This is a genomic window from Virgibacillus sediminis, from assembly GCF_042643265.1.
Classification (GTDB): Bacteria; Bacillota; Bacilli; order Bacillales; family Amphibacillaceae; genus Virgibacillus_O; species Virgibacillus_O sediminis.
In genome coordinates, this window is record NZ_JBHRRZ010000040.1 from 230,685 (window position 1) to 284,645 (window position 53,961).

At 42.2% G+C, this 53,961-nt stretch carries 62 protein-coding genes and 1 pseudogene (1 of these 63 cut by a window edge); 29 read left to right on the forward strand and 34 right to left on the reverse strand.

Annotated features, from left to right (window positions below):
* The 7 genes from ACFODW_RS18010 to cyoE all read right to left on the reverse strand — a co-directional run.
* On the reverse strand, positions 1-61 hold the 5' end (the start) of the coding sequence (locus ACFODW_RS18010) for a DUF420 domain-containing protein (RefSeq protein WP_390308321.1). 395 nt of this gene lie to the left of the window's left edge; 61 of the gene's 456 nt are visible here — the first part of the coding sequence; its start codon is at positions 59-61; its stop codon lies off the left edge, out of view.
* Between the two features lie 49 nt (positions 62-110).
* Positions 111-1,007 carry a cytochrome c oxidase assembly factor CtaG gene (ctaG, locus tag ACFODW_RS18015; RefSeq protein ID WP_390308323.1) on the reverse strand — a complete coding sequence of 299 codons (897 nt, stop codon included), beginning with the start codon at positions 1,005-1,007 and terminating at the stop codon, positions 111-113.
* 180 nt (positions 1,008-1,187) lie between these two features.
* Complete coding sequence (ctaF, locus tag ACFODW_RS18020) at positions 1,188-1,511, reverse strand: cytochrome c oxidase subunit IVB (protein WP_390308325.1); 324 nt, start codon at positions 1,509-1,511, stop codon at positions 1,188-1,190.
* 2 nt (positions 1,512-1,513) lie between these two features.
* Positions 1,514-2,137, reverse strand: coding sequence for a cytochrome (ubi)quinol oxidase subunit III (locus tag ACFODW_RS18025; RefSeq protein ID WP_390308326.1), 624 nt, complete (start codon positions 2,135-2,137; stop codon positions 1,514-1,516).
* 1 nt (position 2,138) lies between these two features.
* Positions 2,139-3,989 (reverse strand): cytochrome c oxidase subunit I, encoded by a 1,851-nt coding sequence (gene ctaD / locus ACFODW_RS18030; protein ID WP_390308328.1) that lies wholly within the window; start codon positions 3,987-3,989, stop codon positions 2,139-2,141.
* A gap of 46 nt (positions 3,990-4,035) precedes the next feature.
* A complete protein-coding gene (coxB, locus tag ACFODW_RS18035) occupies positions 4,036-5,088 on the reverse strand; it encodes a cytochrome c oxidase subunit II (protein WP_390308330.1) in 1,053 nt (350 codons plus the stop codon).
* Positions 5,089-5,149: 61 nt separating this feature from the next.
* The gene (gene cyoE / locus ACFODW_RS18040; protein ID WP_390308331.1) at positions 5,150-6,088 is read right to left on the reverse strand and encodes a heme o synthase; all 939 of its coding nucleotides are present in this window, start codon (positions 6,086-6,088) and stop codon (positions 5,150-5,152) included.
* Positions 6,089-6,566: 478 nt separating this feature from the next.
* On the opposite strand from cyoE, the gene ACFODW_RS18045 reads away from it, so the two are divergent.
* A complete protein-coding gene (locus ACFODW_RS18045) occupies positions 6,567-7,484 on the forward strand; it encodes a COX15/CtaA family protein (protein ID WP_390308333.1) in 918 nt (305 codons plus the stop codon).
* 444 nt (positions 7,485-7,928) lie between these two features.
* Here ACFODW_RS18045 and pyc read toward each other — a convergent pair whose 3' ends face one another.
* From pyc to ACFODW_RS18060, 3 genes are all read right to left on the reverse strand, one after another.
* Entirely contained in the window at positions 7,929-11,372 is a 3,444-nt protein-coding gene (gene pyc / locus ACFODW_RS18050; protein WP_390308335.1) for a pyruvate carboxylase, read from the reverse strand.
* The gene (ftsW, locus tag ACFODW_RS18055) at positions 11,351-12,550 is read right to left on the reverse strand and encodes a putative lipid II flippase FtsW (RefSeq protein ID WP_390308337.1); all 1,200 of its coding nucleotides are present in this window, start codon (positions 12,548-12,550) and stop codon (positions 11,351-11,353) included. The genes pyc and ftsW overlap by 22 nt, the downstream gene beginning before the upstream one ends.
* A gap of 265 nt (positions 12,551-12,815) precedes the next feature.
* The gene (locus ACFODW_RS18060; protein WP_390308339.1) at positions 12,816-13,097 is read right to left on the reverse strand and encodes a YlaN family protein; all 282 of its coding nucleotides are present in this window, start codon (positions 13,095-13,097) and stop codon (positions 12,816-12,818) included.
* A gap of 171 nt (positions 13,098-13,268) precedes the next feature.
* Here ACFODW_RS18060 and ACFODW_RS18065 point away from each other — a divergent pair, with 171 nt between their 5' ends.
* Both ACFODW_RS18065 and ACFODW_RS18070 read left to right on the forward strand, forming a co-directional pair.
* The gene (locus ACFODW_RS18065; RefSeq protein WP_390308341.1) at positions 13,269-13,754 is read left to right on the forward strand and encodes a hypothetical protein; all 486 of its coding nucleotides are present in this window, start codon (positions 13,269-13,271) and stop codon (positions 13,752-13,754) included.
* 255 nt (positions 13,755-14,009) lie between these two features.
* Positions 14,010-14,609: a YhcN/YlaJ family sporulation lipoprotein gene (locus ACFODW_RS18070; RefSeq protein WP_390308343.1), complete on the forward strand. Its 600-nt coding sequence runs from the start codon at positions 14,010-14,012 to the stop codon at positions 14,607-14,609.
* A gap of 49 nt (positions 14,610-14,658) precedes the next feature.
* On the opposite strand, the gene ACFODW_RS18075 is transcribed toward ACFODW_RS18070, so the two are convergent.
* Positions 14,659-14,973 carry a hypothetical protein gene (locus ACFODW_RS18075; protein ID WP_390308345.1) on the reverse strand — a complete coding sequence of 105 codons (315 nt, stop codon included), beginning with the start codon at positions 14,971-14,973 and terminating at the stop codon, positions 14,659-14,661.
* Positions 14,974-15,107: 134 nt separating this feature from the next.
* Here ACFODW_RS18075 and ACFODW_RS18080 point away from each other — a divergent pair, with 134 nt between their 5' ends.
* Complete coding sequence (locus ACFODW_RS18080; protein ID WP_390308347.1) at positions 15,108-15,311, forward strand: YlaI family protein; 204 nt, start codon at positions 15,108-15,110, stop codon at positions 15,309-15,311.
* 109 nt (positions 15,312-15,420) lie between these two features.
* Here ACFODW_RS18080 and ACFODW_RS18085 read toward each other — a convergent pair whose 3' ends face one another.
* Entirely contained in the window at positions 15,421-15,732 is a 312-nt protein-coding gene (locus tag ACFODW_RS18085; RefSeq protein WP_390308348.1) for a YlaH-like family protein, read from the reverse strand.
* Between the two features lie 255 nt (positions 15,733-15,987).
* On the opposite strand from ACFODW_RS18085, the gene ACFODW_RS18090 reads away from it, so the two are divergent.
* Positions 15,988-16,158 carry a DUF5325 family protein gene (locus ACFODW_RS18090; RefSeq protein ID WP_390308350.1) on the forward strand — a complete coding sequence of 57 codons (171 nt, stop codon included), beginning with the start codon at positions 15,988-15,990 and terminating at the stop codon, positions 16,156-16,158.
* Between the two features lie 8 nt (positions 16,159-16,166).
* Here ACFODW_RS18090 and ACFODW_RS18095 read toward each other — a convergent pair whose 3' ends face one another.
* Positions 16,167-16,976: an inositol monophosphatase family protein gene (locus tag ACFODW_RS18095; protein WP_390308352.1), complete on the reverse strand. Its 810-nt coding sequence runs from the start codon at positions 16,974-16,976 to the stop codon at positions 16,167-16,169.
* Between the two features lie 150 nt (positions 16,977-17,126).
* On the reverse strand, positions 17,127-17,321 hold the full coding sequence (locus ACFODW_RS18100; RefSeq protein ID WP_390308354.1) for a hypothetical protein: 195 nt from the start codon (positions 17,319-17,321) through the stop codon (positions 17,127-17,129).
* A gap of 213 nt (positions 17,322-17,534) precedes the next feature.
* Between ACFODW_RS18100 and ACFODW_RS18105 the strand changes: the two genes are divergently transcribed.
* Entirely contained in the window at positions 17,535-18,155 is a 621-nt protein-coding gene (locus ACFODW_RS18105; protein ID WP_390308355.1) for a YktB family protein, read from the forward strand.
* A gap of 52 nt (positions 18,156-18,207) precedes the next feature.
* On the opposite strand, the gene ACFODW_RS18110 is transcribed toward ACFODW_RS18105, so the two are convergent.
* The 4 genes from ACFODW_RS18110 to ACFODW_RS18125 all read right to left on the reverse strand — a co-directional run bounded on the left by ACFODW_RS18110 (position 18,208) and on the right by ACFODW_RS18125 (position 20,816).
* Positions 18,208-18,474, reverse strand: coding sequence for a UPF0223 family protein (locus ACFODW_RS18110; RefSeq protein WP_390308357.1), 267 nt, complete (start codon positions 18,472-18,474; stop codon positions 18,208-18,210).
* Between the two features lie 14 nt (positions 18,475-18,488).
* On the reverse strand, positions 18,489-19,445 hold the full coding sequence (locus ACFODW_RS18115) for an NAD(P)H-dependent flavin oxidoreductase (RefSeq protein WP_390308359.1): 957 nt from the start codon (positions 19,443-19,445) through the stop codon (positions 18,489-18,491).
* A gap of 242 nt (positions 19,446-19,687) precedes the next feature.
* Positions 19,688-19,792, reverse strand: a complete 105-nt coding sequence (locus ACFODW_RS18120; RefSeq protein WP_390308361.1) for a GapA-binding peptide SR1P — start codon at positions 19,790-19,792, stop codon at positions 19,688-19,690.
* A gap of 142 nt (positions 19,793-19,934) precedes the next feature.
* Complete coding sequence (locus ACFODW_RS18125) at positions 19,935-20,816, reverse strand: polysaccharide deacetylase family protein (protein ID WP_390308362.1); 882 nt, start codon at positions 20,814-20,816, stop codon at positions 19,935-19,937.
* Between the two features lie 260 nt (positions 20,817-21,076).
* On the opposite strand from ACFODW_RS18125, the gene ACFODW_RS18130 reads away from it, so the two are divergent.
* On the forward strand, positions 21,077-22,606 hold the full coding sequence (locus ACFODW_RS18130; RefSeq protein ID WP_390308363.1) for a glycine betaine uptake BCCT transporter: 1,530 nt from the start codon (positions 21,077-21,079) through the stop codon (positions 22,604-22,606).
* Between the two features lie 801 nt (positions 22,607-23,407).
* Positions 23,408-23,788, forward strand: a complete 381-nt coding sequence (locus ACFODW_RS18135; protein WP_390308365.1) for a hypothetical protein — start codon at positions 23,408-23,410, stop codon at positions 23,786-23,788.
* Positions 23,789-24,107: 319 nt separating this feature from the next.
* On the opposite strand, the gene lpdA is transcribed toward ACFODW_RS18135, so the two are convergent.
* From lpdA to ACFODW_RS18160, 5 genes are all read right to left on the reverse strand, one after another.
* Positions 24,108-25,514 carry a dihydrolipoyl dehydrogenase gene (gene lpdA / locus ACFODW_RS18140; protein ID WP_390308366.1) on the reverse strand — a complete coding sequence of 469 codons (1,407 nt, stop codon included), beginning with the start codon at positions 25,512-25,514 and terminating at the stop codon, positions 24,108-24,110.
* 4 nt (positions 25,515-25,518) lie between these two features.
* Positions 25,519-26,796 (reverse strand): dihydrolipoamide acetyltransferase family protein, encoded by a 1,278-nt coding sequence (locus ACFODW_RS18145; RefSeq protein ID WP_390308368.1) that lies wholly within the window; start codon positions 26,794-26,796, stop codon positions 25,519-25,521.
* Between the two features lie 23 nt (positions 26,797-26,819).
* The gene (locus tag ACFODW_RS18150) at positions 26,820-27,797 is read right to left on the reverse strand and encodes an alpha-ketoacid dehydrogenase subunit beta (RefSeq protein ID WP_390308370.1); all 978 of its coding nucleotides are present in this window, start codon (positions 27,795-27,797) and stop codon (positions 26,820-26,822) included.
* A gap of 3 nt (positions 27,798-27,800) precedes the next feature.
* Positions 27,801-28,883, reverse strand: coding sequence for a pyruvate dehydrogenase (acetyl-transferring) E1 component subunit alpha (pdhA, locus tag ACFODW_RS18155; protein ID WP_390308372.1), 1,083 nt, complete (start codon positions 28,881-28,883; stop codon positions 27,801-27,803).
* A 592-nt stretch (positions 28,884-29,475) separates the two neighbouring features.
* Positions 29,476-30,174: a YkyA family protein gene (locus ACFODW_RS18160; protein WP_390308373.1), complete on the reverse strand. Its 699-nt coding sequence runs from the start codon at positions 30,172-30,174 to the stop codon at positions 29,476-29,478.
* A gap of 166 nt (positions 30,175-30,340) precedes the next feature.
* On the opposite strand from ACFODW_RS18160, the gene def reads away from it, so the two are divergent.
* From def to rnjA, 3 genes are all read left to right on the forward strand, one after another.
* Positions 30,341-30,892: a peptide deformylase gene (gene def, locus ACFODW_RS18165; RefSeq protein WP_390308375.1), complete on the forward strand. Its 552-nt coding sequence runs from the start codon at positions 30,341-30,343 to the stop codon at positions 30,890-30,892.
* A gap of 497 nt (positions 30,893-31,389) precedes the next feature.
* Positions 31,390-31,599 carry a DNA-dependent RNA polymerase subunit epsilon gene (locus ACFODW_RS18170; RefSeq protein WP_390308376.1) on the forward strand — a complete coding sequence of 70 codons (210 nt, stop codon included), beginning with the start codon at positions 31,390-31,392 and terminating at the stop codon, positions 31,597-31,599.
* Positions 31,600-31,602: 3 nt separating this feature from the next.
* Positions 31,603-33,270, forward strand: coding sequence for a ribonuclease J1 (gene rnjA / locus ACFODW_RS18175; RefSeq protein WP_390308377.1), 1,668 nt, complete (start codon positions 31,603-31,605; stop codon positions 33,268-33,270).
* 51 nt (positions 33,271-33,321) lie between these two features.
* On the opposite strand, the gene ACFODW_RS18180 is transcribed toward rnjA, so the two are convergent.
* The 6 genes from ACFODW_RS18180 to cbpB all read right to left on the reverse strand — a co-directional run bounded on the left by ACFODW_RS18180 (position 33,322) and on the right by cbpB (position 37,536).
* Positions 33,322-33,990: a potassium channel family protein gene (locus ACFODW_RS18180; protein WP_390308378.1), complete on the reverse strand. Its 669-nt coding sequence runs from the start codon at positions 33,988-33,990 to the stop codon at positions 33,322-33,324.
* 174 nt (positions 33,991-34,164) lie between these two features.
* Positions 34,165-34,602, reverse strand: a complete 438-nt coding sequence (locus ACFODW_RS18185; protein ID WP_390308380.1) for a TlpA disulfide reductase family protein — start codon at positions 34,600-34,602, stop codon at positions 34,165-34,167.
* 123 nt (positions 34,603-34,725) lie between these two features.
* On the reverse strand, positions 34,726-34,968 hold the full coding sequence (locus ACFODW_RS18190; protein ID WP_390308382.1) for a YkuS family protein: 243 nt from the start codon (positions 34,966-34,968) through the stop codon (positions 34,726-34,728).
* A 69-nt stretch (positions 34,969-35,037) separates the two neighbouring features.
* Complete coding sequence (locus ACFODW_RS18195; RefSeq protein ID WP_390308384.1) at positions 35,038-36,159, reverse strand: N-acetyldiaminopimelate deacetylase; 1,122 nt, start codon at positions 36,157-36,159, stop codon at positions 35,038-35,040.
* 11 nt (positions 36,160-36,170) lie between these two features.
* Positions 36,171-36,890 carry a 2,3,4,5-tetrahydropyridine-2,6-dicarboxylate N-acetyltransferase gene (gene dapD / locus ACFODW_RS18200; RefSeq protein WP_390308385.1) on the reverse strand — a complete coding sequence of 240 codons (720 nt, stop codon included), beginning with the start codon at positions 36,888-36,890 and terminating at the stop codon, positions 36,171-36,173.
* Positions 36,891-37,077: 187 nt separating this feature from the next.
* Positions 37,078-37,536: a cyclic-di-AMP-binding protein CbpB gene (cbpB, locus tag ACFODW_RS18205; protein WP_390308387.1), complete on the reverse strand. Its 459-nt coding sequence runs from the start codon at positions 37,534-37,536 to the stop codon at positions 37,078-37,080.
* A 462-nt stretch (positions 37,537-37,998) separates the two neighbouring features.
* Here cbpB and ACFODW_RS18210 point away from each other — a divergent pair, with 462 nt between their 5' ends.
* From ACFODW_RS18210 to ACFODW_RS18240, 7 genes are all read left to right on the forward strand, one after another.
* A complete protein-coding gene (locus tag ACFODW_RS18210; protein WP_390308388.1) occupies positions 37,999-38,895 on the forward strand; it encodes a cation diffusion facilitator family transporter in 897 nt (298 codons plus the stop codon).
* Between the two features lie 37 nt (positions 38,896-38,932).
* Positions 38,933-39,574, forward strand: a complete 642-nt coding sequence (gene trhA / locus ACFODW_RS18215) for a PAQR family membrane homeostasis protein TrhA (protein WP_390308390.1) — start codon at positions 38,933-38,935, stop codon at positions 39,572-39,574.
* Between the two features lie 97 nt (positions 39,575-39,671).
* Positions 39,672-40,550, forward strand: coding sequence for a metallophosphoesterase (locus ACFODW_RS18220; RefSeq protein ID WP_390308392.1), 879 nt, complete (start codon positions 39,672-39,674; stop codon positions 40,548-40,550).
* 78 nt (positions 40,551-40,628) lie between these two features.
* Positions 40,629-41,201, forward strand: coding sequence for an SCO family protein (locus ACFODW_RS18225; RefSeq protein ID WP_390308394.1), 573 nt, complete (start codon positions 40,629-40,631; stop codon positions 41,199-41,201).
* Positions 41,202-41,241: 40 nt separating this feature from the next.
* Positions 41,242-41,559: a hypothetical protein gene (locus tag ACFODW_RS18230; protein WP_390308395.1), complete on the forward strand. Its 318-nt coding sequence runs from the start codon at positions 41,242-41,244 to the stop codon at positions 41,557-41,559.
* Between the two features lie 322 nt (positions 41,560-41,881).
* Entirely contained in the window at positions 41,882-42,358 is a 477-nt protein-coding gene (locus ACFODW_RS18235; RefSeq protein ID WP_390308397.1) for a YkyB family protein, read from the forward strand.
* A gap of 83 nt (positions 42,359-42,441) precedes the next feature.
* The gene (locus ACFODW_RS18240) at positions 42,442-42,657 is read left to right on the forward strand and encodes a hypothetical protein (RefSeq protein WP_390308399.1); all 216 of its coding nucleotides are present in this window, start codon (positions 42,442-42,444) and stop codon (positions 42,655-42,657) included.
* A gap of 67 nt (positions 42,658-42,724) precedes the next feature.
* Here the strand turns inward: ACFODW_RS18240 and ACFODW_RS18245 are convergent, their stop codons facing one another.
* Entirely contained in the window at positions 42,725-43,054 is a 330-nt protein-coding gene (locus tag ACFODW_RS18245) for a hypothetical protein (protein WP_390308400.1), read from the reverse strand.
* A 128-nt stretch (positions 43,055-43,182) separates the two neighbouring features.
* Here ACFODW_RS18245 and ACFODW_RS18250 point away from each other — a divergent pair, with 128 nt between their 5' ends.
* Positions 43,183-44,094: a DMT family transporter gene (locus ACFODW_RS18250; RefSeq protein WP_390308402.1), complete on the forward strand. Its 912-nt coding sequence runs from the start codon at positions 43,183-43,185 to the stop codon at positions 44,092-44,094.
* 7 nt (positions 44,095-44,101) lie between these two features.
* Here the strand turns inward: ACFODW_RS18250 and ACFODW_RS18255 are convergent, their stop codons facing one another.
* Entirely contained in the window at positions 44,102-44,245 is a 144-nt protein-coding gene (locus ACFODW_RS18255; RefSeq protein ID WP_390308404.1) for an FbpB family small basic protein, read from the reverse strand.
* Between the two features lie 120 nt (positions 44,246-44,365).
* On the opposite strand from ACFODW_RS18255, the gene ACFODW_RS18260 reads away from it, so the two are divergent.
* Entirely contained in the window at positions 44,366-45,529 is a 1,164-nt protein-coding gene (locus tag ACFODW_RS18260) for an aminotransferase A (RefSeq protein WP_390308405.1), read from the forward strand.
* 36 nt (positions 45,530-45,565) lie between these two features.
* Here ACFODW_RS18260 and ACFODW_RS18265 read toward each other — a convergent pair whose 3' ends face one another.
* Complete coding sequence (locus ACFODW_RS18265) at positions 45,566-45,721, reverse strand: Spo0E family sporulation regulatory protein-aspartic acid phosphatase (protein ID WP_390308432.1); 156 nt, start codon at positions 45,719-45,721, stop codon at positions 45,566-45,568.
* 153 nt (positions 45,722-45,874) lie between these two features.
* Between ACFODW_RS18265 and lepB the strand changes: the two genes are divergently transcribed.
* The 5 genes and pseudogenes from lepB (at position 45,875) to ACFODW_RS18290 (ending at position 49,383) form a co-directional block, all read left to right on the forward strand.
* Entirely contained in the window at positions 45,875-46,393 is a 519-nt protein-coding gene (gene lepB / locus ACFODW_RS18270) for a signal peptidase I (RefSeq protein ID WP_390308406.1), read from the forward strand.
* Between the two features lie 338 nt (positions 46,394-46,731).
* Positions 46,732-46,800: pseudogene (locus ACFODW_RS18275) on the forward strand (zinc-ribbon domain-containing protein); the annotation flags it as partial.
* A 177-nt stretch (positions 46,801-46,977) separates the two neighbouring features.
* On the forward strand, positions 46,978-47,895 hold the full coding sequence (locus ACFODW_RS18280) for a zinc ribbon domain-containing protein (protein WP_390308435.1): 918 nt from the start codon (positions 46,978-46,980) through the stop codon (positions 47,893-47,895).
* Between the two features lie 31 nt (positions 47,896-47,926).
* Entirely contained in the window at positions 47,927-49,066 is a 1,140-nt protein-coding gene (locus tag ACFODW_RS18285) for a S1C family serine protease (protein WP_390308408.1), read from the forward strand.
* 152 nt (positions 49,067-49,218) lie between these two features.
* Positions 49,219-49,383, forward strand: coding sequence for a YjcZ family sporulation protein (locus ACFODW_RS18290; protein WP_390308410.1), 165 nt, complete (start codon positions 49,219-49,221; stop codon positions 49,381-49,383).
* 198 nt (positions 49,384-49,581) lie between these two features.
* Here the strand turns inward: ACFODW_RS18290 and ACFODW_RS18295 are convergent, their stop codons facing one another.
* A complete protein-coding gene (locus tag ACFODW_RS18295) occupies positions 49,582-50,952 on the reverse strand; it encodes a TrkH family potassium uptake protein (RefSeq protein ID WP_390308411.1) in 1,371 nt (456 codons plus the stop codon).
* A gap of 98 nt (positions 50,953-51,050) precedes the next feature.
* Entirely contained in the window at positions 51,051-51,461 is a 411-nt protein-coding gene (locus ACFODW_RS18300; RefSeq protein ID WP_390308413.1) for a YwpF family protein, read from the reverse strand.
* A gap of 162 nt (positions 51,462-51,623) precedes the next feature.
* On the opposite strand from ACFODW_RS18300, the gene ACFODW_RS18305 reads away from it, so the two are divergent.
* The 4 genes from ACFODW_RS18305 (at position 51,624) to nfsA (ending at position 53,789) form a co-directional block, all read left to right on the forward strand.
* Positions 51,624-51,947 (forward strand): hypothetical protein, encoded by a 324-nt coding sequence (locus ACFODW_RS18305; RefSeq protein ID WP_390308415.1) that lies wholly within the window; start codon positions 51,624-51,626, stop codon positions 51,945-51,947.
* Between the two features lie 46 nt (positions 51,948-51,993).
* Positions 51,994-52,149 carry a hypothetical protein gene (locus ACFODW_RS18310; protein ID WP_390308416.1) on the forward strand — a complete coding sequence of 52 codons (156 nt, stop codon included), beginning with the start codon at positions 51,994-51,996 and terminating at the stop codon, positions 52,147-52,149.
* A 143-nt stretch (positions 52,150-52,292) separates the two neighbouring features.
* Positions 52,293-53,021, forward strand: a complete 729-nt coding sequence (locus ACFODW_RS18315) for a hypothetical protein (protein ID WP_390308418.1) — start codon at positions 52,293-52,295, stop codon at positions 53,019-53,021.
* Between the two features lie 12 nt (positions 53,022-53,033).
* Positions 53,034-53,789, forward strand: coding sequence for an oxygen-insensitive NADPH nitroreductase (gene nfsA, locus ACFODW_RS18320; protein ID WP_390308420.1), 756 nt, complete (start codon positions 53,034-53,036; stop codon positions 53,787-53,789).
* Positions 53,790-53,961: the final 172 nt, after the last annotated feature.

Consider the following 53,961-nt stretch of genomic DNA (forward strand, 5'->3'; position numbering starts at 1 on the left):
CTGCCACCAATATGGCACTTAAAACAATAAAAAAGGTACTGAGTGTCGGTAAAAAAGGCATAATTTACTTAATCCTCTCTTCTAGGAAGTTTGATTTATGCTTTCTATGCTTAATGAGTTTGAGCCGGTGCAGGATCTATTTTTCCATTATCCTCTGACGACCACTGGAGAAACACCCTAGCTAAGATGACCCCATAGGTTATTTCCTGAATAACTTTCATAATTATCCCGCCCAATTGCTGGTCGAGCATTGTACTCATCGGTGAGAAAATTTCCGGTCCTGATAAAGGAATAGATATTCCCTGCAGAACATCCCCAGGCACACAGAGGCTTAAAGCCTGTACCCATGCCCCACTTTGGCTATATGCTGCATATAATGGTTCGCTCGCGAAAATAATCAATACACAAGCAGGAGTTATTAAGACGCCGTTTGCGAAAATATACAGGATTTTCAGCATCGGCTTCATTCTATCCAATTCCTTTACTGGCGCAGTGATCGGCAGCCACATAATAAATGCTGAAAGAAGTAAAACTCCATGAATGATTGCGTGAGCAGCAGGAGAAGACTTCGAAAAGTCAAATATTACTGGAATATGGTAAACGGAAAAGATGGCATTGAACAATAACAATGAAATTACCGGTTTGGTCAGCAGCCGAATTACCGGCTTAACTATCGGTGCAAATAATAATTTCTCCCATATCCAAACAGGCAATCCTTTAATAATCAGGATAGGAAAAATCAATAAATAGCCTGCCATCTGAATCATATGTCCCGTAAGTGTAATATGAGATAACAGATCAATTGGCGAACCTTTTACCACATACAGCAGAACTAAAGCTGAGTAGAAGAGCCATTTTTGACGATGGTCTGGTTCCTCAACATCCCCAAACTTATATCGGTAAGGACCGGTGACTAAATAATAGACCACTGCAAGCATTAAAATGAACAAAGCGAAATAAGGGCTCCATAAGGCGCGGAAGCCAAAAATTTGTAATTCCAGCCACATATTCTTTCACTCCATAGATGGATTTATATCTTCTTATTATAACGCATAAGACATAGGGAAAACAGGCGAGAATTTGACGATTTTCGCACATGAACGAACAGATTGCACCTTCCAGGTGCGATAGATGCTTCCCCCTTGTCCATACAAAAAGACCGGGAAGAACCCGGTCTTATGTATTACTTACCACCAAGTGATGACGAGAAGGGCTGCAAGAGTCAAGCTTGCTGCAAAAACTCCTCCATAAATCATCAGCGAGGGCATTTCATGTCCTTTATCCTTCATATGCATGAAATAGTAAAATTGAAAACCTACCTGGATTACTGCAAGGATAAGCAGAATTGGAATGAGAAACATGCTATCAAGTGACCCTGATGCCACCAATCCAAAGGCAATCAGTGTAAAACCGATCATCAATGCAAAGGATATCAGCTGTTTCTTCATTTCCTCTTTTTTCTTTTGCCTGTGGAAGGTATCCATTTTATTGGTGTTTGAGTTCTCAGCCATAATTAGCTCACCATCCCCATCAAGTATACAACGGTAAAGATAAATACCCATACAACATCAATAAAGTGCCAGTAAAGACTGAATGTATAGAACTTTGGAGCGTTGTACAGATTCAATCCTCGTTTTGCATTCCGCACCATCAATGCAATCAGCCAGCTCAGCCCGAATGCTACGTGGCCGCCGTGAAATCCGACGAGTGTGTAGAAAGCAGAGCCAAATGCTGATGAACGGAAAGTAAATCCGTAGTCATGAATATAGTGTGCAAACTCATAAATTTCACAGGCAAGGAAAGCAATACCCAATAGAGCAGTAATTCCAAGCCAAAGCTGCATCTTGGCAAAATCGTTGTTTTTCATATGATAAATGGCATAAACACTAGTCAAAGAACTTGTCAACAACAGAATTGTCATGATGAAAACAAGCTCCAAGCCAAATAGGTCCTGTGAACCAGGCCCGCCTGCAGTCGAATCTTTTAAAGCTAGATACGTCCCAAACAGACAAGCGAATAATACGGTTTCACCACCAAGGAAGAACCACAGGCCGAGAAATTTATTTTTCCCTTCATGGGTGGCCTTTTCTGGTTCTTGTGGCATTGTTTCAGGGTTTAAGGAATGATCGTGACTCATCTCATTCAGCCTCCCTTTCAAGTTCTTCTTTGGATATATGATGACCATAGTCATCTTTCAGGGAGCGGATCAACATGGATCCTAAAGCGATAGCCATACCGACATATACAGCAATCAGCCAAGCACTGTTATCTGTCTGGTATATAAAGCCAAAACTTGCGATGGTAAAACCGATAGTCATAATCAATGGCAGTATGGATCCATTCGGCATATGAATTTCATCCAGAGGCTCTGCCGGAGTCATTTTAGAATTGCCATCCATTTTCTCTATCCACAACGGATCAAGTCCTCGAACCAATGGCATTTGGGCAAAGTTATAATGCTTAGGAGGAGAAGATATTGCCCACTCCAGGGTACGTCCATCCCATGGATCTGCTGGAGCTTTTTCTCCTTTCACAGATGTGTAGATGATATTGATGACAAAGAGCAGCCCGCCAAGGCCCATCAGCAGTGCACCTACTGTACTAATCAGGTTCCCGGTATCCAATCCTTGATTTTCCAGGAATACCCAATAACGGCGCGGCATCCCCATCAATCCAAGGAAGTGCTGGATAAAGAAAGTGAGATGGAAGCCGATAAAGAACAGCCAGAATGAGATTTTACCCATCGTTTCATTCAAAATTCTGCCAAACATCTTAGGCCACCAGTAATGCAGCCCAGCCAGAATTCCAAATACCACACCACCGACAATTACATAGTGGAAGTGTGCTACAACAAAGTATGTGTCATGATACTGATAGTCGGCAACAGATGAAGCAAGCATTACACCAGTCATCCCACCGATAGTAAAGGAAGGAATGAACGCTAAAGTCCAAAGCATTGCCGAATTGATGGTAATGCTTCCTCCCCACATAGTGGCCAACCAGTTAAAGATCTTGATACCGGTCGGTACCGCAATGGCCATAGTCGCAATTGCAAAGATGGCATTAGCAGTTGGTCCAAGGCCTACAGTGAACATGTGGTGTGCCCATACCATGAAGCCAAGGAAGGCAATCAAAATTGTAGCGAACACCATGGCTGTATAACCAAACAAGCGTTTTTTCGAAAATGTAGGAAAGGTCTCACTGAATATCCCGAACGCCGGAAGAATCAAAATATATACTTCCGGGTGACCAAAGATCCAAAATAGATGCTGCCAAATTACGGCATTACCGCCAAGAGCCACATCAAAGAACGCGGATCCAAACATACGGTCGAACATTAAAAGAAACAGTCCTACTGTCAAAGCAGGAAATGCAAATAGAATCAGGACACTGATGACGAATGTCGTCCATGTAAATAAAGGCATACGCATATATGTCATACCCGGCGCACGCATTGTAACGATGGTAACAAGAAAGTTGATACCACCTATTAACGTACCGGCACCAGAAAGCTGAAGCCCCATCACATAGAAGTCCACTCCATGCCCGGGTGATTGAATTGAAAGCGGCGCGTAAGAAGTCCACCCTGCATCAGGTGCTCCTCCAAGGAACCAACTACAGTTCAGTAGGACACCGCCAAGAAAGAAGAGCCAAAAGCCCAATGAATTCAAAAACGGAAAAGCTACATCCCTGGCACCAATTTGTAATGGCATGATATAGTTCATCAAGCCGATCAATAACGGCATCGCAGCCAGGAATATCATCGTCGTTCCGTGCATGGTAATCATTTCATTATAGAGACCTGCACTGATAAAATCATTTTCAGGCACCATAAGCTGAATACGTATAATCATTGCTTCGAGTCCGCCGAGAATGAAGAAGAACCCGCCACCAATCAGGTAAAGTATCCCGATTTTCTTATGGTCTACAGTGGTCAGGTAATCCCACAGAACAGCGCCGAAGCCTCTGTTTTGAGTAGCTGTACTCAAAGTTTAAACCTCCCTTTAACTTCTTCCATCCCTTGATAGTCTTTAATTAGTTTCCTGCGCTTTCAGGTGTGATCTCTGAGTGCTCAAGCTGCATCAAGTATTCTGCAATACTGCTTGCCTCTTCTTCAGAAAGCTGCGGGTAGTTTCCGGTCATTTTGTTCCCTGGTTTAATTGCTTCAGGGTCTAATAACCAATCAACAAGGTTTTCTTTTGTCGGTTCCAGAATTCCGGCAACTGTTGTACGGTTCCCGAAGTTGGTAAGGTTCGGACCAACATTGTTCGGCGAAGATCCAATGGCATGACAGGCAACACAGCTGTTTTCTTCAAACAGTGCTTTTCCGTCCTGTGCGACAGCATCCTGTGGCTCTGCATCCGCATTCACATTCTGCATGTCCTCTACCCATTGATCGAATTCCTCAGGGCTTACTACTACAACTTTGAAGTCCATCAAAGAGTGACCCGGACCACAAAGTTCAGCACATTTGCCCCAGTACACACCTTCCTCTTCAGCCTCAAGGAACATGGTGTTTTCATTCTCTGGATTCACATCCATTTTACCGGAGATTGCCGGTACCCAAAAGGAGTGAATGACATCGGAAGCTACCATATCCAGATAGACTCTTTCACCGGCTGGAATGTACATATCCTGACTTGTCTGGATTTCCTGACCCTTATAGTTGAAATGCCACCAGTACTGATTACCGGTAACTTCAATGGTCAATCCATCCTGCTTGCCGGATTCGTCTGCCAAGTCATACGTGGCAGCTACTGTAGGAACAGCAATAACCAATACAAGGATTATCGGGATGACTGTCCAGACAGTTTCCAATGTTTTGTTCCCTTCCACCTGTTTCGGTATGTAATCATCCTGCCCTTTCTTTTTCCGGAAGCGTACAAGTGCAAGCACAAAGACAATCATTACAATCAGAAATACAAAAATCATGACAATAGTGGAAAGAATGATTAAGTCCATGGAAGTCTCAGCACCATACCCTTTTGGAATGAATGCAGACAAATTTTCTTTTCCGCAGCCTGCTAGCAACAGTGCTACAAATCCCAGAGGAAAGATTTTTTTGAAATTTCCCATCCAACCTTTCATGTATCCATACCTCTCTTTCTCTTTATGAATTCCTTATATTAAAATTATTTAAGGACCAATGTTAATTGAAAATAGGCAATGTAACTATTATCATCATCAAAAACATGATAGTTAAATAATTTAAGGAGTAAATAAATATGATATTTGCCCATTTAAGTGCATCTTTCATAAAAAATCCCCTAAGGCCAATGATCAACCAGCCCAGGTTTAAGAGTGTTGCAATAACCACAAATACAGTACCCAGTGACGACAGTAGAAATGGCAACGGCATCAAGCATGCGATGTAGACGACAATCTGCCGCTTGGTGAATTCAAAACCATAAACAACCGGCAGCATTGGAACTCCTGCGGCTCGGTAATCCTCCACTTTCTTCATCGCAAGTGCGAGGAAGTGTGGCGTCTGCCATATAAACATGATTAAGAATAGAGTTACCGGGACCACATGCAAAGAAGGATCCACTGCTGCCCATCCAATCAATGGAGGCATGGCTCCCGAAAAACTTCCGATGACCGTATTTAACGTGTACCTCCGCTTTGCCCACATGGTGTACAGCACTACATAAGCAAACCAACCGAACAATCCAAGTGCGGCCGCTTCTACCGTAGTAAACAACAGCATAATCAAACCAATAATAGTAGTAGAAAGCCCCATAGCCAAAACAGTGTGAAGGGAGAAATTGCCTGTTACTGTCGGCCGCCCCTTTGTCCGTGACATTTGAGGGTCTATATCCACATCATACCAATTGTTTAATATACACCCTCCAGCAATGACAAGAGCTGTACCGCCCATGGTCAGAAGGAATATATCCCACATTGCTGTTATCGAAGCACCAGTAAAGTATAGTGCCAGCCAAAAGCCTGCAAAAGCTGTAATCAGGTTGGAATTGATGATCCCTACCTTTATCAGAGCTTTTAAATCGGCGATTAATGTTGGTTTCGGATCTTCTATAACAGCATCTTTCTTAATGAGCTGTGAAGAAGAAGTCTCCACGTTGTCCATCTATAATTATCCCCCCTTCACTATCCGCTTGATTGAGCATTCAGTTTTAGAATACTTGTTGAGCAGATATTCTTGCCCGTATGCATATAACCGCATCAATTGTACCATGGAATCTCTGGATTATCTAACCAATTTTCAGGTTTCCAAGTTCCATTAAGACATTATGTACTCGCTTATGTACGTAAATAAAAAACGAATATCTGCAAATTTTGCAAGTACATAACAATTACATATGGATGAATTATAGCATACCTCTTTAGACTATTTCTAGCAAACAAAGGGGTAGAATGCAAGCGTTTATTCCCTTTTTGACAAAGAATTGACAAATTCAGCCTGCAACTGTAACAATTATGTGTCAGTTTATTTGTTTTCTTGAAATTCCGTTGCTTTCTTCTTTGTAATGGTATTATTATAATAGTATTGCCTAAATTTTTGTCTATCATTTTACATAATTCATACAAAGTGAGGATGCATATCAATGAAAATATTAAAGTGGCTCTCCGTCCTTGCAACTTTAGGAATGGTTTTTGTGCTAACAGGGGGAGCACTTGTCACGAAAACCGGGTCAGCAGACGGCTGCGGAGACAGCTGGCCATTATGTCATGGCGAAATCATTCCCAGTGAGATAACTCCAGAACTCGTGATTGAACTAAGCCATAGGCTGGTATCGGGCAGCATGGGAATAATTGTTGTGATATTGGCAGTACTTGCATGGAAGAAAATCGGGCATGTGCGCGAAGTGAAACTACTGTCTTTTTTATCTGTATTCTTTCTTGTTGCCCAAGCATTAATCGGTGCTGCTGCGGTAGTATGGGAACAGAATGACTTTGTTCTTGCCATCCATTTTGGAATCTCTTTGATTTCATTTGCTTCTATCCTCCTTTTGACCCTTTTGGTATTCGAAGTGGATAAAAAATTCGACGCAAAGTCACTTTTTATCAAGAAAAAACATCGGATGGAGATATACGCACTTAGTATTTATACCTTCCTTGTCGTCTACTCAGGCGCTCTAGTAAGACATACAGAGGCAAACCTAGTCTGCGGCAGCTGGCCATTCTGTAATAATACAGCTCCATTGGATTTGGCCAACTATAGCCTAGAGCAGTGGATTCAGATGGGACACCGTCTGGCAGCAGGTATTTTGTTCATTTTGGCACTTACAGCCAGTCTCCGCCTGATTAGCAATTACAAGCACTCAAGCGTCATGCGGGGGGGATGGATTCTTATATTGGCTCTAATAAGCTTACAGGTGATAACCGGCGCATTGATTATTCTAACTATGCTCAATCTAGGAATCGCTCTGCTCCATGCATTAATTATTTCCTGCTTCTTTGGTCTATTAAGCTACTTTATCCTTCTTTCCTCCAGAAGTGCCAAATATGAAAGAGAGCAATAAAGAAACAGGCTTTCCATCAGTATATGGAAAGCCTGTTTTGTATTTGAATAGAAAATCCTTCTTAGCTAGTTAAGCCTTTAGGTATAACCAATCTCTTTCGTTTATCGAACTCAATATAGAATGCTCTAAACCAATCGAGGTGGATCGGCCTAAAAAAAGCTTTTTCCATAATGAAAGGGGTTGGGAAAAATTGTTTAATCAAAAGAAAAAGCCGAACTAACTAAAAATCTTGTGAAATGGGAACACCCGCTGCGGAAATACACTTCGCTTTCCACGGGCGGCTGCTGAGCCTCCGAGTGCTATCGCACTTCGGGGTCTCACCTAGGCCTTTCCTCCCGTTGGAGTCTACGTATATTTCCTCCGCTGATTCAGTTCATTGTTCATCTTTTGAGTAAAGCAATTTAGTCTTGTCACAACCCCTTCTTTCATAACCTTGTTGAAAAGTTATTCAAACTCTATAAGCAAATCGTCTACCGCGATGGTATCTCCCTTGCTTACGTAAACTTCTTTTATTACTCCTGAGTAAGGCGCTTGTACAGTGGTCTCCATCTTCATAGCTTCATTGATCAGTAGATAGTCGCCCTTGTTTACTTCATCGCCTTTTGCACAATTCACTTCTAAAACAGTGCCAGGCATTGTAGCCCCGATGTGTTTATCATTTCTTTTATCTACTTTTTGCTTGGTAGCCAAGGCTGATTTAATGCTTTCATCCTTCACAACAATTTCTCTTCCTTGGCCATTGAGTTCGAAGTATACCACACGTGTACCGTCTTCCCTCGCTTCCGAAATGGAAACAAGCTTAACGATCAATGTCTTACCTTTCTCAATCTCCACTTCGATCTTTTCTCCAAGTTTCATACCGTAGAAGAAGGTCGGCGTATCCAACACGGACATGTCACCATAGGTTTCATAGAAATCATTATATTCATCGAATACTTTCGGATAGAGGGCATAAGCAATCAAGTCGAAGCTTGTCACTTCACGACCGAGCTTATTATACAGCTCATCTCTGAGTGAATCGAAATCGATCGGATCCAGCAGTTCGCCCGGTCTAACAGTAATAGGCTCTCTTCCTTTAAGGATAATACGTTGAAGCTCTTCAGGAAATCCTTGGTACGGCTGACCAATATACCCTTGTACAAATTCAATGACCGATTCTGGGAAATCCAGGGATTCGCCGCGTTCATAAATATCCTCTTCTGACAAGTTATTTTGTACCATAAATAATGTCATATCTCCAATTACTTTGGAAGACGGTGTTACTTTCACTACATCACCGAACATGTCATTTACTTTCCGGAACATTACCTTAACTTCATTCCAACAGTCTTCAAGCCCTACAGCCTTTGCCTGCTGCTTAAGGTTACTGTACTGTCCGCCTGGCATCTCATGCATATATATTTCTGTATGAGGAGCTTTCATCCCGCTTTCAAAGTCTTTGTAATACTCACGGATGCCTTCCCAATAATGGGAGAGTTCTTCATAATTATCTATGTCGACTTTTGGCTGACGTTCATTCCCTTCTAAGGCATGATACAGCGTCTGTGCACTCGGCTGGGAAGTCAGTCCGGCCATTGGGCCATTGGCAACATCCACTACATCCACTCCTGCCTCTACCGCACGTGCATATAGGTAAGTACCATTACCGCTTGTATCATGTGTATGAAGGTGTATAGGAAGATCCGTGCTTTCTTTAAGCGTGGAAATCAGCTGATATGCAGCCTCCGGTTTCAATAGTCCTGCCATATCTTTAATACCTAAGATATGTGCACCGGACTCCTCTAATTCTTTTGCCAGATTGGTATAATAGCTGAGATCATATTTGGACCGGCCTTTATCGAGAATATCACCGGTATAACACATGGTCGCCTCGGCAATTTTACCTGTTTCCCTGACTGATTCGATGGCCAGGGTCATCCCTTCTACCCAATTCAAGCTGTCGAAAATCCGAAAAACATCTATGCCGGCATTTGCACTTTTCTCTACAAATTCCTTAATTAGATTGTCCGGATAATTCTTATAGCCTACAGCATTGCTTGCACGCAACAGCATTTGCAGAAGGACATTCGGCATTTTCTGGCGCATATTAAGCAGTCTTTCCCATGGATCCTCTTTCAAGAAACGGTAGGCCACATCAAAGGTAGCCCCGCCCCACATTTCAACCGAAAACAAATTCGGAAGCATTCTTGCGGTCGGCTCAGCGATACGCTCAAGATCTTTGGAACGTACCCTTGTTGCTAGCAATGATTGATGGGCATCCCGGAAAGTAGTATCGGTCAGCAGAACCTCTTTTTGGCCCTTCAGCCATTTAGCTACTCCCTCAGGTCCTTGCTCGTCCAAAATCTGCTTCGTTCCACTTGGAATAGTCTCCAGTTTATCAATTTTCGGAACAATAAGTTTAGGGAAGTCCGGCTTTCCTGTTTTTCCGATGCCATCCATACCATTGACAGTAGTATGCCCAATGTAATTCAGCATCTTGGTACCGCGGTCCTTACGCCGTGGGAACACAAATAACTCTGGTGTCTCATCAACAAAATTGGTATTATACTCCGCATTTAGGAACTTTTCATGCAGAATAACATTTTCCAAGAATGGTATATTAGTCTTAATTCCTCGAATACGGAACTCTTTAAGATTACGCACCATCTTCAACGCAGCCTGCTCAAACGTTAATGCCCATGTTGAAACTTTAACAAGCAGTGAATCATAATGCGGGGAAATTACAGCACCCTGGAAACCATTCCCGGCATCTAGACGAACTCCAAAGCCACCGCCTGTACGATATGCCATGATACGGCCAGTATCAGGCATGAAATTATTGAGCGGATCCTCCGTGGTAACCCTGGATTGGATAGCGTAGCCGCTGGTTCTGATATCTTTCTGCTCAGGGATGCCGATTTCGGAACTATGCAATCCTAGTCCTTTAGCAACCTTGATTTGGGTCTGAACGATATCCACCCCAGTAATCATTTCGGTAATGGTGTGTTCTACCTGAACTCTTGGGTTCACTTCAATAAAGAAAAATTCCTCATCTGTCACAAGAAATTCAACTGTACCTGCGTTTTTATAATTCACATTTTTCATCAAGTCGACAGCCGCCTGACAGATTTCCTCCCTAAGCTCATCTTTAAGAGACAAACTTGGTGCAACTTCTACAAGCTTCTGATGCCTACGCTGTACAGAGCAATCCCTCTCATACAAGTGCACGAGGTTCCCATCATGGTCGCCGATGATTTGAACTTCTATGTGTTTTGGATTCTCTATGAATTTCTCCAAGTAAACTTCATCGTTGCCAAAAGCTGCTTTCGCTTCCGACTTGGCCCGGTCGTAAGATTCAGATAATTCCCCTTCACTTCGAACAATCCTCATGCCGCGTCCGCCGCCGCCAAGTGAAGCTTTTATGATAATAGGATATCCATGCTCTTTCCCGAAATTTTTTGCTTCCTCCAATGAACCTATTGCTCCATCAGTACCTGGAATAACAGGAATTCCAGCATCAATTGCCTGCTCTCTCGCTTTAACTTTATCCCCAAACATATTGAGGTGTTCACTTGTAGGCCCAATGAATATGATTCCCTCTTCTTCACAACGACGGGCAAAATCGATATTTTCGGACAAAAAGCCATAGCCCGGATGAATAGCATCCACTTCGACTTCTTTCGCTAGCTTGATAATCCCTTCAATGTCAAGATAAGCATCGATCGGCTTCTTTCCCTCGCCGACCAAATATGCTTCGTCGGCCTTGAAGCGATGGTATGCTTCTGTATCCTCTTTTGAATAGACTGCAACGGTACGAATATTCAGTTCGGTGCACGCCCTAAATACACGTATTGCAATCTCACCTCTGTTAGCAACAAGCACCTTATTTATTTGTTGTAATTCACCCATTTTTTTCCTCCTCCATGAATAGTTGTGTCTTTTTCTGTCATTCTTTTTCTGTCTGTTGCCTCTTGTCTTGTTGTACCTTCCCTGTTGACGTTCATGGCTATGTTGTTCAAAATCCCCATAGATGCCATCAACACCATAAGCGAGGAGCCTCCATAACTGACAAACGGGAGAGTAACTCCAGTGATGGGAAGGATTCCGCTGATGGACCCTAAATTGATGAATGCTTGAATGCCTACCATAGAAGAAATCCCTATAGCAAGCAGTGACCCGAAGCTGTCTTGACACTTTCGTGCGATAAATAATCCTCTAAGCACAATGACAGCAAGCAGTCCGATAACTATTACCACGCCGAGAAAGCCCAGTTCTTCTGCAATGATTGCCATGATGAAATCAGTATGTCCTTCCATCAAATAGCCAAGCTTTTGGACACTTTGACCGAGCCCTTCTCCGGTAATCCCTCCAACCCCAATAGCAAGATACGACTGAATAAGCTGATAACCGCTTGAATCGGGCGCCTGGAACGGCTGATAAGCCCCTGTAAACCTTTCAATTCTGGTTTCAGTAATCATATTCGGTATTGCTATCGCAATTATGATCATACCTAGGAGCATAAGCCATAATAAGTGTTTAAAACGAATTCCAGAACTGAAAATCACCGTACAGGCAATCAGAAAAATAATTGCGGCTGTTCCAATATCCGGCTGCAACACAATCAAACCAAGAATACCCACAGTCATAACCAGAGGGGGCAGCACTCCCGTGGAAAACTGACTGATATAATTCTGTTTTTTTGAATACACTGATGCCAGATACAAAATCAGGGCAAGTTTTGCAAATTCCGCAGGTTGCAGGCTGAGAGGACCAATTGTGAACCAAGATCTGGCATTATTGACGGTGTTGCCAAAAAGGAGAACACCTATGAGTAATAGAATAACACCAATGATTATAATTTTCATTAATTTTTGATAATATTTGTATGGAAATAGGGCACATGACCCAAAAACGACCAGACCCATGCTGAACCATATAGACTGCCTCACAAGGTAATGGGTGCTATCATGGCCTTCTACCACAGCGACTACCATACTGGCACTGTAGACCATGACCAAGCCAAAAGCTGCTAAAACAATAGGTGTAAAACTCAGTGTGAAGTCATAATCCTTTAATTTTTTCATCATCTATTTTCTCCCCAAATATGTAAATATGTGATTCTCTGCTTATCATCTTCGGGTATGGATCAGCAAGGGACATGGTTTCCGTCTATAGCCTCCAATAGTTAGTACAGAGGTGTACTTACAGGATAATATGAAGGTGTATTAAACTTGGGAATTCCGCAATCAGTTCAATGCGTTCCTTATGTGCAAAAAAACCTTGCCGTTTTAACATGCAGGCAAAGTTTTTGCTTGGTCACATAGCGCCTAAACATGATATATTCACACCATGTTACAGAGATTTTTGTGCTGCTTCATGCAGTATATTAAGCTTTTTCTCCAGATTTTCGAGAAGCTCTTTGCCTTCATCTTCACTGATCAAGTCTAATCTCACAGCAAAATCGATTTCTCGGGACAAACCAAACATCTGTGTATCCAGGACATCCTCATATACAGGACATTGCGGCATGGTCAGATTATCTATTTGAACTTCTATCAGTCGCAAAATTTTTTCTGCATCAGCCTTTAGAAGGGCATGAGCTTTTTCACGATGATTTAAGGTCACCTCAGGCATCAACTTAATCCCCCCCGCGAAAAGACTTCTTACTATATATTTATCTTAGCGGTAGAAGAGCGAAAATGCAAATAAAATTATAATTACCAGTACAGAAATAAACTTACCTGGTGAAAAATGGCCGTCTGTCTGCTATCCTTGAAATTGATACATATTTGAGGAGTGAGTATAATGATCGTACCAATCAAAGGAAATGTTTCCTATTCTATTACCTTGGATCCGACTGTGTGGATATTTGATGACCGCAAAGTACTACTTGAAGAAGCATTCAGCGGCCATACTAAAGTTGCAGAGAAAGACGAAGACGAAGCTGCTTCCGAGAGATTCAACCGGGAAGTTTACCAGCATCAGATTAAGCCTCCAGTCAACAAAAGCATCTCCAGGATGGAAGGCAAAGAAATATTAGCCAATTCTTATGTAATGCCAATCGAGGATTTTCTGCAACATGCAGAAATTAACCCGGGAGCAGTTGATGCAACCCTCGTGACCAAAGACGGAGAACACCGGTTATCACTCGATGAACTTCAAAATTCCTATTTCCTTTTCGCCGTAGACGGGAAGCCATTAAAAGAAGATGGTCCCGTCCATGTCTATTACGGAGATGGATCCAACCAAAAAGACCCGATCAAAAATGTTTTTGAAATCATCATCAATTAAATGTCAAAATTCCATATTTTATCTAGTGGGTGTAACATGTCCGTTACACCCTATTTTACGAGTCAAAGAGCTTTACATCCACTTATAGAATGCCCACGCCATACTCCTTTATCATCTGTACTCCCCTGTATCCTTAAACTCCTTTTCCGGCAACAGATCTTCATCTATCATGCTGATTTCACCTATTTTCCGTATAGATATGGTGTTATCTCCGCAAACTATCTCTACCGGATACACTAATAGGAGGAATGCTTGATGATAATACGAATGGGAATTCTCGCAATGTCCCTGTTTGTTGTATTAATCGGATGTCAGCAAAACGAGGAAGAAGAACCCCTCGCCCAGAAGGATCAAGGAAACAATAACATGATGCAGGTAGAGAATTCGGCTCCTGCAGAAAGAGAGGAATTAAACAATACACAAATTGCTGACCGTTTAGCAAACCTGGCTAACGATGTACCCAATGTGGAAGATGCTACGGCAGTCGTTGCTGGACCATATGCGGTGGTTGGTATTGACGTAGATAAGGATTTGGACCGTTCCAGGGTAGGAACAATAAAATATTCAGTACTGGAAGCACTCTATCACGATCCATATGGTAAAACCGCTGTCGTTGTTGCAGATGCCGATGGGAATGAACGAATCCGTGATATGGCAGATAAAATCCGGCAAGGGCATCCAGTGCAAGGGGTAGTCGATGAGGTGGCTGCTATTGTTGGAAGATACATGCCTGATTTTCCCATCGATGAAGACAGAGCACAGGAACCTGATCAGAACAAGCAAATAATACCCGAAAATGAGGAACGGCAATTAGAGGAAGTAGAAGAAGAACAATCCAAGCCTCCAACTGAATAGGACAACAGGCGGATGCTAGTGCATCCGCCTGTTTCATATGCTTCTACTTCTAATCCTGCTGGTTTCCCAACACATTTTCATCTTTATGCTCATTATAATACTGAACACCAAATTGGGATCCTTCTGACACCATCTTTGAATTTGCAAGTAGTGCCGGGTCTTCTCCATCAGTCTGATCCGGTACACCAGCATCTTCGAACGTAGAATCGGTTTCCTGATTGTACATTTTTATTTGCTCTTTTACTTCGTCTACTTTTCGGATGATCTTTTCCCGGTTTTGTTTATCTTTCAATAGATAACCTGCTGCGACAGCCCCTGCTGCTCCTGCCACACCTGCTGCTGTTAACATATTACGCTTTTCCATCGAATCTCCCTTTCCATTGCGTTTTTTTATATTGTACCCTGTTATAATTCTCTGAAACCTATCTATGCGCACCTTTAAGGAAATCGCTGTTTATGTTATAGTACTTACAAGCATTGAGTATTAGAGGTGACATCATGCAGGTGAAATGTACGATCTGTGACAGTATCCATACACTGGAAGATGATTGCCTGGAGGCAAAGAGGCTGCGCAACCGAAGGATTCATATGTATCTTTGTCAAGAATGCCATGATCGAATTGAGGAAAAAACAAATCAGCGGCATGCTACAGGCAATTTTCATTTATATCGGGAAAAAAAGAAGAAAAAAGATTTTATCTGATTGCACGGGACCATACTATATATAACTTAATATGGCAGCACCTCCAATTATAGGTGCCTTGTCATTTTGTGCATCATAAGCATTAAAAAACGCTCTCGAGGAGCGTTTTTTAATTGCTGTCTTGCGCCTTCCGCTGTTGAAACATGCGGAACCGGTAAATGCCCAAAACAATCGTTATTATGATAAGACTTTCGGTAATCGGCAGGTTGAAAATGCTGAAAATAGTTATAACATATGTTCCAATCGCCAGCAGGATATAGACAAATACTGTTTTTAAAAGTGACAGCTTCCTGGCAAACCCAAGTTGATAAGCGACAGCCGCAAAAATCAGATTCAATACATAAAATACAGCGAATATATGTTCCGTACCAAAACTGTTCAATATGATTTCGAAGAGAAACGTAAAATTTACATCTTCCATATGTATCCCCCATTATGCTTATGGCACACAGCCATTGTTAGATTCTTGTCTATCATACTAAATCTTCTACATTCATGCTAGTTAAATCGAGGAAATAATCGATAGCGCTCCGGGTATTCCCCTGCTTCCATTAGTCTCATGATACCCTTTACACCGCCTGGCATCTGTAAGATCCCTTAATTCCTGACTGCAAATAATTTTGAATAACCTTAAAATTGCTATATACTTGGAACCATAATAGATAGAGGTGTTTTCATGCGTAAAATTGATGTAAGAGCACTAGTTATGGCTTTTTTAGTTATTCTTATGTTCATACTTGTTGGGTTTGCCATCGCCTTACGGAGCTTTTGGCTAATTATTTTGTTCCTGGTTGTCGGCATGGCAATTATGATCTATGGTATCGCCCGAAAGCGAAAAAGAAAGTGACATATCCGTCACTTTCTTCCATGTTTAATATAAGAGTTTAGCAGTCTGTCCTGAATGGCCGGGTTACATGTTAATACGGAGTCCTTATCAAGCATATTTAACTCAGTTCCATCAATATTAGTAGTAACGCCCCCTGTCTCATTTACAAGCACAATTCCAGCGGCTACATCCCATGGAGCCAGATTCATGGATAAATAGCCATCCATAACGCCCTCAGCAACGAAGGCGAATTCTAAAGCAGCAGAACCATATGTCCTTGTGCCTCGAATATCCTTTACAAATTGCTGCATTCGCTTCTCTTCTACCAGCCGATTTTCGCAAAGCCAGAAATGGTTCAGTCCAAAGACCGCTTCCTCAAATTGTTTGTTTCGGTCCATCTGAGAAAGGAGGACATCATTTTTATAAGCCCCTTCTCCTCGCTTAGCCTGATACATATTATCTGCCATAACATCATAAATCAGACCTATTTCCCCTACACCTTCTTCATAAATTGCAACAGAAATGGCAAAGTTTCTTTTTTGATGAACGAAATTCATGGTTCCATCGATTGGATCTATAATCCAGACAATGCCTCCCAGCGAATCCAGTTCATCTCCAAAACCTTCTTCACTCAATATGGAATGGCCGGGGTATTTCTGTTTAATATGATTGGCAAAAAACTCCTCTGTTTCTTTATCCATAGCGGTAACCAGGTCATTTGGATTGGACTTTGTGTCAATTTGAAGAGGATCATTGATCTTTTCACGGATGTTCTTTCCCGCCTCAAGCACCCAGTCCTTTGCCTGGTCAAACAACTTGTCCCGTTTCTCTTTATCCATATTTATTCCTCCACATGTATTCTATATCTATATTACCAGAAATTCAGCAGTAGAGTCAGTATATAGGGGCTCCATGTTATCCGACAAATAAAAGCGGGAACCCTCCAAATGCTCATTGCTCAGCATCAGAGAGCTCCCTGACTGTATTGTTTAATGATCATTTTCAACCTCAAGCATTTGCATTCTTAACTTCTCCAACTTTTCTTTTGACTTAATAATCTGAACTTGATCTTTTTCTTGAAGTGCGTCATATAATGTCACCAATTCATAATCAATTTCCATTTTAATAACTGGCAGTTTCTCTTCAGCTTCTTTCTTTCTCAGTGCCTCCATTACATATTTCATTGTCCACACCCTCTCGGAATACTTGTAATATGTTTATGAGATGTTTGAAATTTTGGTTCAATAATTTTCTGAAAGCGGCTTAGTTATTTGTTAACATTCCCCAAAATGGGCTACTTTTAAACCTTGACAGGTATATTTCTTGACTTCACTACCCCTTTCCCTAATAATGATTACTATTAATTCAGGTTGAAGTTTTGAAAGGATGAACGCATTATGACATTCAATGGATTTACCAAGGAAGACTTCGAAACTTTCTCCATCGAAGGCCTAGAAGAGCGAATGGAAGCAATCCAAACGAGAATTCAACCCAAATTTCAAGAAATTGGTAGTCATCTGGTCAGCTTTCTTTCAGCTGAATTGGGGAATGAAATGTTCCTTCATATTGCCAAGCATGCTAGAAGAACTGTCAACCCGCCTAATGATACGTGGTTAGCCATTGCCGACAATAAACGAGGGTATAAGAAACACCCTCATTTTCAGGTGGGGCTTTTTGATGATCATGTCTTTATTTGGCTGGCCTTAATTTATGAGCTTGACTATAAGAAAGAAATTGCTGAGTCATATGTCAAAAGCTTTGACGAGCTGAAGCAATTGCCAAGTAATTATATGGTCTCTCTGGACCATACAAAAAGGGATGCCATAAGCTTGGATAAGCTTCAGTTAAAAGATGTGGAACGCTTCCGTGATGTAAAAAAAGCAGAATTTCTTATTGGACAGCATCTTCCTGCAGGGGATCCCCGCTTAGCAGACGGTAAGAAATTCCTGGAAACTGTAGAAGCAACTTATGAAACGTTGATTCCATTCTATAGGCAAGCCCTTCAGGCAAAGAACTAACGTTCCGGACATGAGAGCCAAAAAGGCAATGCCCTTAGCGGGCATTGCCTTTTTACATGGAAATTACTGTCTTTTCAGATTCTCTTGCAGCTTTTACAACCTTGTAGCTTGCGTACCCTGACGCCTTCTCAAACTCGGCGAATAATGTTTTCTCTTCACTTTTGGAAGGCACGATCTCCTTGAAACGCCGATATAATACCAGAATATACTGTCTCTTTGCTCCATTCTCATAAGCTTTCTCAATTACACTAAAGAAGTTGACTACATCGATAATTTCCTGCTTTGTCCATGTCTCATCCATCGGATATTGATAATCCATTTAACTTCCCCCCGCTAATTCCATTTATTTCTAATTTCCTCCGCTTCATTAATTATGTCACTGATTAAAGTATGCACTGGCGGAAGATCATGTATTCTTGCAGCGGATTGTCCAGCCCATCCAAATCCTTCGTGTTCCTTCCCTTTTATTATATAATTTTTGTTTGCTTCGCCACTTATGTAATCTTTTAATCTCTCATAACCGACATTTTGTTCCTCCAGCTGAAGAATTTTTCCTGTCCATTCATTTTTCAATGCCCTGGCAGGTGCCCCGATCGACCGCTTGATTACAACTGTATCCTCTTCATCAGCTTCCAGTATGGCTTTCTTATATATTTCATGAGCGGCAAGGCATTCTTCGGTAGCAATGAAACGGGTTCCCATTTCTATTCCTTCCGCACCGAGAGCCAAGGCCGCCATTAATCCTTTTCCGTCTACAATGCCTCCTGAAGCAATAACAGGGATGGAGACGTCATCACTAACCTGAGGAGTTAGAACGAAGGTACCCGTATCACTTCTCCCAAGATGGCCGCCACCTTCTTGCCCGACAACCATCACTGCATCTGCCCCAAGTTCTTCCGCCTTTATTGCCTGACGGCGAGCAGCCACCAACACCAATGTCTTGATCGGTTCCCCCTTGACCATATCAAGAACACCTTTTGGATTTCCGCCTGTCACTGATATTGCCGGCACTTTTTCCTCTACCGCAACTTTGACCATTTCCTCGAATGGCCGCCCATGCTGACCAATGGCAAAATTCACTCCAAAAGGCTTATCCGTCATCTGTTTTACTCTTCGTATTTCCATTTTCAAGCTTTCAGGCCCAGGAAGACTCATTGCAGTAATCTGACCAAGCCCTCCTGCATTGGAGACCGCGGCTGCCAGGTCACTATATGCTAGGTGGGCCAGACCTCCTTGAATAATTGGATAGTCGATCTCCAATAATTGTGTCACTCTCGTATTCCAATCCACGCAACATCCCCCCATTTAGACTGTCCTAGTCACATTCTATCAGCTTAATCCATAATCATTCTACCATTTAGTAACAGAAAATTTATTGATAAGTACCCCATCACTGAGTGTGTTCCGAAATGTGTTCATTATGTACTATTTATCTATCAATACATGTCAAATGTACGGTACATACGAAAGTTTCTTGGTACACTACTAAAAATGGGAGCCAAACTTAATTGGCTCCCATTTCTGTACTATAATTACTTTCCACTACAATTAGGACATGTTCCATAAAGGGTAGTTACCTTCTCTTCTTCGTAAGTATCAATAACTTCCTGACAATCCTGGCAGACGATTGTTCCCATTTGGACCACTCCTTTAATTTATTTGTGTTATCTTAAGTACATTATAGTATGACATATTTAATTTTGCAACCCCTTTCTTACATAATATTCATCAATTATGGCACACAAAAAGAGTTTCCTATTTTCATAGGAAACTCCTACATTATTCATCTAGTTGTACTAAGCTAGGTTTAGCGACCTCATAGTCCTTCTCCCTCAGCCCTTGTACAATGCCTGCAAGCGCTTCTGCCGTCCACTTTCTGTCATGCATTAACAATGTAGCCCCGGGTTTCAGCAGGGAGTATGGTATATCAACTTCTGGCCCCTCTCCCGAAACCATTGCTGTTTTCAATTTCTCTGGATCTTTATAAGGCTCGAAATAATCGTATCCATAGGTCCAATTCATTACCAACATGTCCTCCCCTTCAGCAACCTGAGTGGAATAATCAGTGTTTTGGCCATGAGGTGCTCGGAAAAACCGGGGCCGTTCCCCTATAATCTCTTCCACACGGTCATTCAGACTGATAATTTCCTCCCGTTGTTCACTTTTTGGGAGCTCTGTTAAATTTGCATGATTATATGTGTGATTTCCTATGGAGAATCCCATCTCATGAATTTCCTTGAGCATTTCTTCTTCCTCTGGTGAATCCAAGAAATGCCCGTTGACAAAGAAAATAGCTTCAGCATCCAGCTCATTTAAAGTATGTGCCATTTCCACTGCATAAGTATCCGGTGCATCATCAATCGTTAGAAGTACCACTTCTTTTTTCACCCCTTCTTCCAGGGGGACCAGCGACCAGGATTCCTCGTTTAGCTCATATTTGGGTTTAGTCGATTTCTCTTCTGTCTCCTTTTCCATTTCGCTTTCTTCCGTTTTATCACCTTGGGTCTCTATAACCCCCTTCTGTGTTTCTTCCTCTTTTAATTCCATCTGATTCTTCGCAGTTTCAGATTTCCTATCATGCTCACCATATGTTTCTTCCACTGTTCCGCAAGCAGCCAGCAGAACAGTTACCGATAAAAAGATTGCCCATTTCTTCCCCATAGATTATGCCCTTCCTCCCCATCTGTGTGACTTAAACTAATTCTATGGCTGCACCCATAATTTTACAATTCCCTTAATTTTTCGACCTAAACGTTTAGATAGTGGAAGAGAGGGTAACTTACATACACCGAATTATTATCAACCAATGGGCAATAGTAAGAATATCATTTCATGCTGACATTTTACTTGAAAAACAGGCTGATTTTTGGTTTACTACCTAAATGTGCCTTTATATCCAACTAGCAGAAAGGATGATGAAGTTGAAGAGTGTTACACCTGTGTTTTATATCTCAGCGGTAGTAGCTATTCTATTTATCATTTGGGGTATTATTCCTGAAAGTGTTCTCCCAAATGGAAATTTAGATAACGTCACCACTATTATTCAAGATTATATTGTAAATCAATTTGGCTGGTTCTACTTGCTTGCCGCTACAGCTTTTCTTGGATTTGCCATCTACCTGATTTTCTCAAAATACGGTAATATTAAGTTAGGGCGGCCAAATGATAAACCTGAATATTCCTATATGACTTGGTTCGCTATGCTGTTCAGTGCCGGTATGGGGATCGGCCTTGTGTTTTGGGGTGCAGCCGAGCCTCTTTCCCACTTTCATACCCCACCATATGGGGAGCCACTGACAAATGATGCAGCAAAAACAGCAATGCAATACAGCTTCTTTCACTGGGGCCTCCATCCATGGGCCATTTATGCTACCCTGGCACTTGCGCTGGCTTACTTTAAATTCCGTAAGCAGTCGGCTGGGCTGGTAAGTTCTATTCTGGAACCTCTCTTTGGTGAAAAAGCAAAAGGGCCTCTGGGAACGCTTGTGGACTTTATTGTAGTATTCGCTACGATCTTTGGAGTTGCAACGTCTTTAGGCTTCGGAGCCATCCAAATCAGCGGAGGGATATCCTATCTGTTTGGTGTTGATTCTACCGTTGCATTACAGCTGATTATCATTGCTATTGTCACTGTGTTATTCATGTTATCTACGATGACTGGACTAAATAGAGGGATAAAATACCTGAGTAATACCAATTTGGTATTGGCAATTAGTTTGATGCTCTTTCTCCTGTTTGCAGGACCAACTACCTTTATTATGAGTCTTTTTACAAATACGTTTGGCGGCTACATTCAAAACCTGCCTGAAATGAGTTTCCGCATGACACCATTCGATGAGGAAAATGCATCCTGGATCAATGGGTGGACAATTTTCTATTGGGCATGGTGGCTTGCTTGGGCACCGTTTGTCGGGACGTTCATTGCACGTGTCTCCCGTGGTCGGACTATCCGAGAATTTGTCCTTGGAGTTCTTCTCGTACCGACTATCTTTGGTGCCCTATGGTTCTCCGTATTCGGTGGAACTGCCATTAACCTAGAATATTTCTCAGGCATCGATATAATGAGTAGTATCAATGAAGTTGGGGAAGAAGTGGCCTTGTTTGCAGTATTAGAGCACATTCCATTGGGAGCAGTCATATCGGTAATCGCTATTCTGCTAATCTCAACATTTTTCATCACCTCTGCCGACTCAGCCACCTTTGTACTGGGTATGCAGACAACTGGCGGAAGCCTTTACCCTCCGCAAACAGTGAAGTTTGTGTGGGGGATTATTCAATCCGGTGCTGCCGCTGTATTACTGTGGCAAGGCGGATTGGCAGCATTGCAGACAGCATCCATTATTGCTGCATTTCCATTTACCTTTATCATGATTTTAATCGTTTTTTCCTTAATCAAAGCACTGAGAGAGGAAAGACACGCCATCGATATGAAAAAACGCAAGAGAGAATAGAGAAAAATAAGCCGGTATTCCCTAACCGGGACTCCAATGTAAAAGCAGTCCAATTTCAGCTAAGAAATTGGACTGCTAATTTTATGGATAAAATGATGTGCCCTACTGCCTTCGGATAAAAGGAGATTAAAAACTCCATTCATGACCCTATCTCCCTATACTACAAATTCGCCACATATCCTACATGCAATCCTCCGTGCCTATAGCCTTTTTTACCTTTTTAACGTATAACTCTTCCCTTCTTATTAATTAAAGATGGGATTTTAAAGAAAAAGCAATAGGAAAAGTAGAAAGTTAATGAATTCGCTTGACGGATTTGTCTTAAAGCATAAGTATCCCTCCCCCTCTCGTCTCATCCAGCCATCTTGAAAACGTACACAAGTTTTGTGTGAAGCATGGGATTTACAGTACATGTAGAAGGGTTAGAAAAGTGTATTGACCAATTAATTTCCAAATGCCCTCTAACAGTCAATTCTCACTTAATAAGACGATATAGATCAACCCCAATAGGTTGAATGCAACCATCCTGATGCAGTTTATATAGGCCCATTCGAATGCTGCTTTTTCCAGTCATTTGCTGATCCTTTGAGCTCTTGCCTTCTAATTAGGATGCGAACTTCAACACTAGACCCTTAGATGCAAACCAGCTTGCTTTCTACCTTTCTTTACCTTTTTTACTTTTCGACACATTTCTTTTCAGTTATATAACAGTTCGGTAACATTGCTATATTTCGATCTTCTCTTTGTTATAATAAGTACAAGGTTAAGACAGGTTTCGCTATCAATGAATCCCAAAGGAAGGTGAGCAGGATTAGAAGATTACTCTTCGTTACAGCCATTACCCTACTATTCTTTGCAACTGGCTGTCAAAGTCCAAAATCTGCAGTAGAGGTAATATCCTTTCAGCCCTCTGATTACGAGGTGCTATTCTATTCGAACAGCCCTGATGACGGCGCATTGGAAGATAAGTACAAAGATGCGATCATTGACTTAAAAGCGAAATACCCGGATCAATTCGAAAACATGAAAGCTTTCACTGAAGACATCAGCAATTTGAAGGTTTCCGGTTCCAAGGAGGGCCCTAACCTGCTTATTTTAAAAGATGGCGACACTGTTTCCCATCTAAACGGTGATCAACCCAAACAGGAAATATTAAACCACCTGGAATACACCTTGGAATAGTTGGCAGCCGCTTCAGTCTGCACTAGCAATAAAATGGAATATAAATAATAGCAAGTAAAAACAGCTCAGTTAATTGAAAAGGTATGAGTTGCTTTTACTTGCTATTTTCATACTTATTGAGTTATACGGCGTCATACTATAAGGGATTTTCTGAAAGCTGACGCTCTTTGCGTACTGGGAACCTAAAATAGTCCGTATGTATATTTCAACCTAACCTTCCCTGTGAAAGTCCGGAATACTATCAAAAAGAGCGCATATCCTATGAAATCTAAAAAAGAGAACTGTATATTTACAGTTCTCTTTTTGATTCGTTCTTTTCTTATAGCATATGAATAGGAGTACCCATAGCCACTTCTGCAGCCTCCATGGTAATTTCACCCAAGGTAGGATGCGCATGAATGGTTAAGGCGATATCCTCAGCCGTCATACCAGCCTCAATAGCAAGCCCCAATTCAGAGATCATATCACTCGCATTAGGACCGGCAATTTGAGCGCCGATAACCAGACCGTCATCTTTACGGGTAATGAGTTTCATAAACCCGTCGCTGTTATTCAGAGACAGGGCACGGCCATTGGCAGCAAACGGGAATTTAGCTGCTTTCACATCATAGCCGGCTTCTTTTGCTTCACTTTCTGAATAGCCTACAGAAGCAAGTTCAGGGTCAGTGAACGCTACAAGAGGCATTCCGATATAGTCAATCTCCGACTTCTCTCCGCTGATAGCTTCGGCCGCTACTTTTCCTTCGTAGGAAGCTTTATGAGCAAGTGGAGCACCTGCTACGATATCACCAATAGCATAGATGCCATCTTGGCTTGTACGCCCTTGTTTGTCGACTTTGATTAGACCCTTGTCATCTTTCTCAACGCCTGCCTGCTCGAGACCGATATCCTCTGTATTAGGACGGCGGCCCACAGTAACAAGTACATAATCTGCTTCAACTGTTTCTTCTTTGCCGTTAGCTTCGTAAGAGACTTTTACGCCATTCTCCGACTCTTCCACACCTTTGGCCATTGCTTCGGTGATAATGCTTGCGCCTTTACTCTTAAGACGTTTCTTCACCAATTGTGTCATTTGCTTCTCAAAACCGCCAAGAATGTCTTTGGCACCTTCGAGAATGGTCACCTCTGTACCGAAGTTGGCATATGCAGAACCAAGCTCTGTACCGACATATCCTCCGCCGATGACGACCATTTTCTTCGGAATCTCTTTCAAGTTCAGTGCTCCGGTAGAGTCAAGTACCCGATCAGAGAATTTGAAGCTTGGGATTTCAATTGGAGATGAACCTGTCGCAATGATACAGTTATTGAATTTATAGGTTTGAGAATTTTTCTCGTCCATAATCTTTACTGTTTTATTATCGACAAAGTATACTTCACCTTTTACAATATCCACTTTGTTTCCTTTCAAAAGCCCTTCTACTCCGGAAGTCAGCTTGTTGACGACACTGCCCTTCCACTCCTGGACTTTAGAAAAGTCAACAGATACATTTTCTGTAGTGATGCCAAGTTCCTCATTGCCGTGAGCATGTTCGGTCAGATGACCTGCTTGGATAAGTGCTTTCGAAGGGATACAGCCTACATTCAGACAGACTCCACCAAGAGCTCCCTTATCGACAATAGTCACTTTTTGCCCTAATTGGGCGGCACGGATGGCGGCAACATAACCGCCAGGACCTGCCCCTACTACCAGTGTATCTACCTCAGTTGGGAAATCTCCTACTACCATAATTTTACGCCTCCATCATAATTAGTTGTGGATCATTTAGTAACCGTTTGATCTGATTAAGAGCCATCTGTGCTGTAGCTCCATCAACAATACGATGATCAAAGCTTAAGGATACCGCGAGTACAGGTGCGATAACTACTTCTCCGTCGCGGACGATTGGCTTTTCCGCTATACGGCCGATACCGAGGATAACAGCTTCCGGATAATTCAAGACCGGAGTGAACCATTGTCCGCCTGCAGAGCCAATATTTGTGATGGTATTGGATGCACCTTTCATCTCGTCTGCTGATAGTTTACCACTTCTTGCTTTTTCTGCCAATTCATTAATTTCTTGAGAAATACCGAAGATAGACTTGCGATCAGCGTTTTTTACAACAGGTACAAGCAGGCCTTTATCTGTATCAGCAGCAATACCGATATTATAATAATGCTTATAAACAATCTCATCCGTGTTCTCATCTATCATGGCATTAATAATCGGATATTTTTTAGAAGCAGAAACTAGTGCTTTGGCGACATAAGGCAGGTATGTCAATTTGATTTCCTGCTCGGCAGCCACTGCCTTGAATTTCTTGCGGTGGGCAACAAGTTCAGTAACATCAACCTCATCCATTAAAGTAACATGAGGTGCTTTGGTCTTGGAATTGACCATTGCATTGGCAATAGACTTACGGATACCACTCATTTTCTCACGGGTTTCTGGATATTCTTCACCGGCAGCCGGTACACTTGTTTGTGTTGTTTCTTTTTCTGGTTTCTCCTCATCAGTAGCTGGTTGTGTACCCTGGTCTCCATTCAGGTAGTTGTCAACATCTTCTTTCAGCACGCGGCCATTTTTTCCGGAACCGTCCACCTTGCTGATGTTCACATCATTGTCTCTCGCATATTTTCTTACTGAAGGCATGGCGATTACGCGTTTTCCTTCATTATCACTTGAGTCAGCTGCTGGCTGTGACTCTTCTTTTTCTTCTTTTTCCTCTGTAGAGTCCGTTTCAGGAGTCTCATCTTTGGCTTCCTCTTCGGAAGAATCATCGTCTTCATAACCTTCTGCGTCAAAGGTTATAAGAGTATCTCCAACTACAGCAACTGATCCTTCTTCTACAAAGATTTTCTTAACGGTGCCATCTACTGGTGAAGGGATTTCCACAACGGATTTGTCATTCTGCACCTCACACAGAACATCCTCATCCGTAACATTGTCCCCTTCTTTTACAAACCATTTGACGATTTCACCTTCATGGATACCTTCACCGATATCTGGTAATTTAAATTCATATGCCATTGTTACTACCTCCGATCATTATTTTAGAAATTCATTACACTGTTGACTTTATCAATGACGTCATTATGATTAGGCAGCCATACTTCTTCAGCATCTGAGAATGCATAAACTGTATCTGGTGCAGCTACACGCAGGATTGGCGCTTCTAAGTGGAGGATTGCTCGCTCTTGGATTTCCGAAATCACTCGAGCCCCTACACCAGCCTGGCGTTGTGCTTCTTGAACCATCACTACACGGTTTGTCTTTTTAACAGATTCGACGATCGTATCAATGTCGATTGGAGATACGGTTCTCAGGTCGATCACTTCAGCACTGATACCGTCTTTTTCCAATTCTTCTGCAGCTTTTAGGGATGTGTGGACCATTGCACCATAAGCAATCAGTGTTACGTCAGTTCCCTCCCGTTTTACATCTGCTTTGTCTAATTCCACCGTGTAATCTTCTTCAGGAACTTCGCCACGGAAAGAACGGTAAAGTTTCATATGCTCCAGGAATACAACAGGATCATTATTTCGGATAGAGGAAATCAACAATCCTTTTGCTTCGTATGGTGTTGAAGGGATGACCACCCGGATACCCGGCTGTTGAGCAATTAGGCCTTCCAGTGAATCAGCATGGAGTTCAGGGGTATGAACACCGCCACCGAATGGCGCACGTACTGTTATTGGCATATTATAGGCGCCGCCTGTGCGGTAGCGCATACGTGCCATCTGCCCGTTAATGGAATCCATCACTTCATATACAAAGCCGAAGAATTGGATTTCCGGTACTGGACGGAAACCTTGTGTGGCAAGACCAATAGATAAACCGCCGATACCTGACTCCGCAAGCGGTGTGTCAAACACGCGATCTTCACCGAATTCATCCTGCAACCCTTCTGTTGCACGGAATACGCCGCCATTTTGACCGACATCCTCACCGAATACCAGCACATTCTCATCGTTTTTCAGTTCTGTGCGCATTGCATCAGTGATTGCTTGAATCATTGTCATTTGTGCCATGATTTACTTCGACTCCTTTTCTTTATATTCTTCCAGTTGCTCTTGGAGATTCACAGGAAGCTCTTCGTGCATGTTGGAAATGAAATCTGTCACTTTTTGTTTTGGATATTGATCCGCTTCTTTAATAGCTTTCTTAATATCCTCTTTAGCTTCTTCTATTACTTTATTCTCTTCATCTTCGGACCACAGATCCTTGCTTTCCAGAAACTTGCGGAAGCGTACGAGTGGATCCTTCTTCTCCCATTCATTATCCAGTTCCTCTGTACGATAACGGGTTGGATCGTCACCTGACATAGTATGTGGGCCGTAACGATAAGTCAGTGTCTCAATGAGCATCGGGCCGTCACCATTGATCGCGCGGTCACGTGCATTTTTGGTTACAGCATAAACGGCAAGGATATCCATACCATCCACCTGGATGCCTTCGATACCGGCGGCTACAGCCTTCTGTGCCAATGTTTTAGCATTAGTCTGCTTTTCTACAGGTACAGAGATGGCAAAATAGTTATTCTGAATAAAGAAGATGGCCGGTGCTTTATAGGCGCCTGCAAAGTTGATGCCTTCATAGAAATCGCCTTGAGAAGTTCCACCGTCACCTGTGTAAGTTACTGCTACTGCCTGTTTTCCGCGTTTCTTAATGCCCAATGCCACGCCGGCTGTCTGAACATATTGAGCTCCAATGATAATCTGAGGGCTAAGTGCATTGACTCCTTCAGGCATCTGATTACCGTGGAAGTGCCCTTTGGAGAATAAGAAAGCTTGGTACAGTGGCAGCCCCTGCCAGATAAGCTGTGGAACATCACGGTAACCAGGGAGGATGAAATCATCTTTTTCCAGTGCGAACTGGCTTCCGAGCTGTGAAGCTTCCTGTCCTGCAGTAGGGGCATAAAATCCTAAGCGACCTTGACGGTTCAAGGCGATGGAGCGCTGGTCAAGCACACGAGTATAAACCATTCTCCGCATTAATTCTTTTAATTCATCATCCGAAAGATCAGGCATGTCTTCCTGGTTTACTATTTCTCCATTTTCATTAAGAATCTGGAACATTTCGAACTGACTTTCAACACTTTCAAGTACGTGTTTCAAAATAGTTCACCTCTTCCTTTCTTATATCCATTAATATTGTTATCTTTACTATCCTTCCCAAATCAGAAAAAAATCGTACCTATTTCCTCTAAACCATGTACCCTGTTTTGTTTTTCATTAATCCATATCATACAGAAAATCGCCAAACTGTTACATAATTTCTCCGACAATTACTGGTACAATTTTTAATCTGTTTTCATATTAGCCCAAACACGAATCACTGGTCAATGGTTTTGCCTACAAAATTTATTTTATGTTTTATATAACACCCTTTTAATTTCGTTTAAAATTAACCAAAAGGCTGTTATAGTATAATTCGATTTCTGTATTATTCTTATCACCGATAACTCTTCAAAAATATTATGCTTACAGTAAATAACTGTTTTCAACTGTATCAATGATTCCCTATATACCCTACAAACGAACAAGTACTTTTAGCGACATGCGATTTTATACAACGTATCGCAAAACATGGAAACTAGACCTGGCCGTTCCTGCTTACAGATTGGAAAAAGCGGAAAAGTTTTGATCTTTCCTAATCACACAAAAAGAACCATATCCTTTTTGATATGGCTCTTCATCCAAGTGATTATTACTCCTCTGCTGAGGCGCTCTCTTTATCGGTTTCCCCGGTGGAATTCTCTTCATAAGCTACGTTCATACCGGCGCTATCGTAAAATTCCTGTTTTAATGCATTATACTCGACAGTTTCATTATTAAACTGTTCGTTGGCTTGCAGGACCCGTTCGTAACTTTCATTTACAGTATGAATGTGATCCGTCAATTTATCCTGCTCCAGATTTTCTGTACTAAGCATCCGGTAGAGTTCCCTCTCAAGTTCCAAAGACTCCTTATACGCCTCATACAAAGTATCATAGGCAGCATATCGATCATCCATAACATCGTACATTTCCTGTGCTGCAGCTTGTACTTCCTCTTCTTCAAGTTCTTCCAATAGTGGCTCTATTTCTTTAAATTCTTCTTTGGAGTCCTCAATGCTGTCTTTCTCAATCTCTATCTTTTCTTCCCGTTCATCGATCACTTCGATAGCCTGTTCAGATACTTCCTGAATCTTCTCCAATTCATCCATACCCATATCGGCTATCTGGTTGTAAAGCTCCTGTTCCCGCTTTTCCAGCTCCGTAATTTCAGTCTGCTGCTCTTCAAATCCCTTTTCTAGAGTAACTGCCTCTTCCAGATGGTTATGTATCTGCATTTCGGCCGACTCACTATTGCAAGCAGTCAAAGATACAGAAAGCCCGATCGTTAAAAGAACTTTTTTCCATGCCATCCCGTTTATTCCCCCGATTCTCTGTTGTTTGGGTCTTAGTATAACACAAAATATCGGATAAATATTCCAATAGCTAGCAGGGCCCCTGGATTAATTGCTTTTTCTGCTATTCAAGCCTCTGGTATGATAATATATTATAATGAGCAAAAATGAAGGAGTGACCAAGATGATAACCATGAAAGATATTGTCCGGGAAGGACATCCTGCCTTGACAAAGGTATCTCAAGAAGTAGATATCCCCTTAAGCCATGAAGATAAAGCTCTCCTAGAAGAAATGATTCAGTTCCTGAAGAATAGCCAGAATGAAGAAGTGGCCGCAAAATACAACCTGCGGGCAGGAGTCGGAATCGCCGCTCCACAGCTGGGTATCAACAAAAAATTGATGGCCATTCACTTTGAGGACGAAAATGGCAAATTATACAGCTATGGACTAGCAAATCCGAAAATTGTCAGCCACTCTGTAGGCAAGGCGTATCTGGCCGGTGGAGAAGGATGCCTTTCCGTGGATCGACAAGTGGAAGGGTATGTCCCCCGCCATGCTCGCATTACCCTAAAAGCAACTGATATGGACAATAACCCAGTGAATCTGCGTTTGAAAGGTTATCCATCCATTGTATTCCAGCATGAAGTTGACCATTTGAATGGGATTATGTTTTATGACCATATCAACAAAGACGATCCATTTGAAGTACCCGACAATGCCCGGCCTATTGAATAAAGAACTTCAGTCAGTCTCTTAATAGAGGCTGCTTTTTTATTTTCCTTCTGAGGTTTGTGAATAAGTTTTGCCATGCAGTTAAAAATATACGTACTATAAGAAAGCGACGCAGATATATTAATTTTTTCCAGTAAATAATGGTTTTCTGTTTCAATATTCCTTTCCTCGTACTATACTATAGTTAAGAGGGATTGGGTCGGTAGAACGTTTTTGTTGCTTTTCTTAATATGTGAAAGGGGATGTGTGTCCACATGTTAAAACGCCTGAGAGAAAAGCTTAAAAAACGCTGGAAGGATTTTTTGGGCCAAGGGCGTGTACCTACAACATATAACAAGGACTATTATTAATGCAGCCATCTCAGAATATTGATGGATAGAATCACGGAAATGATCACGTACGGAACGAATGCATTTGCAATTAAACATCGAACTTAGACTGGACCAGCGGAAGGCACAGTCTTAATATATTGATACAGATATGACCGAAGGAGAGATGAAATGATTTACAAAGTTTTATACCAAGAACTTCCGGAAGAGGTTCCGGTTCGCGAACGCACTAAAAGTGTGTATGTAGAAGCTGAAACCATCCGTGAGGTACGCACCAAGTTAAGTGAAAGACAATATAACATCGAGTATATCCATGAATTGGATGAAGCCCATCTAGAATTTGAAAAACAATCCGGCAATTTCGAGTTGGAGAATGTATAACCAATGAAATTTGTAAAAAATGACCAAACAGCTGTATTCGCATTAGGTGGATTGGGTGAAATCGGGAAAAACACGTACGGCGTGCAATTCCAGGATGAAATCATCCTGATCGATGCAGGGATCAAGTTCCCTGAAGATGAATTGCTCGGAATTGATTACGTCATTCCCGACTATACCTACCTAGTGCAGAATCAAGATAAAATCAAGGGGTTATTCATCACGCACGGCCATGAGGACCACATTGGGGGGATTCCTTATCTCCTGCGTGAGATCAATGTTCCTATCTATGCCGGGAAATTAGCAATGGGACTTATTAGAAACAAACTCGATGAGCACGGCCTATTAAGAAATGCAAAAATGAATACTATTCAAGAAGACGATGTTATTAAATTCCGTAAAACTTCCGTAAGCTTTTTCCGTACTACCCACAGTATTCCGGACTCATTTGGAATCGTTGTGAAGACACCACCAGGGAACGTCGTTCATACTGGTGACTTCAAATTTGATTTCACTCCGGTGGGAGAAGCTGCAAACCTGACTAAAATGGCTGAAATCGGCAAAGAAGGCGTTCTCTGCCTCCTATCCGACAGTACCAACAGTGAAGTGCCAGGTTTTACAATGTCCGAAAAGGTTGTAGGGGAAAGTATCAACGAAACCTTTGACCGGGTGGATGGCAGATTGATCTTTGCTACATTTGCCTCCAATATTTACCGATTGCAGCAGGTTGTGGAAGGTGCAGTCAAACACAACAGAAAAGTCGCTGTGTTTGGCCGAAGCATGGAATCGGCCATTAAGATTGGACAAGAACTTGGGTATATTCAAGCACCTAAAAATACTTTCATTGAAGGAAACCAGATCAACCGTTTCCCTGCCAATGAAATTACAATCCTTTGTACCGGTTCCCAAGGTGAAGCAATGGCCGCCCTCTCCCGCATTGCAAATGGAACACACAGACAAATTCAAATCATACCGGGAGACACTGTTGTATTTTCTTCTTCTCCAATCCCTGGGAATACCATCAGTGTGAGCAGAACCATTGATAAATTGTATCGTGCAGGCGCCGATGTCGTGCATGGAAAATTGAGCAACATCCACACATCCGGCCACGGCAGCCAGGAGGAGCAGAAATTGATGCTCCGTCTGATGAAGCCTAAATACTTTATGCCGATTCACGGTGAGTACCGGATGCTCAAAGAGCACGAAAAGCTCGCAGCAATGTGCGACATTGACCCGGATAACTCCTTTATTATGGATAATGGTGATGTACTTGCCCTTGGTAAAGACAATGCAGGTGTCACCGGGAAAATTCCATCCGGTTCCATCTACGTAGATGGAAGAGGAATTGGCGATATCGGCAATATTGTGCTGCGTGACCGCCGCATTCTCTCCGAAGAAGGGCTTGTTATCGTAGTAGTAAGCATTAATATGAAAGAGTTCAAAATCGCTTCCGGTCCGGATATCATCTCCCGCGGGTTTGTGTATATGCGGGAATCCGAAGATCTCATCAAAGAGGCGCAGAAACTGGTTTCTTCTCATTTGGACAAAGTTATGGAAAGAAGGACTACTCAGTGGTCTGAGATTAAGAACCAGATCACAGATACGATTGCTCCATTCCTGTATGAAAAGACGAAACGCCGGCCAATGGTGCTTCCAATCATCATGGAGGTATAAGCGGAATCAAAAAGACCTTGCCCAATCATAGGCAAGGTCTTTATATATATGTTAATCATCATCAATGACCAGATTTTTTTCAAAGCGTGAAATGTCTTTATCCGCGCCAATAACTATTAAAATATCTTCATGATTCAATGCGTCTTCCGCACTGGGGGATACGTTGATCTCCTCCCCTTCCTTGATTGCGACAACGTTACAACCGTAATTGGCCCGGATGTCCAATTCGGTCAAGGAACGGCCAGCCATCTTCTTCCCGACCTTAACCTCGACGATACTATGATCATCGGAGAGTTCCAGATAGTCGAGGATGTTATTAGATATAATGTGGTGGGCAATCCTCCTCCCCATATCCCTTTCTGGATGCACGACCTGATCTACACCAATCTTATTTAAAATCTTTTCATGATAATCATTTTGGGCCTTTACTGTAATCTTTTTAATCCCCAAATCTGTAAGAATTACGGCAGCCAGGATACTTGCCTGGATGTTTTCTCCGATGGCTACAATCACATGGTCTATATTCTTTATACCGATTTCTTTTAATGCCGTTTCATCTGTAGAATCGGCAATCACCGCGTGGGAAGCGATATTCTTATACTCGTTAACTTTTTCTTCATCTGTATCGATGGCCAGAACGCTCATTCCTTCTTCACTCAATTCCGTGCAGATGCTGCCTCCGAAGCGCCCCAGCCCAATTACCGCAAATTCCTGTTTCATTGTACTTCCCCCATCACTCTGAATGTAGTATATACATAATACATGAAGCTATCCATATAAGGCAAGCACGTCATACAGACCGGACAGGAAGCAATAGTCACCGGAATACTCACTTTAAGATAAAAAACCCCTGCCTATAGGGCAGAAGTTTATAATCTTCACCTTCTTCATCTCCTATGACCCCAAACGCTCCATCCTTCTTCTAAGCAATGAGAGCCCTCCCCCGCCGGATTGATGATGTCTTAACCTGCCTTCAGTATCAAATAAATAGTAGGCGGGAACATGACGTACCCTAAATATCTTGGATAGCCGATCCTCATCATCTACGGCAACCGGCTGGAACAATTCGTGTTCTTCAACCAACCGGCGAATTTCTTCCTTTTTCATGTCTTCAGTTGACAAAGGTGTATGAACAGCTATAAACTGCCAGTCACCTTCATATAAGTCCCGGAGCTCGTTCAATTTAGGCATATCTCTTTTACATAACTCACAGCTGATGGACCAAAAATGGATAAGTATCGGCTTGCCGATCAGCTCCTCTCTCGTTATGCCTCCGCTGTTGATCCAGGCGGTCGCCCCTTCGAGTTCTGGCAGCAATGACCTCAGTTTCATATGTTGTTCCCCCCATTAACAGGATAAGTTTACAGCTCTTCTATCCTATTCAGTTGATGGCAGGATGTGTTTGTTCCATAATAAAAAGGCTTTCTGTTATATGAAAGCCTTCTTATTATCTCATCATGATAATTTGTCGCTTACTGCTTGGGTAATTTCTTGTGCATCCATTCCATGAGCATTTACTACCGGACCTGCAATAATTGTATCAGACATGCCCATTACATCCTTATCCTGGCCGGATATGATACAGCAGTCACAGTAGGCAGCATCTTCCGCAGATCTCAGATCCACTACTTCATGCCCCATTTCCATCAAAGCTTCTTTCACATCCGTCATGGTGCCTTCCACGCCTATACGCGCCATTGTCGTGCCTCCTCTATATATGAAAAAATTTACATATATAGTTTCTGCAGCTGCAGGAAAGATATACACTTATTCGGAAAGACGCTGTACCATGGAATACACTGTTTTTACACCGGCCTGGAGGGCAGCTTCATCTGGATTCAATTTGGATGAGTGGAGTCCATAATCGGACTCCACCCCGAGCCAAAACATGAATCCCGGAATTTCTTTGAGCATGTAACCGAAATCCTCACCAGTCATCGCAGCATTTGCCCGCTGGAATTCAAGTCCGGCCTCTATCACAGTTTCTTGGAACAATGCGGCCAATTCATGGTCATTATATACCTGATAATAATTGGCCCCGTAATCAACTTCAATAGTGCAGTCATGGCTTAATTCAAAACCACTGATCAGCCTCTCCAATTTCTCCTTTACGATATGTATGGAGGATGGATCAAGCGTACGAATAGTGCCTTCTAATCTTGCTGTTTCAGCTATAGCATTCTGCACAAAGCCGCTTTCCATCTTACCGATAGTGACCACAGCACTTTCTACAGGATCAATGCCACGGGAGACAATCTGCTGCATTTGCACAATAAAGCTGCTGGCAGCCACCGTCATATCCTTCGTCAAATGCGGGTATGCGGCATGCCCTCCCTGCCCTTTAAAGTCTAGAAAAAGCTCGCTCGTATTGGCAAAGAGCAATCCTTCTTTACAGGATACCGTACCTGTCGGAAGCTCCGGGGAGATATGGAGTGCAAAAATAACATCCGGCTTCCACTGACGGAATTCATCTGATTCCAACATAGGAAGAGCACCGCCCGGCCCCTCTTCCGCCGGCTGGAATATGAAGACGACATTATCCGCTACCGGCTGATCTATAACAGATTTTAATGCGCCTAAAGCAATCGTCATATGAAAATCATGCCCGCACGCATGCATTTTCCCTGCATGAGAAGATTGAAATTCATACCCTGTCTCCTCAGTAATAGGCAAACCATCTATATCGCTCCGAAAACCGATGGTCTGTTTAGGTGAGGTTCCTGCTACGTGAACAAGCACCCCAGTTTTCCATGTACTCACAGACACTCGGTCACTTTTGATTTCATCAATTCTGTCGAGCAGATACTTCTGGGTTTTCACTTCCTCAAACCCCAATTCAGGAATTTGGTGCAGTGCTCTTCTGATTTTCTTTAATTGTACTCCATCCATAGCCATCACACTTAGTCGTTCAGTTTTCTGAGTTCCTGCTTGATCTCAGTCTTTGACTTCGTATTTTCATCCAATTCTTTCAATACTTTTGCCGGTGTTCCACCGACCAAGGTATTTGGCTCTACATCCTTTGTAACTATTGCACCTGCAGCTACTACAGCTCCTTTTCCAATGGTCACCCCTTCAAGGACAACAACATTTGCACCGATGACTACATCATCTTCTACAACTACCGGCTTAGCCGATGGCGGCTCGATGACACCAGCAAGTACTGAACCCGCTCCAATATGGCAATTCTTACCTACAGTGGCACGTCCTCCCAGCACTGCGTTCATATCGATCATTGTCCCCTCACCGACAACGGAACCAATATTAATCATGGCACCCATCATAATGACACTGCCATCACCGATTTCTACTTGGTCGCGGATGACAGCACCCGGCTCAATTCTTGCATTAATATTTTTCATATCAAGTAATGGGATAGCAGAGTTTCTGCGGTCATTCTCAATTACATAATCTGTAATAATCCCTTGATTGGATTCCAATAATGGCTGAATGTCCTTCCACTCACCGAAAAGGACTCCGCTCTTCTTCTCGGTGAAAGCCTGTACATTTTCTGTGCTTGGCAGTGTATCCAGGTCTTCCCCTTTCACATAAACTTTTACTGGTGTGCTTTTTTCACTATTTGAGATAAAGCTGATAATTTCATTTGCATCCATCATCTTCACAGTTGTATCCTCCTCTGAATTTCTTATGTCCTACTTTATCAGACTAAAATATCCCCTGCAATCAGAAAATCCTGGCTTCTTGGAAGGAATGGCTCTCGATACCACAACTTCCACCCTACTCTCATACGAAAACACTGATCATCAAAAAGAAAGTGCCTTGTCGATAAAGCAAAGGCACTTTCTCTATTCATTGGAATTTGGCAGTATAGATATCTTTTTTCAATTCTTTTAGTACGGCCCTTCTTGTAAGGATGCCGGCAAAGTATCCTTCCTCATCCTGAACACATACAAACGCATGGTCGATCAGCACTTCCAGCCCCTCGAGAATGCTCGTGTCTTTCGATAGGCAAGGAATATCTTCGTTCATTACTTCCTTCACCCGTATATCGGACAACTTTTCAAATTCTATATGTTCCAGTCCCAGAATTTCATTCAAAATTACTGTTTTTCCTATAGTTCCAACAAGCTTGTAAGAACTGTCCAGTACTGGTACTGCGGCATAGCCGGATTTCACCAAAACCAGCAAAGCATGTTCGAGTGGATTATTCACTTGCACATGGGCGACCTTCTCTGATGAAATCATTAAATCACCTACTGTCCCCCGCTTATCCGTCAATTGATTCTTTTCTTTAACACTCAATGCCATCAAGCCCCCTTTACGTTGTGCCGTCTCCCCTGTATATTTACTTGTTAACGTTCGACCATCTCTCTTTATATTTTACCATAGATACTACCAGGAAACATCTGAAAGCAGAAGATTGGCAGCTAATGGAGAGCTGGTATAACATGAGCATATAGTCATATAGTGTGGAAGTGGACCAAATGAGTCATCTTCCAATCCAGGAGAATATGGCCAGAAATCTTGTATAAGCTTTTAAAGAATTCGCAGTTTCGTCCAGGATGGGAAATCCTGCTGTACATGTGCGATCCAATAGCGAAACTACAAATGAATCAACCTGCAATTTCCCGGCAACTAAAATATTTGGAACAGATTCATCAATAAGAAAAAGGGAAAGGACAAAACTATATCCCTGCAACTAGGACGGAATATGCCGAACAGACTGGAGCAGACTATGCCTTATCCGCTATATAAAGAGGAGGATTACCAATGAGCCACCATCATGATCATCCAACAACTAACAATAGCAGGGTACTGTTGTGGAGTTTCTTATTTATTTTCATCTTTATGGTTGTAGAGATAATTGGCGGGTTGCTTACAAACAGCCTTGCCCTATTGTCAGATGCTGGGCATATGCTGAGTGATGCAGCGGCATTGGGTCTCAGCCTCCTAGCGTTCAAAATAGGCGAAAAAAGTGCAACCACTAGTAAAACATACGGATACAGACGCTTTGAAATAGTTGCTGCTTTTATCAACGGAATAACCTTAATAGCTATTGCATTATTTATTTTCTATGAAGCAATCCAACGGTTCATCGCTCCGCCTGAGGTCAGTGGAGGGATGATAATCATAGCTGTGATCGGCCTTGCAGTAAATATTATTGTTGCTTTCATGCTGATGCGGGGGAATTCTAAGGAAAATTTGAATATCCGCAGCGCGCTCCTCCACGTTTTCGCCGATCTGGCCGGTTCCATCGGTGCTATTATTGCTGGACTGTTCATCTTATTATTCGGTTGGAATATCGCCGATCCGATAGCCAGTGTCTTGGTAGCCACCCTGATCCTCATCTCCGGATACAGGGTGACAAGGGATGCTTTGCATATTCTGATGGAAGGAAAGCCGGAAGAATTGGATATGGACCAGTTAAAAGCAGAACTATCCCAGCTTAATGGTGTAGATGAGGTTCACGATCTTCATATTTGGTCCATTACTTCGGAATTCCCTTCCCTAAGCTGCCATCTGGTCGTAGAAAGCCATACAGATCGCGACGCTCTCTTGCATAGAGCAACCAGATTGCTTGAAAAGAAGTTTAACGTCACCCATTCCACCATTCAAATGGAAGGCCGGGGCACCCGGCCACATAGAGAATGCGATACATGTAGGTAAGTACTAGTTTAGCTAGTATATAGGAGGTTAGCTTCCCTTGGCATCTTATAAATACAGTAAGATAGAAGAAAAAGTAAATGCCTGGACTCATGGAATAGGTGCTGTCCTAAGTATGGCTGCACTCGTTGCACTTGTTGCCGTATCTTTACAAACCGGGAACTTTTGGCTGGTTGTCTCTGTTTCTATTTTCGGAGCCACCATGTTTTTAATGTATCTTGCTTCCACAATCGTCCATGCACTCCCAGAGGGAAAATGGAAAGATTTATTTCAAATATTTGACCATGCTGCGATTTATTTATTCATTGCAGGTAGTTACACCCCATTTTTACTGGTTCATCTTCGTGTAGATACTTCCATTGGCTGGATTCTGTTCGGGATTGTATGGGGAGTAGCACTTATCGGCATTTTTTTTAAAGTGTTCTTTGTTAAACGTTTCCTCATCCTGTCCACGCTGTTTTATGTCTTTATGGGATGGCTAATTATTTTTGCATGGGGTCCCTTGTCCGCTTCCATGCATGAAAATGGAATGAGGCTTCTAATGCTCGGCGGTGTGTTCTATACGGTAGGATCTATATTCTATATGTGGCGCATTTTCCCTCATCACCATGCTGTCTGGCATTTATTTGTGATTATTGGGTCTGCCTTTCATTTCCTTGCTGTATTCCTCTATGTGATATAATATTAATTACTCTTTCTGGAAGTGCCATTCCATCATCCAGAGAGTTTTTTTCATGCTATAATTTCCTTTATCAAAATATCATAAGGTGTTGAAAGGTTTGACGAAATTGACAAGACGTTCATTTATCAAAAAAGCACTAGGGAGCCTTCTGGCTTTGGCTGGCTTTGGCGGGGGGGCATACTATTATGCCCGGGAAGTGGAACCCTACATGCTTCAAGTTATTGAAGAGAATATATCTCTAGCGAATATCCCCTCCGCTTTTGAGCATTTCCGCATCATCCAGTTTACAGATACACATATTGGTTTTCATTATGATCTCCGGCAATTTCAAACATTAGTTAAGGAGATCAATAACCTGAATCCTGATTTGATTGTTTTTACCGGTGATTTGGTGGATGAGCCGAATCGTTATTCTTGGGAAGAAGGTCTAACTGATGCTTTAAGCATGCTGAAAGCACCATTTGGGAAATTCTGGGTATACGGTAATCATGATCATGGAGGATATGGCACGGAAAAACTTGCAGAAGTGATGGAATCTGCAGGCTTTACCCTACTGCAGAACAGTCACACTGTGATTGAAAAAGATACAGATCGTTTTATCCTGGCAGGAATCGATGATGCCATCCTGGGCAGGCCGGACATCCGTGAATCGTTATCCCGGGTAAATCCCGATCTTTTAACCATCATGCTTGCACATGAACCTGATGTTGCGGATGCCGTAGCAGAATTCCCTGTCGATATTCAACTATCCGGGCATAGCCACGGGGGACAGGTCCAACTGCCATTCATTGGGCATTTGTATACACCATCGCTAGCCGAAAAGTATGTGGAGGGAAAGTATAATTTCCATTCAAATCGGCTCTCTTTGTATGTAAGCCGTGGAATCGGAACTACAAGGCTCCCCTACCGGTTTCTATGCAAGCCTGAGATACAGGTGTATACACTTAACAGCCGTGATACCTCCAAATTGTCATAGATTAGTCAATTAATGAAGCTGTGCGGATGGTATAATAAGTCTAGATTAAAACGCTACTGAAGAAAGGATGGCCAATGAATGAGAAAGAAATCAGGTTTATGGATGACCGTCCTTATTATTCTTCTCGTTGCCTGCGGGGGAGATATTGAAACAAATATGTCAGAGGACGTTAAAGATTTTGAATTCACCACCCAAGACAATGAAACACTTAGCTTGGAAGATTTGGAGGGTGAATGGTGGATTGCAGACTTCATGTTTACAAGCTGCACCACCGTATGTCTGCCCATGACCTCCAACATGGCTCTTCTCCAATCCAAAATGGAGGAAGAGAATATAGATGCACAGTTGGTTTCTTTTACGGTAGACCCTGAGCATGATACTCCCGAGGTGCTGAAGGATTATGCAGAAAGCTATGATGCTGATCTGGATAATTGGTCTTTCCTGACAGGCTATGATTTCGAAACGATAAAGGAGTTATCGGTCACATCATTCCGTTCACTTGTCGTTGAAGCACAGCCTGGGACAGATCAAGTAACCCATGGAACAAAGTTTTTCCTCATTAACCCCGATGGAGAAGTCATCAAACAGTATGATGGTGTATCAAAAAGTGAAATGGATGTAATTATTGAAGATCTGAAAGCTGTCATGTAATCTGAATAACAGTCACACGTAGTTGCAAAGGAGTCGGATGATGAAGAAATGGTGGATTTTTTCTGGAATACTTATCGTTATAGGGGCAGCCTTCTTGATCCCCGCAAATACTCAACCATCCGATGATACAAGAATCATTTTGGAGCATGAACAACATACATACATCGCACCTGTATGTTTCGAAGAGGCCCAGCCCTCCAATTGGATTTCCGAAGATACATTGGAGAGAGCGGAGGACTTGGACTACCCCCCAAATGATACGTGCACCGAGGAGGCACTCGCTGGTGTTAAAGATCCGTTTTTCATTAGCCTCTTGAAAGATGTTGGAATTATGGATAAGAAATGGGATAACTGGTAGACGACAAAACCCAGCCTCTATGGCATTCCCCTCTTTAGCAGACAGATGGAAAAACAAACCCTGTTTGCTTGGGGGGATTTTCGTATTCAACTTCACTTGTCCTCCCCCCTTCTTTAAAACGGAACCATCCGTCTCCATATGAATAGCAATAGGAAACCTTTATTAGTTTTATAATTTTCAGCGTTTCATTTACAGGCTTAGCCCAAGCAGGGCAGGTTTTTCTTCCTGGTTTTAAACGTTTTCACTTCCTTATCTTGCACTTCAGCATCCATTAAGGTAGGATAGAAGGAAAATAAAAGATAAAAGAAAGGAGGCAGAAAACATGCAGCAGGAAATACCGACAAACGAGATTGCTAAAGCATTATACACTATTAATCGCCATGCCAAGACGGCCCCTGAACCTAAACATTTGTACGATATAAAAAAAGAAGCAATCAACCGTCTTCTGAAGGAAAAGAAAGCAGATAAAATTGGCCTGCATTTCTCCGATCATCCCAAGTACAGTAATCAGCATTCCACTCTCCTGGTCAAAGTGGCTGATTATTATTTCCACATTCCTCCAACGAAAGAGGACTTCAAGGAACTGGAGCATCTGGGCACACTGGATCACAATTACCGTAATCCTCAAGCCAGAATGTCTCTCTCCCAAGCTAAGAAAACCATTTATCAGTATATCGGCTGGAAACCGAGAAAAGGAAACCAGACACAGCAGCGGAGAAACTATTCCTCTTCTTATTTCACTCCGTCCTCCCTGGGAAAAATGGAATGGCCGCCAACCAAGCCGCATCGAAACTTCTGATTATTTAGTAATCACATAGAAGATTGTCCATGTTTCACTTAGTCTCCAATAAGGAATAGGATTACTAAAGGAGGCTGAGAAAAATGGAACATTTGAAGGTCTTTATGAATGAATTGGAAAAGTTTGCCCAACAGACACATAGTCTGAAAGATCAATTTGAAAAGTTGTCGGATTCGGAGAAAGAGTTAGTGATGAAAGCAGCTCCTCACAGTATAAAAGAACCACAGGAATATTATACACCAGTATACAAATGGTTAGAAAATTTGCAGAACAACCTCCGCGGGGATACACAAGTTTAATAGTTTCAGGTAGGTGAGCTGTCCGTACCATCGGACGGCTTTTTTAGCCTCTTCTTAACAACCACTATCAGTTTTTCGCAAAGAGGAGACGGTAAAAATTTACGATGACTAGTCCAGCCCCAAAAACAGTGAATGCCTGCAAGCAAACTTTCAATACATCTACCAGTACTTCATCACCAGACCACAAAGCAATTAACAACCCCCCTGCCAATATGCTAAGGCTGGACACCATATAACATAATGCATTCGTATACTTTTTCCAAACCATCCAGTGAACCACAGGCTCTGCTGCCTTATAAACGACCAGAATACATATGATTAGAACTGCAAACAGGATATACTCGGTTTTTAAGTCTTCCGACAGCAGAGCTGTCCGGTCCATGAGTTCATCCAGCACTGCTCCCCCTCCTCCCTTCCACTTCTTCACCATTATCAACAAAATATCCGGTATATATACCGGATGATACTCAAGTTGTAGAATTTTCTGCTATAATCCAAATAGGTTAGTTTAGAGAGGGGGATACCGTGAACAAGGCTTTCTTATTGATTATTTTGGGTGCAGCGTTATGGGGGACGATCGGCTGGTATGTAAAACATCTGTATGATTTTGGTTTTACTCCAATGGAGGTGGTTACCTTAAGAGTATGGTCCTCCGCAATTATGCTTGGGGGCTATCTGTTGATCCTGTCACCAGAAAATCTGAAATTGAAACACCCTGCCGACATCAAGTACTTTCTAGGAACAGGGATTCTGAGCATCATCTTTTTCAACTACTGTATGTTTACAGCAATTGAACTCTCCACAATCCCGGTGGCCACCGCCCTGCTTTACACAGCACCGGCATTTGTTACGATTCTTTCATTTATGCTCTTTAAAGAGCCACTGACAAAGGTTAAATTGGCTGCATTGCTCATCACTCTGACGGGAGTCTGTTTGGTAGTGGGACTGTTGCCTTGGAACTTGGAAGCCGTACAGCTCGGCAGTATTTTATTTGGTCTGGGCTCGGGGCTAGGCTACGCATTCTACAGCATTTTCAGTAAATACGCGTTTAAAAAATACTCAAGTTTGAGTATCACCAGTTTTACATTCATCGTAGCTTCTGTTGCCCTCCTGCCATTTTTTCCTTATACAGAAAAAGCCCATCTGCTGACAGATCCTATGGTGCTTTTCTATGCTACAGGACTCGGCTTCCTGCCTACTTCTGTTGCTTATATCATCTATACATATGGTCTTCAGCAAACAGAAGCATCCAAAGCATCAATACTTTCAACCATCGAGCCTGTGGTGGCAACCGGCATTGGAATATTTGTCTTTCAGGAGAGCTTTTCACTCATTCAGATGGCTGGTATGGCCATGATCATCGGAGCAGTGGTTTTAATCCAGCTATATGGGGACATTGTTGGGAAGGTGCAATTAAGGCGTAAAAAAACAGGATGATTATCCACTAACCATCCTGTTTCTCCTTTACTAATTCTTCCTGTCTCCTTTCCAGGCGCATCTCTATTTTCGTGATTTCTTTTTTATTTTCCAGTAATTCCTGTTTATTTTGCTGGACAAGCTGCTCGAAATTTAACGATTTAGGTCGCATATGGTACACTCCTTTTATGTTTATATGACTATTATACCTTAAAAAGACAAAATATAACCCGAAATTATTTGAACATTTTATAACATTTTATCTTTTTAGTTTGTTTGGAGGATTGACAAAATGGAACATTTACTGAATGATAACGTAAAAAACATTGAAATCTCAGGTATCCGTAAATTTTTCAACATAGTATCAGAAGAAGAGGGAGTTGTTTCCCTGACCATCGGCCAGCCAGATTTTCATACCCCCAACCATGTAAAACAGGCTGCAGAACAGGCATTGAGGGAAAATAAGACCACCTACACAAATAATGCTGGGATTTTAAAATTGCGGGAAGCCATCTCCAAATTTCAAGAGAGCCGGTATGGACTGACGTATGATGCAGCATCCGAAATCATTGTTACCGTCGGGGCGTCACAGGCGATCGATATAACTTTCCGGACGATCCTTCGTACTGGAGACGAAGTGATTCTTCCTGCACCCATTTATCCGGGATATGAACCATTGATCACATTGGCTGGAGGAAAAGCGGTCCATGTGGATACTGCAGACTACGGCTTTAAACTGACAAAAGATCTTCTGCTTAACAATATTACGGATGAAACGAAATGTGTCGTTCTCCCCTCCCCTTCAAATCCGACCGGTGCCTCTTACTCCGAGGAGGAACTTCGTGACTTGGTGGAAGTGTTGAAAGATAAAGAGATATTCATTCTTGCAGATGAAATCTACAGTGAACTGATTTACGACCAACCGCATGCTTCTATTGCCACATTTCCTGCAGTCAGAGAAAAAACGATTGTCATCAATGGTGTGTCAAAATCCCACTCCATGACCGGCTTCCGCATTGGTTATGCCCTGGCGCCGGAATGGCTGCAGAGCCATATGCTGAAGGTTCATCAATATAATGTATCCTGTGCATCGTCCATCAGCCAGTATGCGGCATTAGAGGCCCTTCTGGCAGGGTCCGACAGTACCAAAGTAATGAGAAATGAATACGAGGAAAGACGCAATTACGTTTATGAGAGGCTCATTGAAATGGGGCTGGAGGTAACCAAACCGAACGGGGCCTTCTACTTTTTCCCTAAGTTCCCTGTAAAAAAAATGACTTCTTTTCAATTAGGATTGGATTTGGTGCAAAAAGGAAGGATTGCTCTGGTGCCCGGCAGCAGTTTCACCTCTGCAGGGGAAGGTTATATGCGACTGTCTTATGCATACAGCATGGACACATTAAGGGAGGGGCTGGACCGGCTGGAGAAGTATCTTCAGACAACTGAATTATATTAGGATGTATGTTTTATTCATCCAGAGATGAAGAAGCACCTAACTTTTTGCTTTTTCATAAAGATTCAGCAGCCGGTCCAGTTCTTGACTTAAGGAGACAGACTCAGGGTTTGTATAACCTTTGGCGTCACCAATTTCAATTAATCTTTTCCTTACTGTTTCTATCTTGAACAACAATGGATCGATGGCAGTCATCAATAGTCTTTGCCTCCTTGGATTCTGTTTCAGATACTTGCCGAAATGCCTGTATGGTAAAGCAGTCGCCCCGCCGGCACTTCAAGTTCGAATGGCTCCTGTTCTTGTGCTACTATTATAATGAATGATGAAGATGGGAAAGGATGACTTTCTTTGACAAAAGAAAATTCTGAATGGGTGGAGTGGGGAAAAGCAATTGTTGTGGCTTTATTGGTAGCATTTATCCTAAGATCCTTTGTTTTCGCCACTTCTATTGTTGAAGGAGAGAGTATGGAGCCTACCTTAGAAGATGGGGAAAGAGTGATATTCAATAAGATCGTATATCTTCTTGATGAGCCTGATCGCGGAGATGTGGTCATTATCGAACGCCCCTCCAAAAACTACGTGAAGCGGATCATTGGCTTGCCAGGAGAGACCATAGAAATCAGGCACAGTGAGTTATATATCAATGGGGAGAGATATGAGCAGACCTTCCTCAACGAGATAGACCTGCAGCGTACAGGCAATATCGGCCAGGTGCACATACCAGAAGGCAGTTATTATGTGATGGGCGATAACAGAGCCATCAGCAAGGACAGCAGGAATGGCCTTGGCTTTATTGAAGAGGAATCGATTATTGGAAAAACCGAAGTCATCATCTACCCCTTCAGCGAATGGGCCGTGACTAGATGAATGAGGTTTACAAAAAGGCCGGAACTTCCGGCCTTTTTCTTTTATTATGCTTCATTGTCAAATAGACAGTATCCTATATTCAGCGCCAAAATGCCAAAGCAAATTGCACCAAAAGCAATCTCCCATATTTCCATATCATTGGCTCCCCTTTCCAAAAGATGTATACCTTCCATTGGAGTCTATATGCTATTTCTTCCCTAATATCATACCAATTTCCTCGTCCTAAATAAAGTATTAATATGTTAAAATATGAAATATGATACCGGGCGGCCACTATATCAGGCAAGCTCCCGGCAGCAGAACGGCTGGAGACATCCAGTAACAAAGCAGGTGAATTCATGCTACATTGCCCCTATTGCGGCGCTAGCGTAAAAACGGATGAACAGTATTGTATACAATGCGGGAGAAAACTCCCTGAAGATATAAATAACCGCTATAGCAGACAACGTAGATTCGGCCGTAGTTGGCTCATTCCGATTGTCATGCTGCTGATTTTATTGGCTTCAAGCAGCACGTATTATATACATCTTCAAAACCAGGAAAGTAAGGCAAAAAACCTTTATACTCGGGGAGAGCAGAGTTTCATGGAGGATGAACTGCATACAGCACGGGACCTGTTCGCGCAGGCTGCTGAACTGCCGGGGGATTTCCATCAAGCGGAAATTTCCCTGGATTTTATGGATATCGCTCTGGATATAGATCATTCTCTAAAGAAAGCGGAAAGCCTCCTGGAAAAAGAGAAACATCAACAGGCATTATCAACATTAAATGAAGCGGAAAATGAACTGAAAAACTTCAATGGTACAGCAGTCAATCATTTGATCGAAAAAATCTCCACCTCACGGGAGTCTATTAAACTTGCTCAATTAGAAAAGCTGCTTAACAGCGAACCCGATATGGAGCAGCTCAAGTCCCTTCTATGGGAATCAGATGAATTATCAGCCGGAGAAGCAGCAGAAATGACTGAATCCATTCGAGAGAAGATTGTTTCCTATACCTTTTCGCATGCAAGTGAACAACTGAACAGTAATCAGTTTAATGATGCTCAGTTTCTGGTGGAAGACGGACTTAAATATGCTCCGGACTCGGAAAAGCTGAAAAGCTTGAAAGCAACCATTGAGAAGGAACAAACAGCCTTTGAAAATGCTCAAGTCCAACGGATAGAACAGGCCGTCAATACTGCCGCTAAGGATGAGCAGCTGAATGAAACTGATGCTGTTGAAATACTGTCCATCGAAGTCAAAGAAGATAATCAGGGCAATTTGATTGTCTCCGGAGAAGTGGAAAGTGTTGCAACCATACCTATCGAAACAATTCAGGCAGAATATACTCTCTCAACACAGGAGGGTACAGTAATCCTCTCCAATGAAGTCTATGTGTATCCGGAAAAGTTATTTCCCGGTGAAGTCGGAAGGTTCGAGTTCACCCATTTTGATACAGGCCAACAGAAAGAAGCACCCGTTGCAGAAATAGATAAAGTCACCTGGTATACGAATGAATAACATGCGGATTTTTTAATGAGGTGAACAAATTATGCGGAGTGGGCGTTTCCTCCCAATATTGATATCAGCATTTATATTTATTGCAGGAATACTGATGTTCCTCGTCCTTCATCAGCAATGGGAAAAGAAAGAAATAGCAGTAAATAATCCAATCATCCAAAAAGTTAATACAGAAAGCCAAAAACTGGATTTAAAATCCATCATTCATGAGTCCGAAAAAAACGTTCTCCAAATAGAAGGCCAGAGTGAAAGCAGCACTAAAACCGGGTCAGGATTCCTTTATAATGAAAGGGGGGATATCATTACCAATGCCCATGTCATCAATGAGGCAGATGTCATTTATGCCCGGACAGCGGATGCCCAGGTTTATCCTGCCGCGGTAGTTGGCTCAAGCGAAGAGATTGATATAGCTGTAATACGAGTGCCCCAGCTTGCCGGGCAGAATTATGCTTCGGTGGAGAAAACGGAAACAGCTGAAATTGGTGATGAAGTAATTGCTCTGGGAAGCCCGCATGGTTTTCAAAGCACGGTAACCCTCGGAATCATCTCCGGTGCAGAGCGTAATTTTTCCGTCGACGGTTATACCTATTCCAATGCCTACCAAATCTCTGCCCCCATCACCCATGGAAACAGCGGCGGGCCTCTAATCAACAGGTATACAGGAGAAGTTATCGGCATTAATTCAGTTGGAACAGCTGATGGCACCATCGGCTTCAGTATTCCCCTGCCAGAAGTCATTGAACAGATTGAGCAGTGGTCTAATGAAGTCCAAAATGACGAGCTAGAATTTGCTCAGCCGGAAGATGTAATAACATCATTACAGCCGGAAAGCATTGTGGAGGACGCTGAATATTTGGTGGATTACTTTCTCGACAGTATCGCCATCCGAGATTATGTCAACGCATATACTCTGCTTGGGAGCTCCCTGCAGATGAAATGGGATTACTCCGACTTTCGCGACAGATATATCCAAATTGTAGATATCAATTACTCGGAAATGTCATCAAACATGACAGAAAATAACAGTATCAGCATGCAAACAGAAATAGAAATTGAGAGTAACCAACCAAATCAGGAGCAGACAAAACATACCACTAACCATTATGAATTCCATATAGGGTATGAAAATGACCAGCTCAAAATACTGGATATAAAAGTGGAGGAAACATAAGCATGTGGAATTCTGCAGCCCTTTAGGACTTCAGTTTTTTGTTATTTGCACAAAAAAATTACGTTTTTTATCTAAATCTGGGCGAATCGTCCATACGCCTTGGCCTTTATTACATATAGTATAACTGTAATGTAAGTAGGAGGTGGATAGAAATGGGATATAACAATTATGGTTTTGGCGGTGTCGGTAACAATGTCGGCGGCATTGGCAACTATGCCTGCGGGTACCCTTATGGAGGATCACACCGCGATTCCTTTGCGTTAATAGTGGTTCTTTTCATTCTTCTAATCATCGTAGGCGCAGCATTCTACTGCTAAACATGAATCACAACGCCCTTCCAGACAGAATCTTTTATTTACTTTTTAACCTAATAAGAAAATCCCGGCCTCTCTCCTAACCCATTGGTGAAAGCCCGAGATTTTCTCGTATGTGGAACTGGTGGAAATGTACTATCTAATATACAAACAGCTTGTGCCATGTCAGGCACAAGCTGTTTTTATCATACATATAAACGATCATCCAATAATCATCTTCTCTTTCGGATAATGATAATTGCCGCTCTTCTTGGTGGTTTTGAAGACAAATAAGAGGGTCACTATACCGATTCGTCCAATAAACATCAGGATCATCAGCAGAATTTTGCTGAATGTTGACAGCTCACTGGTGATCCCAAGGGATAGGCCAACTGTACCGAAGGCAGACGTCACTTCAAACAAAATTTCCGATAGGTTAAATGGCTCCATCATTTTCATGACCAAGACAGAAATGAAGACAAAAATCAAAGATAGCAGGGTTACTGTAACAGCTTTTAACAGATCATCTTCATACACTTCTCTTTTGAACAGCCGGATGGTCTTCCCTCCGCGTGCGTAGCTGATAATGAATATCACAACCAGCGCAAACGTGGTCGTCCGGATCCCCCCGCCAGCACTGCTCGGTGAAGCTCCAATGAACATTAGCATGGACATGAACAAATGGTTCTCCTCTGTAAGCTGACTGACATCCATCGTCGACAACCCTCCACTTCGGGTGGTTACCGATTGGAATAAGGCATAGAAAAATGCCTCATGCCAAGACTTTCCAGCAAAGAACCCATTCATATCAAGCAGATAAATAAATACAGCCCCGACAACTAGCAGAATCAAGAAGGTCATGGTAGTCACCTTCGTAAACAGGCTAAAACGCATCTTATGCCGATTTTCTCCCTGTGCAAAAATAAAGCTTTTCACTTCTATTAAGACTGGAAAACCAATGGCACCAAATATAATCAGGAGAATGTTGATGAACTGCACGAAATAATCATTGCTGAAAGGCTCCAAAGAAGCACCCGTGATATCAAACCCTCCATTGGTTGTGGCACTGATTGTACCGAAGAAACCATGAAGATATGCCTCCCCAGCTGTAGGGTAATATTGAAGGAAATAAGTTCCTAAGACCAAAAAACCAATCAGCTCGATGGTCAACAGAACAATGACAATCTGCTTAATCAATCTGACCATTCCCTCAAAAGAGGTCTGGTTCTGATCGGTCATAATCAGCCGACGCTCTTTAAGAGTAATCTTCTTGCCCAGCAAAAGCCAAATGAACGTTCCGATTGCCATAACCCCTACTGCACCAAGCTGCATGATGAGAGCAAGTACGATAATACCTGCAGTACTAAGGACTTCAGCGACTGTAATCGTGCTGAGCCCGGTTACACTCAGGGCACTTACCGATGTAAAAAGAATATCAATAAAAGCGATATCCACACCATCCTTATAAATGAACGGCATAGACATCAAGGTTGTCGATACCACCACGGCAAGAAAGTAAAAAATCAATAGAATTTTAAATGGTGATAGTTTATGCACCCATCTCATGATGGGGTTCTGCTGTTTGTAGTACATGATGCTACTCCTTATATTTTACAATTATATTCCGAACACTAAAAAAGTCCAGTTGCCTGCAGATTCCCTGAAATTGCTCCCAGTTTCTTGGATGAAACCTATGTTGCATCCTTGAATTTGCGAAGAAGTTCCTCCCCCTCGTAGCCTTCGTTCACCAGGAGAGTGAGAATTTCATCAATTTTGTTTTTCTGACGGTCTACGATCTTTCCCATCAATAATACATTCATATTATCAGAAATTTCATTCACAGCAATGACGGAAGCAATAAAAGTCGCCGGTTGATTGGTTTCTTTGGTGATTTTCCCCTGTACAATAATTTCCTCATCAGCTTCGTATAGGGATTTGAAGAAGTCCAAATAGGACTGGTCTGTATATAATTCGATAAGCCAACGGTTCTTGGCATCTTCTCGGTTAATGATCAGACCATCCAATAAGGAAATCTCATCCTGGACAATATCATCTGCTTCATGTTTCATGATTTCCAAGGATTTCAATTTAAAAGTTTTCATTATATCCCTTCCTCTCTATCACCGAGTTGTACCCTGGTATTGTCCATATCAGTGTATCAAAAAAAATTGTAAATTGATATTTGTACTTCAGCTGATGTTTGATGCTTTCTATGTAAGGGTACGTGGTTACCAAGGACATAACATTATGATGAGGTGATTACATTGCCGGAAATTTCATCTTACGAAATAGAACTGGACAGAAATATAGGTACTCAGGATATTATAGCGTTACACCAATATTCTTCCAAGAGCAATTTAAATATCTATCTATACCGTGACAATATGATTGCAGATGCTAAAAACCTGCCAAATCTACTGTCTTTTTTCTATGTAAACTTAAAAAACCAGCCATTCGTAATGATTCTGGATGGGGAAAATGTGGAAGAAGGTTATAGGAGAATCCAGTCGCTGCTGAAGGAAAAAACGATTCATGAAGAGTGGCGTGCCACACACAAATTAACCGGTGACAAATCAGTTGCTATTTAAGCATACAGTTTCCCCCTAACCAGTAGCTTGAAAGGAGTGTTTCAACATGGATGAGCGGGAAGAACAGCGGGAAATTGAAAAAAAGGAAAAGAAATCGGATCCTAGCAAGGTCGGTGTCGCATTCATAAAATATGCTGCCTATTTAATCATCTTTTTTGGAATACTATGGTTCCTCATCAATTATATCCTCCCAATGTTTTAATAATTTCCAACCACTGCCTATGAAAAAATGGGCAGTTTTTTACTGATTAAATGTCAAATATTCAATGTTGTTGTATAATTAAATATATTCCCATATTGTTTCCCTTTTGTCCATAAGGAGACTAAATTTAAGAGGAGTATATTATGCTGCGAAAAATCTTATTATTTACGACACTTCTTTTCGTGTCAGCTTCTTGTTCAAACACGGAGGAACCAGCTATTATCAAACAGGAGTCTACTTCGTCAGGTACACAGCCAGAACTTATTGAAGAAGAACAAGAGGATGAAAAAATTGAATTTATCGAGTTTCCCTTGGATAATGAACAGATAACCATTAATCTCCAGGCTGTCCCAATTCTTAAAGGTTATCTTGCAGCAGCCGAGCAGCCAAATGAAAAAATTGAGGAAATGGAATTAATGCTTATTCATCCGGAAAAAAACATCTATCTTTTGGAGTTTTCCTGTGTCAACCAACAGTGTTCCTATCTTCTTCTGAACCCTTCCGAAGACAATAAGGCATTTCTTCTGGCCGACCTGGCAATGTATGAGGGAATAGAATCGTCTCCAGACGGAAACAGAATTGTTTTCAGGTTCGCCCGCGATCACACATCCGGTCTTCCTGTCGCTGACCTTATTGCCATCGACATCCCCAAGTGGACAAAACTGTCGATTACAGATACAGAAGGGAATAAGGAACTTTCAGGGTATAATCAACCGATACAAGAGGTGGAATGGGTAAATAATGAACAGCTTCGTGCTGATTTCCCAAGTCTAAAGCAGCAGCCTCCTGCCGATCAGTCATCGGTGGACACATCCGGCTCAGAGCAACAGCAGGAGACACAGACAAGGATCTTTCAAGTCACAATGAAATGAGGAGTTATAAAAATGAATGAAACAATCGATACGATACTGAGTCACCGCTCCATTCGCAAATTTAAAGATGAAAAACTGACAAAAGAACAAATACATACAATCGTCCGGTCAGCACAACAGGCCTCGACCTCCAGTTTTGTCATGGCCTACACCATCATTGGCATTACGGATGACTCGAAAAAGCAGGCACTAATGGAAATTTCCGGCCAGCCATACGTTAAGGATAATGGACATTTATTTGTGTTCTGCGGAGATCTCCATCGCGCTCATCAGCTGCGTAATAAAGCGGATAAAGAGCAGCAGGAATTAATAACAGAAACAATCGAAAGTACGGAGCAATTCATTGTAACAGTAATCGATGGTGCCCTGGCGGCACAGAATGCTGTGCTGGCCGCGGAATCAATGGGTCTTGGAGCTTGCTTCCTTGGCAGTCTCCGGAATGATATCAATAAAGTTAGTGACCTTTTACAGCTTCCAAATCATGTCGTCCCATTATTTGGAGTAGCAGTCGGCTATCCAGATCATCAGCCGGAACTAAAGCCTCGACTTCCGATTGAAACAGTGTATCATGAGAACAGTTATATGGAAGATGAAGAACAAGAAGAATTGATTAATGAATTCGACCTGACGTTGAAGAAATATTACGACAGCAGGAGTACCAATACACGGATTGATACATGGACAGAACAAATGATAAGAAAATATTCAAACCCACAAAGGATGGATGTATCAGCATTCGTTAAAAGTAAAGGCCTGAATAAACGGTAGCACTTGGAGACCATATTAGAAGCAGCACATATCTATGTGCTGCTTTCAGGCTGTCGAGAAAGTTCTCGACAGCCTTATTTTTTGTCCATTTTTCTAAAATTCATTTTCTTTACATGTTATTCTTAAGATAGAATTTCCAAAGGCGGTGATGAACTTGTTTCAATCAATGAAA

Bases quoted from the DNA above. Each gene is read 5' to 3' on its own strand.
- ctaG (WP_390308323.1), bottom strand. From the start codon at position 1,007: ATGTGGCTGGAATTACAAATTTTTGGCTTCCGCGCCTTATGGAGCCCT.
- ctaF (WP_390308325.1), bottom strand. From the start codon at position 1,511: ATGGCTGAGAACTCAAACACCAATAAAATGGATACCTTCCACAGGCAA.
- ACFODW_RS18025 (WP_390308326.1), bottom strand. From the start codon at position 2,137: ATGAGTCACGATCATTCCTTAAACCCTGAAACAATGCCACAAGAACCA.
- coxB (WP_390308330.1), bottom strand. From the start codon at position 5,088: ATGAAAGGTTGGATGGGAAATTTCAAAAAAATCTTTCCTCTGGGATTT.
- cyoE (WP_390308331.1), bottom strand. From the start codon at position 6,088: ATGGACAACGTGGAGACTTCTTCTTCACAGCTCATTAAGAAAGATGCT.
- ACFODW_RS18045 (WP_390308333.1), top strand. From the start codon at position 6,567: ATGAAAATATTAAAGTGGCTCTCCGTCCTTGCAACTTTAGGAATGGTT.
- pyc (WP_390308335.1), bottom strand. From the start codon at position 11,372: ATGGGTGAATTACAACAAATAAATAAGGTGCTTGTTGCTAACAGAGGT.
- ftsW (WP_390308337.1), bottom strand. From the start codon at position 12,550: ATGATGAAAAAATTAAAGGATTATGACTTCACACTGAGTTTTACACCT.
- ACFODW_RS18060 (WP_390308339.1), bottom strand. From the start codon at position 13,097: ATGCCTGAGGTGACCTTAAATCATCGTGAAAAAGCTCATGCCCTTCTA.
- ACFODW_RS18065 (WP_390308341.1), top strand. From the start codon at position 13,269: ATGATCGTACCAATCAAAGGAAATGTTTCCTATTCTATTACCTTGGAT.
- ACFODW_RS18070 (WP_390308343.1), top strand. From the start codon at position 14,010: ATGATAATACGAATGGGAATTCTCGCAATGTCCCTGTTTGTTGTATTA.
- ACFODW_RS18075 (WP_390308345.1), bottom strand. From the start codon at position 14,973: ATGGAAAAGCGTAATATGTTAACAGCAGCAGGTGTGGCAGGAGCAGCA.
- ACFODW_RS18080 (WP_390308347.1), top strand. From the start codon at position 15,108: ATGCAGGTGAAATGTACGATCTGTGACAGTATCCATACACTGGAAGAT.
- ACFODW_RS18085 (WP_390308348.1), bottom strand. From the start codon at position 15,732: ATGGAAGATGTAAATTTTACGTTTCTCTTCGAAATCATATTGAACAGT.
- ACFODW_RS18090 (WP_390308350.1), top strand. From the start codon at position 15,988: ATGCGTAAAATTGATGTAAGAGCACTAGTTATGGCTTTTTTAGTTATT.
- ACFODW_RS18095 (WP_390308352.1), bottom strand. From the start codon at position 16,976: ATGGATAAAGAGAAACGGGACAAGTTGTTTGACCAGGCAAAGGACTGG.
- ACFODW_RS18100 (WP_390308354.1), bottom strand. From the start codon at position 17,321: ATGAAATATGTAATGGAGGCACTGAGAAAGAAAGAAGCTGAAGAGAAA.
- ACFODW_RS18105 (WP_390308355.1), top strand. From the start codon at position 17,535: ATGACATTCAATGGATTTACCAAGGAAGACTTCGAAACTTTCTCCATC.
- ACFODW_RS18110 (WP_390308357.1), bottom strand. From the start codon at position 18,474: ATGGATTATCAATATCCGATGGATGAGACATGGACAAAGCAGGAAATT.
- ACFODW_RS18120 (WP_390308361.1), bottom strand. From the start codon at position 19,792: ATGGGAACAATCGTCTGCCAGGATTGTCAGGAAGTTATTGATACTTAC.
- ACFODW_RS18125 (WP_390308362.1), bottom strand. From the start codon at position 20,816: ATGGGGAAGAAATGGGCAATCTTTTTATCGGTAACTGTTCTGCTGGCT.
- lpdA (WP_390308366.1), bottom strand. From the start codon at position 25,514: ATGGTAGTAGGAGATTTCCCAACTGAGGTAGATACACTGGTAGTAGGG.
- ACFODW_RS18145 (WP_390308368.1), bottom strand. From the start codon at position 26,796: ATGGCATATGAATTTAAATTACCAGATATCGGTGAAGGTATCCATGAA.
- ACFODW_RS18150 (WP_390308370.1), bottom strand. From the start codon at position 27,797: ATGGCACAAATGACAATGATTCAAGCAATCACTGATGCAATGCGCACA.
- ACFODW_RS18160 (WP_390308373.1), bottom strand. From the start codon at position 30,174: ATGGCATGGAAAAAAGTTCTTTTAACGATCGGGCTTTCTGTATCTTTG.
- def (WP_390308375.1), top strand. From the start codon at position 30,341: ATGATAACCATGAAAGATATTGTCCGGGAAGGACATCCTGCCTTGACA.
- ACFODW_RS18170 (WP_390308376.1), top strand. From the start codon at position 31,390: ATGATTTACAAAGTTTTATACCAAGAACTTCCGGAAGAGGTTCCGGTT.
- rnjA (WP_390308377.1), top strand. From the start codon at position 31,603: ATGAAATTTGTAAAAAATGACCAAACAGCTGTATTCGCATTAGGTGGA.
- ACFODW_RS18180 (WP_390308378.1), bottom strand. From the start codon at position 33,990: ATGAAACAGGAATTTGCGGTAATTGGGCTGGGGCGCTTCGGAGGCAGC.
- ACFODW_RS18185 (WP_390308380.1), bottom strand. From the start codon at position 34,602: ATGAAACTGAGGTCATTGCTGCCAGAACTCGAAGGGGCGACCGCCTGG.
- ACFODW_RS18190 (WP_390308382.1), bottom strand. From the start codon at position 34,968: ATGGCGCGTATAGGCGTGGAAGGCACCATGACGGATGTGAAAGAAGCT.
- ACFODW_RS18195 (WP_390308384.1), bottom strand. From the start codon at position 36,159: ATGGATGGAGTACAATTAAAGAAAATCAGAAGAGCACTGCACCAAATT.
- cbpB (WP_390308387.1), bottom strand. From the start codon at position 37,536: ATGGCATTGAGTGTTAAAGAAAAGAATCAATTGACGGATAAGCGGGGG.
- ACFODW_RS18210 (WP_390308388.1), top strand. From the start codon at position 37,999: ATGAGCCACCATCATGATCATCCAACAACTAACAATAGCAGGGTACTG.
- ACFODW_RS18225 (WP_390308394.1), top strand. From the start codon at position 40,629: ATGAGAAAGAAATCAGGTTTATGGATGACCGTCCTTATTATTCTTCTC.
- ACFODW_RS18230 (WP_390308395.1), top strand. From the start codon at position 41,242: ATGAAGAAATGGTGGATTTTTTCTGGAATACTTATCGTTATAGGGGCA.
- ACFODW_RS18235 (WP_390308397.1), top strand. From the start codon at position 41,882: ATGCAGCAGGAAATACCGACAAACGAGATTGCTAAAGCATTATACACT.
- ACFODW_RS18240 (WP_390308399.1), top strand. From the start codon at position 42,442: ATGGAACATTTGAAGGTCTTTATGAATGAATTGGAAAAGTTTGCCCAA.
- ACFODW_RS18255 (WP_390308404.1), bottom strand. From the start codon at position 44,245: ATGCGACCTAAATCGTTAAATTTCGAGCAGCTTGTCCAGCAAAATAAA.
- ACFODW_RS18260 (WP_390308405.1), top strand. From the start codon at position 44,366: ATGGAACATTTACTGAATGATAACGTAAAAAACATTGAAATCTCAGGT.
- ACFODW_RS18265 (WP_390308432.1), bottom strand. From the start codon at position 45,721: ATGACTGCCATCGATCCATTGTTGTTCAAGATAGAAACAGTAAGGAAA.
- ACFODW_RS18280 (WP_390308435.1), top strand. From the start codon at position 46,978: ATGGAGGATGAACTGCATACAGCACGGGACCTGTTCGCGCAGGCTGCT.
- ACFODW_RS18285 (WP_390308408.1), top strand. From the start codon at position 47,927: ATGCGGAGTGGGCGTTTCCTCCCAATATTGATATCAGCATTTATATTT.
- ACFODW_RS18290 (WP_390308410.1), top strand. From the start codon at position 49,219: ATGGGATATAACAATTATGGTTTTGGCGGTGTCGGTAACAATGTCGGC.
- ACFODW_RS18295 (WP_390308411.1), bottom strand. From the start codon at position 50,952: ATGTACTACAAACAGCAGAACCCCATCATGAGATGGGTGCATAAACTA.
- ACFODW_RS18300 (WP_390308413.1), bottom strand. From the start codon at position 51,461: ATGAAAACTTTTAAATTGAAATCCTTGGAAATCATGAAACATGAAGCA.
- ACFODW_RS18310 (WP_390308416.1), top strand. From the start codon at position 51,994: ATGGATGAGCGGGAAGAACAGCGGGAAATTGAAAAAAAGGAAAAGAAA.
- ACFODW_RS18315 (WP_390308418.1), top strand. From the start codon at position 52,293: ATGCTGCGAAAAATCTTATTATTTACGACACTTCTTTTCGTGTCAGCT.
- nfsA (WP_390308420.1), top strand. From the start codon at position 53,034: ATGAATGAAACAATCGATACGATACTGAGTCACCGCTCCATTCGCAAA.